The 57,671-nt window shown below is 63.6% G+C and carries 46 protein-coding genes and 1 riboswitch (2 of these 47 cut by a window edge); of the genes, 26 read left to right on the top strand and 20 right to left on the bottom strand.

From position 1 onward, the window contains the following. The 7 genes from ACTJKM_RS10175 to ACTJKM_RS10145 all read left to right on the top strand — a co-directional run. Positions 1–1,340, top strand: partial view of an extracellular solute-binding protein gene (locus ACTJKM_RS10175; protein WP_058329820.1) — the 3' portion only. Its footprint begins 22 nt before the window's first position; the window shows 1,340 of its 1,362 coding nt (coding positions 23–1,362); its start codon lies off the left edge, out of view; its stop codon occupies positions 1,338–1,340. A gap of 116 nt (positions 1,341–1,456) precedes the next feature. Beyond that, entirely contained in the window at positions 1,457–2,365 is a 909-nt protein-coding gene (locus ACTJKM_RS10170; RefSeq protein ID WP_440635736.1) for a carbohydrate ABC transporter permease, read from the top strand. Beyond that, positions 2,365–3,195 carry a carbohydrate ABC transporter permease gene (locus ACTJKM_RS10165; RefSeq protein ID WP_440660307.1) on the top strand — a complete coding sequence of 277 codons (831 nt, stop codon included), beginning with the start codon at positions 2,365–2,367 and terminating at the stop codon, positions 3,193–3,195. Before ACTJKM_RS10170 ends, ACTJKM_RS10165 begins: the two co-directional genes overlap by 1 nt. Before the next feature lie 13 nt (positions 3,196–3,208). Continuing rightward, positions 3,209–4,312, top strand: coding sequence for an ABC transporter ATP-binding protein (locus ACTJKM_RS10160; RefSeq protein WP_113512646.1), 1,104 nt, complete (start codon positions 3,209–3,211; stop codon positions 4,310–4,312). Positions 4,313–4,319: 7 nt separating this feature from the next. After that, entirely contained in the window at positions 4,320–5,723 is a 1,404-nt protein-coding gene (locus ACTJKM_RS10155) for a CehA/McbA family metallohydrolase (protein WP_058329816.1), read from the top strand. A gap of 186 nt (positions 5,724–5,909) precedes the next feature. Next, positions 5,910–9,296: an ATP-binding protein gene (locus ACTJKM_RS10150; RefSeq protein WP_113512648.1), complete on the top strand. Its 3,387-nt coding sequence runs from the start codon at positions 5,910–5,912 to the stop codon at positions 9,294–9,296. Next, entirely contained in the window at positions 9,289–10,212 is a 924-nt protein-coding gene (locus tag ACTJKM_RS10145) for a response regulator transcription factor (protein ID WP_058329815.1), read from the top strand. The genes ACTJKM_RS10150 and ACTJKM_RS10145 overlap by 8 nt, the downstream gene beginning before the upstream one ends. Before the next feature lie 150 nt (positions 10,213–10,362). Here ACTJKM_RS10145 and ACTJKM_RS10140 read toward each other — a convergent pair whose 3' ends face one another. Beyond that, positions 10,363–11,217 (bottom strand): hypothetical protein, encoded by an 855-nt coding sequence (locus ACTJKM_RS10140; protein ID WP_245296289.1) that lies wholly within the window; start codon positions 11,215–11,217, stop codon positions 10,363–10,365. Positions 11,218–11,741: 524 nt separating this feature from the next. Here ACTJKM_RS10140 and ACTJKM_RS10135 point away from each other — a divergent pair. Beyond that, the gene (locus ACTJKM_RS10135; protein ID WP_058329813.1) at positions 11,742–12,242 is read left to right on the top strand and encodes a hypothetical protein; all 501 of its coding nucleotides are present in this window, start codon (positions 11,742–11,744) and stop codon (positions 12,240–12,242) included. Positions 12,243–12,315: 73 nt separating this feature from the next. On the opposite strand, the gene ACTJKM_RS10130 is transcribed toward ACTJKM_RS10135, so the two are convergent. Continuing rightward, entirely contained in the window at positions 12,316–12,927 is a 612-nt protein-coding gene (locus tag ACTJKM_RS10130; RefSeq protein WP_113512658.1) for a glutathione S-transferase family protein, read from the bottom strand. 90 nt (positions 12,928–13,017) lie between these two features. On the opposite strand from ACTJKM_RS10130, the gene ACTJKM_RS10125 reads away from it, so the two are divergent. Further along, positions 13,018–13,737: a helix-turn-helix transcriptional regulator gene (locus ACTJKM_RS10125; RefSeq protein WP_057251762.1), complete on the top strand. Its 720-nt coding sequence runs from the start codon at positions 13,018–13,020 to the stop codon at positions 13,735–13,737. A gap of 72 nt (positions 13,738–13,809) precedes the next feature. On the opposite strand, the gene ACTJKM_RS10120 is transcribed toward ACTJKM_RS10125, so the two are convergent. Beyond that, positions 13,810–15,135 (bottom strand): dicarboxylate/amino acid:cation symporter, encoded by a 1,326-nt coding sequence (locus tag ACTJKM_RS10120; RefSeq protein ID WP_440635727.1) that lies wholly within the window; start codon positions 15,133–15,135, stop codon positions 13,810–13,812. Between the two features lie 228 nt (positions 15,136–15,363). Between ACTJKM_RS10120 and ACTJKM_RS10115 the strand changes: the two genes are divergently transcribed. The 4 genes from ACTJKM_RS10115 (at position 15,364) to ACTJKM_RS10100 (ending at position 21,463) form a co-directional block, all read left to right on the top strand. Further along, positions 15,364–17,232: a sensor histidine kinase gene (locus tag ACTJKM_RS10115; protein ID WP_440635725.1), complete on the top strand. Its 1,869-nt coding sequence runs from the start codon at positions 15,364–15,366 to the stop codon at positions 17,230–17,232. 3 nt (positions 17,233–17,235) lie between these two features. Continuing rightward, a complete protein-coding gene (locus ACTJKM_RS10110) occupies positions 17,236–18,600 on the top strand; it encodes a sigma-54-dependent transcriptional regulator (RefSeq protein WP_440635723.1) in 1,365 nt (454 codons plus the stop codon). 94 nt (positions 18,601–18,694) lie between these two features. Next, positions 18,695–18,823: riboswitch (TPP riboswitch) on the top strand. A 90-nt stretch (positions 18,824–18,913) separates the two neighbouring features. Continuing rightward, positions 18,914–20,734, top strand: a complete 1,821-nt coding sequence (gene thiC / locus ACTJKM_RS10105) for a phosphomethylpyrimidine synthase ThiC (RefSeq protein ID WP_440635721.1) — start codon at positions 18,914–18,916, stop codon at positions 20,732–20,734. A 213-nt stretch (positions 20,735–20,947) separates the two neighbouring features. After that, positions 20,948–21,463, top strand: coding sequence for a hypothetical protein (locus ACTJKM_RS10100; RefSeq protein ID WP_440660299.1), 516 nt, complete (start codon positions 20,948–20,950; stop codon positions 21,461–21,463). Positions 21,464–21,686: 223 nt separating this feature from the next. Here the strand turns inward: ACTJKM_RS10100 and ACTJKM_RS10095 are convergent, their stop codons facing one another. Genes ACTJKM_RS10095 through ACTJKM_RS10085 form a run of 3 tightly spaced genes read right to left on the bottom strand, consistent with a single transcriptional unit; the run spans position 21,687 to position 25,351 of the window. After that, on the bottom strand, positions 21,687–22,931 hold the full coding sequence (locus tag ACTJKM_RS10095; protein ID WP_440635717.1) for a Zn-dependent hydrolase: 1,245 nt from the start codon (positions 22,929–22,931) through the stop codon (positions 21,687–21,689). A gap of 35 nt (positions 22,932–22,966) precedes the next feature. Continuing rightward, positions 22,967–24,142, bottom strand: coding sequence for a M20 aminoacylase family protein (locus ACTJKM_RS10090; RefSeq protein WP_440660297.1), 1,176 nt, complete (start codon positions 24,140–24,142; stop codon positions 22,967–22,969). 3 nt (positions 24,143–24,145) lie between these two features. Further along, complete coding sequence (locus ACTJKM_RS10085) at positions 24,146–25,351, bottom strand: diaminopropionate ammonia-lyase (RefSeq protein WP_057251768.1); 1,206 nt, start codon at positions 25,349–25,351, stop codon at positions 24,146–24,148. A gap of 159 nt (positions 25,352–25,510) precedes the next feature. On the opposite strand from ACTJKM_RS10085, the gene ACTJKM_RS10080 reads away from it, so the two are divergent. Together ACTJKM_RS10080 and ACTJKM_RS10075 are read left to right on the top strand one after the other, a co-directional pair. Beyond that, positions 25,511–25,993, top strand: a complete 483-nt coding sequence (locus tag ACTJKM_RS10080; protein WP_440660296.1) for an Lrp/AsnC family transcriptional regulator — start codon at positions 25,511–25,513, stop codon at positions 25,991–25,993. Positions 25,994–26,279: 286 nt separating this feature from the next. Beyond that, a complete protein-coding gene (locus ACTJKM_RS10075) occupies positions 26,280–26,729 on the top strand; it encodes a pyridoxamine 5'-phosphate oxidase family protein (RefSeq protein WP_057251770.1) in 450 nt (149 codons plus the stop codon). A 50-nt stretch (positions 26,730–26,779) separates the two neighbouring features. Here ACTJKM_RS10075 and ACTJKM_RS10070 read toward each other — a convergent pair whose 3' ends face one another. The 7 genes from ACTJKM_RS10070 to ACTJKM_RS10040 form a co-directional block, all read right to left on the bottom strand. Next, positions 26,780–27,616, bottom strand: coding sequence for a universal stress protein (locus ACTJKM_RS10070; RefSeq protein WP_440660294.1), 837 nt, complete (start codon positions 27,614–27,616; stop codon positions 26,780–26,782). A gap of 269 nt (positions 27,617–27,885) precedes the next feature. Next, positions 27,886–29,127, bottom strand: coding sequence for a Gfo/Idh/MocA family protein (locus ACTJKM_RS10065; RefSeq protein ID WP_440635710.1), 1,242 nt, complete (start codon positions 29,125–29,127; stop codon positions 27,886–27,888). Between the two features lie 84 nt (positions 29,128–29,211). After that, positions 29,212–30,231 (bottom strand): LacI family DNA-binding transcriptional regulator, encoded by a 1,020-nt coding sequence (locus ACTJKM_RS10060; RefSeq protein WP_440635708.1) that lies wholly within the window; start codon positions 30,229–30,231, stop codon positions 29,212–29,214. Further along, positions 30,228–31,184: an ABC transporter permease gene (locus ACTJKM_RS10055; protein ID WP_057251774.1), complete on the bottom strand. Its 957-nt coding sequence runs from the start codon at positions 31,182–31,184 to the stop codon at positions 30,228–30,230. Before ACTJKM_RS10055 ends, ACTJKM_RS10060 begins: the two co-directional genes overlap by 4 nt. After that, positions 31,181–32,173, bottom strand: coding sequence for an ABC transporter permease (locus tag ACTJKM_RS10050; protein ID WP_058329803.1), 993 nt, complete (start codon positions 32,171–32,173; stop codon positions 31,181–31,183). Before ACTJKM_RS10050 ends, ACTJKM_RS10055 begins: the two co-directional genes overlap by 4 nt. Then, positions 32,173–33,678, bottom strand: a complete 1,506-nt coding sequence (locus ACTJKM_RS10045) for a sugar ABC transporter ATP-binding protein (RefSeq protein WP_440635705.1) — start codon at positions 33,676–33,678, stop codon at positions 32,173–32,175. The genes ACTJKM_RS10050 and ACTJKM_RS10045 overlap by 1 nt, the downstream gene beginning before the upstream one ends. Before the next feature lie 160 nt (positions 33,679–33,838). Next, on the bottom strand, positions 33,839–34,864 hold the full coding sequence (locus tag ACTJKM_RS10040) for an ABC transporter substrate-binding protein (RefSeq protein WP_057251777.1): 1,026 nt from the start codon (positions 34,862–34,864) through the stop codon (positions 33,839–33,841). A 452-nt stretch (positions 34,865–35,316) separates the two neighbouring features. Between ACTJKM_RS10040 and ACTJKM_RS10035 the strand changes: the two genes are divergently transcribed. From ACTJKM_RS10035 to ACTJKM_RS10010, 6 genes are all read left to right on the top strand, one after another. Further along, positions 35,317–36,135 (top strand): DUF3100 domain-containing protein, encoded by an 819-nt coding sequence (locus tag ACTJKM_RS10035; protein ID WP_057251778.1) that lies wholly within the window; start codon positions 35,317–35,319, stop codon positions 36,133–36,135. 14 nt (positions 36,136–36,149) lie between these two features. Further along, positions 36,150–36,665 (top strand): hypothetical protein, encoded by a 516-nt coding sequence (locus ACTJKM_RS10030; RefSeq protein WP_057251779.1) that lies wholly within the window; start codon positions 36,150–36,152, stop codon positions 36,663–36,665. A 74-nt stretch (positions 36,666–36,739) separates the two neighbouring features. Then, complete coding sequence (locus tag ACTJKM_RS10025) at positions 36,740–37,897, top strand: M20 aminoacylase family protein (protein ID WP_440660293.1); 1,158 nt, start codon at positions 36,740–36,742, stop codon at positions 37,895–37,897. Between the two features lie 24 nt (positions 37,898–37,921). Next, the gene (locus ACTJKM_RS10020) at positions 37,922–38,839 is read left to right on the top strand and encodes a LysR family transcriptional regulator (protein ID WP_245296288.1); all 918 of its coding nucleotides are present in this window, start codon (positions 37,922–37,924) and stop codon (positions 38,837–38,839) included. A 207-nt stretch (positions 38,840–39,046) separates the two neighbouring features. Next, the gene (locus ACTJKM_RS10015) at positions 39,047–39,928 is read left to right on the top strand and encodes an NAD(P)-dependent oxidoreductase (protein ID WP_440660292.1); all 882 of its coding nucleotides are present in this window, start codon (positions 39,047–39,049) and stop codon (positions 39,926–39,928) included. Positions 39,929–39,955: 27 nt separating this feature from the next. Next, on the top strand, positions 39,956–41,488 hold the full coding sequence (locus tag ACTJKM_RS10010; protein ID WP_113511521.1) for an aldehyde dehydrogenase family protein: 1,533 nt from the start codon (positions 39,956–39,958) through the stop codon (positions 41,486–41,488). Positions 41,489–42,257: 769 nt separating this feature from the next. Here the strand turns inward: ACTJKM_RS10010 and ACTJKM_RS10005 are convergent. From ACTJKM_RS10005 to ACTJKM_RS09975, 7 genes are all read right to left on the bottom strand, one after another. Then, on the bottom strand, positions 42,258–43,217 hold the full coding sequence (locus ACTJKM_RS10005) for a 3'-5' exonuclease (RefSeq protein ID WP_057251782.1): 960 nt from the start codon (positions 43,215–43,217) through the stop codon (positions 42,258–42,260). A 358-nt stretch (positions 43,218–43,575) separates the two neighbouring features. Beyond that, entirely contained in the window at positions 43,576–45,477 is a 1,902-nt protein-coding gene (locus tag ACTJKM_RS10000) for a methyl-accepting chemotaxis protein (RefSeq protein WP_440660291.1), read from the bottom strand. Between the two features lie 322 nt (positions 45,478–45,799). Beyond that, complete coding sequence (locus ACTJKM_RS09995; RefSeq protein ID WP_440660289.1) at positions 45,800–47,527, bottom strand: acetyl/propionyl/methylcrotonyl-CoA carboxylase subunit alpha; 1,728 nt, start codon at positions 47,525–47,527, stop codon at positions 45,800–45,802. Between the two features lie 41 nt (positions 47,528–47,568). Further along, a complete protein-coding gene (locus ACTJKM_RS09990) occupies positions 47,569–49,170 on the bottom strand; it encodes a 5-oxoprolinase/urea amidolyase family protein (RefSeq protein ID WP_440660287.1) in 1,602 nt (533 codons plus the stop codon). A 7-nt stretch (positions 49,171–49,177) separates the two neighbouring features. Beyond that, positions 49,178–49,984, bottom strand: coding sequence for a putative hydro-lyase (locus tag ACTJKM_RS09985; RefSeq protein ID WP_058329794.1), 807 nt, complete (start codon positions 49,982–49,984; stop codon positions 49,178–49,180). 20 nt (positions 49,985–50,004) lie between these two features. Then, positions 50,005–50,769 carry a LamB/YcsF family protein gene (locus ACTJKM_RS09980; RefSeq protein ID WP_058329793.1) on the bottom strand — a complete coding sequence of 255 codons (765 nt, stop codon included), beginning with the start codon at positions 50,767–50,769 and terminating at the stop codon, positions 50,005–50,007. Positions 50,770–50,892: 123 nt separating this feature from the next. Continuing rightward, a complete protein-coding gene (locus ACTJKM_RS09975) occupies positions 50,893–52,158 on the bottom strand; it encodes an NRAMP family divalent metal transporter (protein ID WP_058329792.1) in 1,266 nt (421 codons plus the stop codon). A 402-nt stretch (positions 52,159–52,560) separates the two neighbouring features. Here ACTJKM_RS09975 and ACTJKM_RS09970 point away from each other — a divergent pair, with 402 nt between their 5' ends. From ACTJKM_RS09970 to ACTJKM_RS09950, 5 genes are all read left to right on the top strand, one after another. Continuing rightward, positions 52,561–53,226: a GntR family transcriptional regulator gene (locus ACTJKM_RS09970; RefSeq protein WP_440660285.1), complete on the top strand. Its 666-nt coding sequence runs from the start codon at positions 52,561–52,563 to the stop codon at positions 53,224–53,226. A gap of 56 nt (positions 53,227–53,282) precedes the next feature. Then, positions 53,283–55,022 (top strand): M14 family metallopeptidase, encoded by a 1,740-nt coding sequence (locus ACTJKM_RS09965; RefSeq protein WP_440660283.1) that lies wholly within the window; start codon positions 53,283–53,285, stop codon positions 55,020–55,022. Between the two features lie 262 nt (positions 55,023–55,284). Continuing rightward, on the top strand, positions 55,285–55,959 hold the full coding sequence (locus tag ACTJKM_RS09960; RefSeq protein ID WP_057251790.1) for a response regulator transcription factor: 675 nt from the start codon (positions 55,285–55,287) through the stop codon (positions 55,957–55,959). Beyond that, positions 55,956–57,293 (top strand): sensor histidine kinase, encoded by a 1,338-nt coding sequence (locus ACTJKM_RS09955; protein ID WP_440660282.1) that lies wholly within the window; start codon positions 55,956–55,958, stop codon positions 57,291–57,293. Before ACTJKM_RS09960 ends, ACTJKM_RS09955 begins: the two co-directional genes overlap by 4 nt. 210 nt (positions 57,294–57,503) lie before the next feature. Beyond that, positions 57,504–57,671 carry the beginning of an outer membrane protein gene (locus ACTJKM_RS09950; RefSeq protein ID WP_057251792.1) on the top strand. It continues 459 nt past the right edge of the window, so the window shows 168 of its 627 coding nt (coding positions 1–168); it begins with the start codon at positions 57,504–57,506; its stop codon lies off the right edge, out of view.

Genomic DNA, 57,671 nt, shown 5'->3' with positions numbered 1-57,671 from the left:
TATTGCTCAGCGCAGCCGCGGCCATCGCCTTTGCCGCGCCCGTGAGCGCCACCGAACTCAACATCACCTGCCGCTGCATCATCGGCGGCGTAAACAGCGGCATGGCCGAGTGGATCGAAAAGAAGGTCATTCCGGCCTTTACCGAGAAGATGAAGGCCGAAGGCAAGGACGTCACCGTCAAGCTCACCCAGTTCGGCGGCGAGGACGAGCAGCTGACGCAGCAGCTCGCGCTCGATTTCTCCACCGGCGCCGGCCCTGATGTCTCCGGCTTCGACGGCTTCCTGATCCCGAGCTTCGTCCAGGGCAATCTCCTGAAGTCGCTCGAGGAAGTGGCCGGCCCAGACGTTCCGAAGTGGGAGGGCTGGCAGCATATCTCCGACGGCACCAAGGCGCTGATGAGCTACCAGGGCAAGCCCTATGGCATCGCGCTCGGCACCGACGCCCGCATGATCTTCGTGCGCAAGGACCTCTTCAAATCGGCCGGCCTCGATGCCGACAGCTGGCAGCCGAAGTCTTGGGATGAGTTGCTCGACGCCGCCCGCAAGATCAAGGAGGCGGCCCCCGACAGCTTCCCGTTGCAGCTCAACGCCGGCGTCTCCATGGGCGAGGCGACCACGATGCAGGGCTACTGGATGGCGCTGCTCGGCACCGGCGAACAGGTCACCGACGACAGCGGCAAATATATCGTGTCGAGCCAGGGCATCCTCGACACGCTGAAGCTCTACAAGACCATCTATGTCGACGACAAGCTCGGCGACCAGCGCGCGCAGCTGCTTGCCGACGGCCGCAACCGCACCTTCGCCAATTTCCGCGATGGCAAGACTGCGATGCTCGTCGAGGGCGACTGGTTCTATCGCTCGGTCACAGCACCCGGCGCCGAATTCGCCGTCGCCGATCGCGACAACACCATGACCTGGAAGAAGATGCCCGCCGCAGCACCCGGAAAGGGCTTACGCGGCCAGGATTTCGTCACGATGTCCGGCGGCACCGGCTTCGTCATCAATCCGCATACGGACGCGCCTGTCGAATCCTGGGCGCTGCTCTCGTTCATGAACAGCAAGGAGCAGCTCGACGCGTTCCAGGAAATCCAGCCCGCCATCCGTATCCGCGACGACGTGGCGATCCCGAACTCGCCGTTCCTGACGGAAACGGCAACGACGCTGCTGCCGATCACCACGGCCCGTCCGAACGACGCCAATTACAACAAGGTCTCGACCGAGATCCAGCGCATGACCGAAAGCGTCGTTTCCGGCGAGCTCTCGCCTGAGGACGCGATGGCCCAGTACAAGGCGGCCGTCATCGCCATCGTCGGCGAAGAAAACACCGTCAGCACTCTCTAAAGCCAATGCGGGATGTGGCCGCAACGGGGCCCTCATCCCGCTTCGATCCAACGACAGAGCGCCCGGCTGCCATCCGTGGCCGGGCTCCCGATCCAGGATATGGGCATGAAACGCGCATGAAGAAATTCTCCCTGCTTTCGACGCGCGCCGGCGCGCTTTTCCTGGCACCGGCCACGGCCCTCGTCGGGGTCTTCGTCATCGTTCCCTTCTTCTGGGTGATTTTCGTTTCCTTCACCAACCGCACACTGCTCGGCCGCACGGCCGTCGACCCCGATTTCGTCGGCCTGCAGAACTATTTCGCGCTCTTCAATCCGGCGACCTTCTTTACCCGCGGCCAGTTCGGGTTTTCGCTGATCCTGACGATCCAGTTCGTGCTGCTCTCGGCGCTGATCGGCCAGGCGCTCCTCGGCCTGCTGCTCGCCTGGCTCAGCCAGTCGGTGACGCCCGCACTCAAGTCCTTCCTGCAGACGGCAGTCATTGCCGCCTGGATCCTGCCAGAAGTGGTGATCGGCTTCGCCTGGTTTGCCTTTCTCGACTACGACAACGGCACGCTCAACATGATCCTGCGCGGCCTCGGCCTGCCGCCCGGCGACTGGCTGCTGCAGCAGCCCTTCTGGGTGATCGTGTTCTTCAACACCTGGCGGGGTGCCGCCTTCTCGATGATGCTGTTCAACTCGGCCTTCCAGTCGATCCCGCCGAGCTACTTTCAAGCCGCCGACGTCGCCGGCGCCACCTCCTGGCAGAAGCTGCGTGACATCGCGCTGCCGCTGATCCGCGGCCACGTCGTGACCGATCTGATCCTCATTACCATGTGGACCTTCAACGTTTTCACGCCGTTCCTGCTCACCCATGGCGGTCCGTCCTACCGTACCGAAATCCTCTCGATCTACACCTACCGCATCGCCTTCAAGGACTTCGAGTTCGGCAAGGGGGCCGCCGTCGGCGTCGTCATCATGCTGATCAACCTGGCATTCGCGCTCATCTACCTTCGCCTTGCCCACAAGAAGCCGGTGGAGGCGGAATGATGCGCAAAGCTCCCAACATCTTCGTAAGGCGCACGGTCTTCTCCGCTGCCGCCACCTTCCTCGGCACGGTCTTCGCGCTGCCGCTCGTCTGGTTCATCTTCGCGCCCTTCAATGCGCGGACCGAACTCGGGCTCGCCATCCCCTCGCCCTTCACGCTCTCGAATTTCGCGACCGTCTTCCAGAACACTTTCGCCATGCAGGCGCTGTTAAACAGCCTCATCCAGGCGGCAGGCGGCGTGGTGCTGGTCGGTGGAGCGGCTACGCTTGCGGCCTATGCGCTGTCGCGCTCGCCGATCCCGGGCAAGGGCGCGGTCACCTATATCCTGCTGCTGTTCTCGTCAGTCGTTTCGGGCTCGGCCGCGATGGTGCCGATCTTCCTGATCATCTCGGCCGCGGGCCTCATCGATACTCATCTCGCCGTCATCCTCGTCTTTGCCGGCGGGCTGCTGCCGACAGCGATGTTCATTCTCAGGGACTTCATCGACGCCATCCCGCGCTCCTATGAGGAGAGCGCGATGGTCGCCGGCGCCTCGCCGCTCCAGGCCTTTTTCGATGTCGCGCTGCCGGTCATTCGGCCCGGCATCGTCGTTGTCGTCGTCTGGGCCTTCGTCAACATCTGGGGCAGCTTCCTCATCCCCTTCATCCTGCTGCGCAGCGACAAGCTGATGCCCGCCTCGGTCGCCATCTACTCGTTCTATTCGGAAGCCGGCACGCCGATTGTCACGCTGCTTGCCGCCTATTCGCTGATCTATTCGCTGCCGGTCATCGCCCTCTATCTCTTCGTGAATTGGAAATTCGGTTTCCGGTTCTTCGGTGGCATCAAGTCGTAATCGGAAACCCGCCATGGCCTCTGTCGAATTCCAGAACATCTCCAAGACCTTCGGCGCTTTCGTCGCGGTTCCCGACATCAGTTTCCAGATCGCCGACGGCGAGTTCATCTGCCTGCTAGGCCCGTCGGGCTGCGGCAAGACGACCAGCCTGCGCATGATCGCCGGCCTCGAAACGCCGTCTTCTGGCCGGGTGATGATTGGCGGCCGCGACGTCACCTATCTGCATCCGAAGGACCGCGGCATTTCCATGGTCTTCCAGGACTATGCGCTCTATCCGCATATGAACATCGCCGACAACATCGCCTATCCCTTGAAGGTGCGCGGCGAGCAGGAAACCAAACGCCACGCCCGCGCCAAGGAGGTGGCCGACGTGCTCAAGATTGGCGACCTTCTGAAGCGGTTGCCGAGCCAGATTTCCGGCGGCCAGCAGCAGCGCACGTCGCTGGCGCGGGCGCTGGTCTATCCAAGCGAGGTCTATCTTTTTGACGAGCCGCTCTCCAATCTCGATGCCAAGCTCCGTCTCGAAGCCCGCGGCTTTCTCAACCATCTGCAGCGCGACATGGGCATGACCGCCGTCTACGTCACCCACGACCAGGCCGAAGCCATGGCGCTCGCAACCCGTATTGCCGTCATGGACAAGGGCCGGATCGTGCAATTCGCCCCGCCGATCGAGATCTATCGCCGGCCGGCAACCACCTTCGTCGCCAATTTCGTCGGCAATCCGCCGATGAATCTTGTTGCCGTCGAGGCATCGATCGGTGAAGGCGCGCTGCATCTGCGCGCCGACGGCCTAAAGCTCTCACCGATCGAATTGAATGACGCCATCGCCAAGGCGGCAAGATCAGGCAAGATGACACTCGGAGTGCGCCCCGAACATCTGCGCATCGCGGGTCCGGGCGACGACAACGTCCTTTCCGGCGAACTCTTCGCCAACGAAAACATGGGGCCGGAGAGCCTCGTCACGCTTGAGCGCGGCGACAACGGCCGCGTCACCGCGCGCATTTTCACCGACGACGAGATCAAGGTCGGGACATCGGTGCATCTCGCCTTCGACGCCAGGCACATCACGCTGTTCGACGACAGCGGTGCACGCATTCCTGCGGCCGATGAGCGCTGAGGCCGCCATGCAGGAATTTTCCGCGAGGATCACCCGCAAGCACCAGGCGGCCGATCCCTATTTCTACGTGCCCTTCGATGTACCCGAGGGCGTGACGCGGATCGACGTGGCGCTGAGCTATCCGAAATCGGAGCAGTGCATCATCGACCTCGGCGCACTTGACCCGCGCGCCACCGACTATCCGACCACCGAGGGCTTTCGCGGCTGGAGTGGCGGCGCACGCGACCGTTTCTTCGTCGCAACGGACGATGCCACCCCCGGCTATATCCATGGCGAGATACCGTCCGGGCGATGGAAGGTCATGCTCGGCCTCTACAAGATCCCCGAAGGCGGCGTCGACGTGTTGGTGACCGCAGACCATGACAGCAGCCGGCGTGCGATCGCGCCGCAGCCGGCGCGACAGTTTCCGGTCCGCAAGGGGGCCGGCTGGTATCGCGGCGACCTTCATTGCCACACGTTCCATTCGGATGCGGCCGGCTCGCCGGAACTGCTGCACGCCGCCGCGCGACACGCGGGGCTCGACTTCCTCGCTGTCGCCGATCACAACACGATCACCCAGCGGCGCTATTTTCACCCACACTCGTCCCCGGAACTCGTCTTCGTGCGCGCCATGGAGGTCACCACCGCCGTCGGCCACGCCAATGTCTTCGGCGTCGACGACTGGATCGATTTCCGCATGACGAGACCCGAGCACGCCCATACGCTCGAACGTCTCGTGCATGAGCGCGGCGGCCTGCTGTCGATCAACCACGACAAGCCGACCATCCCCTGGGATTACGATCTGCCTAAGATCGACTGCATGGAGGTCTGGCAATCCCATTGGCTTGCCTGGAACTGGGTATCGCTGGAGCGCTACCAGCAGCGGCTGGCCTCCGGTCTGAAGATCTCGGCGATCGGCGGCAGCGACTTCCATCAGCCGGCGCGACTGATGCCGGAGGGCCCGCTCGTGCTCGCCCGCCCGACGACGGTGCTCTTTCTCGAAGAACTTTCGGAAGAGGCCGTGCTCGGCGCGATGAAATCCGGCCACTGCTATGTCACCGAAGGCCCAACGGGACCGCATCTGGAACTCACCGCCAACGGCCAGCCCATGGGATCGATCGTCACCGGGCAAGTTGCGGCAGAGGCTTTGGTTCGCGGCGCCAAGGGCGACAAACTCGTATGGCTCGACGCCTCGGGCATTATTGGCGAACAGACAATCGAAGCCGACGACTGGACTGGGCGCTGCACCGGTTCGCCTTCTCTTTTCCTGCGCGCCGAGATCGTTGCTGTCGCGAGCCGGGACGCCATCGTCGCTGCTTTCCGCGAGGCGCTGCCCGGAAATAGCCTGCCGTGGCAACTCTCCAATGACGATCTCGCGCAGCGCGCGGTTCGCCGCGCCATCAGCAATCCAGTTTATTGCAGCCCCGCCTGACCGCCGAGGCCATCAGACCTCAAATGCGCCCGGATCACCGCATTCGGCTATCCCAATAGCCGAATCCGCTGGTCTCGCTTTTTCTTTGCTGCACCGCACATTTTTGCCACTGCAGCAATTTTAAGCAGAAAACATCTGTGCTAAGAAAAAAGGCAGATCCTCCCTTGACGACACGTTAGGACCTCCATGGCGGCACGCCAGCGCATCATTCCCGTTCGGCGAGAATACAATCGCTGGGTCGCCAACCAGACGCTGGAAGACTATGCGCTGCGCTTCACCGCCAAAAGCGCGCGCCGTTTTTCCTCCGAACGCATTTCGCAGACAGCCATCGGCGCAATCTCCTTTCTGGCGCTGGAGGCGATCGGCGGCGCCATCACCATGTCCTATGGCACCACCAATGCGATCGTCGCTATTGTCGTTGCGAGCCTGATGATCCTGACGGTCGGCCTGCCGATCAGCCGCTATGCCATCCGCCATGGCGTCGACATCGATCTTCTGACCCGCGGCGCCAGCTTCGGCTATATCGGCTCGACGCTGACTTCGCTGATCTATGCGAGCTTCACCTTCATCCTCTTTGCGATCGAAGCCTCGATCATGTCAGGCGCGCTCGAACTGGCGCTCGGCATCCCCTTGTGGATCGGCTATATCATCAGTGCCGTCATGGTCATCCCGCTCGTCACCCATGGCGTACGGCTGATCAGCAAGTTCCAGCTGGTGACACAACCCTTCTGGATCGTGCTCAACATCCTGCCTTTCGTCTTCATCGCCCTTGCCGACTGGGAGAAAGTTGGCGCCTGGCTCGCCTATTCCGGCATCCACCATGCGTCCGGCCCACCGGGCACGATCGCCTCGTTCGACCTCGTCGAGTTCGGTGCGGCGTCCGCCGTGATCTTCGCACTGATGGCGCAGATCGGCGAGCAGGTCGACTTCCTGCGCTTCCTGCCGCCGGACGGGCAGCGCAAGCTGCATCACCGCATCGCCGTGTTCCTCGCCGGCTCTGGCTGGGTGATCGTCGGCGCGCCAAAACTGCTCGCCGGCTCCTTCCTCGTCGTCTTGGCGCTCTCGAGCGGCGTGCCCTCGACCAGGGCCGCCGATCCGGCACAGATGTACTACACCGCCTTCGGCTACATGATCCCGTCGGAAACGGCGGCACTGCTTCTGATGGTCGCCTTCGTCGTCGTGTCGCAGTTGAAGATCAACGTCATGAACGCCTATGCCGGGTCGCTCGCCTGGTCGAACTTCTTCTCGCGACTGACGCATAGCCACCCGGGCCGCGTCGTCTGGCTGATCTTCAACGTTGCGATCGCGCTTCTGTTGATGGAGCTCGGCATCTACCGGCTACTTGAGGAAACACTCGGCGTCTTCTCGATCATCGCCATGGCGTGGCTGTGCACCATCTCGGCCGACCTCTTCGTCAACAAGCCGCTCGGCCTGTCGCCGCCCGGTATCGAATTCAAGCGTGCGCATCTTTACGACATCAACCCAGTCGGCCTTGGCGCCATGGCGATCTCTGCGACAGTGGCCCTGACGGCGCATTTCGGCGCCTTCGGTGAAATTGCCGCCTCGCTTGCCCCCTATATTGCCCTCGTCGTCGCCTTCATCGCCTCTCCGCTGATCGCCTGGCTGACCGATGGCAAATTCTACCTCGCCCGCAAGCCGCGCAGGAGCTGGGCCAACCGGACCGAGATCACCTGCTCAATCTGCGAACATCCGTTCGAGCCGGAGGACATGGCCTGGTGCCCCGCCTATGCGGCGCCGATCTGTTCGCTCTGCTGCTCGCTCGACAGTCGCTGCCACGACATGTGCAAGCCGAAGGCGCGCTTCAACACCCAGGTCGCAACCGTCGCCAACACCCTGCTGCCGCGCGCCATCACTGAAAAGCTGGCAACGCGCCTTGGTCGCTATGCGATCTCGGCGATCCTCTCGATTGCCGGCATAGGCCTGATCCTGGCAATGATCGCGCATCAGACCGCCGGCGCTTCTCCGGAAAGCGCCGCGGTGGTCGAGCGTACCGTCGCCATCGTCTTTTTCGTCTTTGCCGTGCTCGCGGGCATCGTCTCCTGGTTCTATGTGCTCGCCCATGACAGCCGCGTGGTGGCCGAAGAAGAATCCTCCCGCCAGAACACGCTGCTGCTGAAAGAAATCGCCGCCCATAAGAAGACCGATGCGGCCCTGCAGCAGGCGAAGGAGACGGCGGAGGCCGCCAACCGCGCCAAGAGCCGCTACGTCGTCGGTCTCAGCCATGAGCTCAGAACGCCGCTCAACGCCGTGCTCGGCTATGCCCAGGTGCTTGAGCGCGACGAGACCATACCGCCGGCGCGACAGGGCGCGATCAAGGTGATCAAGCGCAGCGCCGATCATCTCTCCGGCCTGATAGACGGGCTGCTGGATATCTCCAAGATCGAGGCGGGCAAGTTGCAGGTCTATTCCAACGAGATCAACATTTTCGATTTCCTCGACCAGATCGTCGAAATGTTCCGGCCGCAGGCGCAGGCGAAAGGCATCGCCTTTGAGCATGAGCGCGCCGCCAGTCTGCCGCGTTATGTGAAGACCGACGAGAAACGCCTACGCCAGATCCTCGTCAACCTTCTCTCCAACGCGCTGAAATTCACGGAGCGTGGCGGCATCCGCCTGGATGTCGCCTATCGAAGCCAGGTGGCGACCTTCACCGTTATCGATAGCGGTCGTGGCATTGCTGACAAGGACCTGCCGCGCATCTTCGACCCCTTCCAGCGCGGCGAGGCCGAGCATCAAGGCAGCATGCCAGGCCTCGGGCTGGGCCTGACGATCACCCGGCTTTTGACCCAGACGCTCGGCGGCGAAATCGCCGTCACGAGCACCCTTGGCAAAGGCACCACCTTCCGCGTCCGGTTGATGCTTTCGGCCGTCGACCGTCCGGCGCTCGCGGCACCCGTACGGCGCGTCACTTCCTATCTCGGCTCGCGGCGCACGATTGTCGTCGTCGACGACAATGCCGATCATCGCACGCTGATGCGCGAAATCCTGGTGCCCATGGATTTCACGGTTTTCGCAATCCCATCCGGGGCCGATTGCCTGTCCCTCCTTGCGGACGTCAGCCCTGACCTCTTCCTGATCGACATCTCGATGCCGGGCATGAACGGCTGGGAACTCGCCGGGCGGCTGCGTGAAGCAGGACAAACGGCGCCGATCATCATGCTGTCGGCCAATATCGGCGATGGCTCGACCACTGGCGCCTTCACCGGCCACAACGACACGCTCGCCAAACCCTTCGTCGTCGGCCAACTCGTCGACAAACTTGCGGTGCATCTCGCCTTGACCTGGATCCACGAGGACGAGGAACAGCCGCCGCATGCCGCGCCAACGGTCCGATCGATGACGCGTCCGGATCTTCATCATGTGCAGGAACTGATCCGCCTCGGCGAGATCGGTTACATCAGGGGCATCGAGGCCAAATTGACGGAGATCGCGCTCGCACCCGAACACCAATCCTTCGTCGAGGAGGCGCGGACCTATGTGCAGGCCTTCGATCTTTCCGGCTACGACGCCTTCCTCAGGAACACCCCCCAAGAAGGAGGCGACGCCCGTGGCTGAGACCTATGACCGCCGTGACATCGTTCTGCTCGTCGATGATTCGCCGGAAGCTCTCGGCTTCCTGACCGAAGCGCTAGAGCAATCCGGCTTCTCCGCGCTGATCGCAACGTCGGGCAACGCCGCGCTTTCGATCGCGGAGCGCATCACTCCCGACGTCATTCTGCTTGACGCGGTCATGCCGGGCATGGACGGGTTCGAAACCTGCCGGCGCCTCAAGGCCAACGCCGCCGTCGGCCAGACGCCGGTACTGTTCATGACCGGATTGACGGAGACCGAACACGTTGTTCGTGCGCTGGAGGCGGGCGGCGTCGACTATCTGACCAAGCCGATCAACATCGACGAGCTTCGGGCCCGTATTCGCGTCCACCTCTCCAACGCCCGTTCGGCCCAGAGCGCGCGGGTCGCGCTCGACGCGGCCGGGCGCCATCTCCTGGCTGTGCGCGCAGATGGCAGCATCTGCTGGTCGACCCCACAGGCCACCCGCCTCGTCAATGCCGCAACCGGCCGCGACGATGGGTTGAGTACGGTCACGAGACGCATCGCGCGCTGGATGGAAAACCGCAATCGGGGACCGTCCTCTCACGAAGAAAGCTTCACGCTCGATGAGCCAGGCCAATCAGGCCCGCAGATATCCTATCTCGGCGGCATCGGCCCGAATGAATATCTCTTCCGCCTGACGGCAGAGAACCGGCTGACGGACGACGAAATGCTGCGCCAGCATTTCGCGCTGACACAGCGGGAATCCGAGGTGCTGCTCTGGATCGCGAAGGGCAAGGCGAACCGCGACATCGGCGAGATCCTGGGCCTGAGCGCGCGTACGGTGACCAAGCATCTGGAACAGATCTATGTGAAGCTCGGCGTCGAGAACCGGGCATCGGCCGCCGTCAAGGCGACGCAGGTTCTGCACGGCCTATAGGCAGGCTAGGGTTCGATTTCCGGTCCGTTCCTTGCCGTTTGCGGCGTGTCCAGCGCTAAGGACAGGTCGGCAAATCCTGAGAGCGACAGCCCGATCGATTTACGCATCGCAACTTAAACAATCTGCACGCGCGCGGGGCCGCCACACCTTTCACTTTGTCTGCCACGTTGCCCAGGCGAAGGCTTCATCGAGCGCTGCGAACTTGACCGCTTGCCAATGACGGTAATGGTCGACCAGTCCACGCGAAATCCAGAGAGGACCGCGGCTGCCGGGGTTCTCCCAGCCGAGTACGCCTAGGTCACCGGCACGCGCGAAAACCCTTTGCGCATGGGTGCGCGAGATGATGTAGCGGCTGGTAATTTCGCTCAGCTTCAGAGGCCCTACCCAAATCCGCTGATCGGACAAAGCGCCCATCGGCAGCCGCGCCACCAGATCGTGCAGGATGTTGCTTCCCGACTCCGTCGAGACGAAGGCGGCAATGCTTTCGGGTGGATCGCACCAGGCGCGATCCGCGATGAGCCGCCGCGTCGCACGCGGCAGTGCATGGTGCATCAACACCGGCTGCGTTTGTGACTGCGCCAGCCGTGTTCCCTCGTTGAGCATGTCGAGCGACGAAAGGTGCCCCTCGAACCACTGTCGGATCAGGCCCTCGGCAACATCGGAAACGATCAGCGGCCTGATCCGCCTGTTGCTGCCCTGTTCCGCATCGAGCAGCAGTCGATAGTTGCGCATCTCGGCCAAGTGCGCCGCCGCCGTGTTTTTGCTGGCAACGCTGTTGGCGGCGATAAAGTCGATCAGCTTTGCCGCCGTCAACTCAGGGCGAGATGGATCGGTCAGCCGCTCGAAATGCAACGCTAGGATGGCTTGTGTGAGGAGCCATTTTCTCAAGCTGGCGGTATAGCGCACGATACGCGGAGCGGCGTCATGCATCGCGACCATATGAAGGGCCGCCTGCCGCAACGCCTCCGCAAAGAGCGGATCGCCGACGAGCCGCGCAGGCGTCAACAGCGTTCCGCCGTCCGGGGACGGGACGACTTCCTGTCGCGCCGTCACAGGCAAAAGCCCGACAGCGCATCCGCTGTTTGTTGCTTGCTGCCGCTTGAAATGACCTGGTGGTTAGTGCGTGGCTTTATGCAGGATTGGCCACTCTGAGTGGTTGAAGAAAGCAAAAAACATGTGACACTGAACATAACCCAGCTCCCCTCGCACCCCTACGAACAATACCTAATTCGCATCGGCAGTGAAGATCGAGGTCTATACTTCGAAGGTAACGAAGTCTTTATCGGCTTTTACGGGGTCGCGAGCGCGAAACGCTGATTCGGGTATCAACGGTAAAACGGGGACGTTGGAACCAGCAACGGACCTGGATTCTACCTTTGATCGCTGCCTGGACGTGCTGCCCGATTTGATTGGTCGAGAGATCTGGTCGGATAAGGAGCTTTGAGGAACTTCGCTGCCGCATGCTGCGTTGACGCTCGTGTGCAGCAACGGGGTGTTGTAGCATCCACGAAAAAGGGGAGGCGAAAGGCATGTGGCGATGGGTCCTGATGATTGCGCTCACCTTGACGCCCGCGAGCGGCTCACGGGCAGACGAGGGCGCGTTCCTGAAAACGCTTGGCGGCAATTGGGCAGGCACTGGAACGGTCCGCATCCGCGCCAACATGTCGCCGATCAATGTCTCCTGCAATTTCAGTTCCGAGGCCAGTGGTCTCGCCTTGTCGATGGAGGGTGTTTGCCGCGGCTTGCTATTGATCTCGCGATCTGTCGACGCGAAACTGCGCTATACCGGCTCGACCTATAGCGGCTCCTATCTCGGCCCGCGCGGCGGCCGTGCCGGTCTCAACGGCAGCCGCCGCGGCGACGCGATCATTCTCACCATTCGCTGGGCCAAGGAAGTCAACGGCGACCGCAGCGCCGATCTCACCCTGCGTAAGATCGGCACCAACGGCATGCAACTGACGACGATCGACGTCGATCCCGCCTCAGGCAAGCGGATCGTGACGAGCGAGATCAATCTCAAACGAAAATGAGCTGGAACGTTGCCTCGCCCGGACAAGGGCCCTCGCGGGCTCCTGTCGAGGACCCACCTGGAGTGAGTGACCGTCAGGCTGCAGCCGCGGTGCGAGTGTCGTAGTCGACGGTCCATTGCAGCGACGGGCGCTGCCCGCAGCGTTCGACCCACGCCTTGACGACGTCGCTGTCCGGTGTCGCCGCAGGATACCAGGCAAAGGGCGAATGCAGCAGCAGGTCAACCGCCGAGTAGTGTTCGCCCATCAGATAGGGCCTGTCCTTCAGCGCGTTTTCAAGGCGCTGTGCCATTTGTTCCGGACCGCGGAAGGTGATATCCAGATAGGGGTGCGAAAGCCCCGCCGCCTGCATGATCAGCACCGGCTCAACGACGCCAGCATACCAGGCAAGCCAGCTCAGATAACGGCCGCGCTGCGGGTCGCCGACAGGCGGCGCCAGCTTCTTTTCCGGGAAGAGATCGGTCAGATACTGAATGATCGCAATGCTTTCCCACAGCACGACGCCGTCATGGACGAGCAGCGGCACCTTGCCTTCCGGATGCGGGTTCGCCGGGTCCTTCCGGCCACTGCCGTCACCGCGGGTGATGTCGACGATCTTGATTTCGACCTTGTCGAGGGCGTCGAGTTCGCGAAGCAGCGTGATGATGCGCGACGAGCGCGAGCGCGGGGCGTGAAAGAGCGTCAGCATGATGAAGTCCTCGGTTGCGTTTGCGAATGCGAAACCTATACAGTTGCCCAACTGTCAGTTTCCGTCAGTAGGCTTCGTCTATCTTCAGTCATGGCCCGTAGTGATCGTTTGTTCCGCCTGCTGCAGGCGCTGCGCACCCTCCCTTCCCCGGTAACGGCCGCTCGGCTCGCCGAAGAGACCGGTGTGTCGTTGCGCTCGCTTTACCGGGACATCGACAGCCTGCGTGCCGCCGGCGCCGTCATCGATGGCGAGCGGGGCTTCGGCTACCGGCTGACCGAGGACATTGCCTTGCCTCCCCAGACCTTCACGCGACTCGAAATCGAGGCGCTGGTGCTCGGCCTCGCCGAAGTGCAGCACATGGGCGAGCCTGATCTTGCGGCCGCGGCAGGCGCTGTGCTTTCGAAGATCACGGCGACGCTGCCCGACCGGTTGCAGCGCCAGGCGCTGCACGCCGCATCGCAGGTCTATCGCTTCGAACGCCGGGATCCACCGGTGGCCGATGTCAGCCTGCTGCGCGAAGCCTGCTGGCAGGAGCGCGCGGTCGTCATCGGCTATGTGGACGCTGGGCAACAGAGGACCGACCGGCAGGTGCTGCCGCTGGCGATCGTCTATCTGGAGCGGGTGCTGGTGCTGCTCGCCTGGTGCTGCCTCCGGCAGGACTACCGCAAATTCCGCGTCGATCGCATCGCCGATGTCCGCATGGCGGACGAGAGCTTCCGCCCGCGCCGGGTGCCGATGCTTAGGGAGTTCATCGCCTACTTGAACGGTGGTGCGCCTGATAAACCGAAGATGACGCTGAGCGGGCAATGAGCCCAAACGACGACGCGGCCCNACGGGCCGCGTTCGGACTGCGCTTAGGCAGTCATGCCTTGGGAGGCAAGCTTATTCGGCCGGCTGCAGTGCCGGCTGCGGCAGCGCTTCCGGCGTGCGACCACCAAGGACAGCCGCCATCTGTGCCTCGTCCAGCTCGCCTTCCCACTTCGCAACGACGATCGTCGCGACCGCATTGCCGACGAAGTTGGTGAGTGCGCGGCATTCCGACATGAAGCGGTCGATGCCGAGGATGAGTGCCATGCCGGCAACCGGAACGGCGGGAACGACCGAGAGCGTTGCGGCCAGCGTGATGAAACCGGCGCCGGTGATGCCGGCGGCACCCTTGGAGCTCAGCATGGCGACGAGCAGCAGCAGCACCTGGTCGCCGAGCGACAGTTGGATATCCATGGCCTGGGCGATGAAGAGGGCCGCCAGCGTCATGTAGATGTTGGTGCCGTCGAGGTTGAAGGAGTAGCCGGTCGGAATGACCAGGCCGACGACCGAGCGCTTGCAGCCGGCCTTTTCCATCTTGCTCATCAGGCCCGGCAGTGCCGCTTCCGACGAGGATGTGCCGAGAACCAGCAGCAGTTCTTCCTTGATGTAGCGGATCAGCGCGATGATCGAGAAGCCGTTGTAGCGGGCGACGGCGCCGAGAACCAGGAAGACGAAGAGGAAGGACGTCAAGTAGAAGGTGCCGATCAACATCGCCAGATTGGCGATCGAGGCAACGCCGTATTTGCCGATGGTGAACGCCATGGCGCCGAAGGCGCCGATCGGGGCGGCCTTCATCAGGATGCCGACGAGCTTGAAGACCGGCAGCGTCAGCGCGTGCAGGAAATCGACGACTGGCTCAGCCCTCTTGCCGACCATCGCCAGCGCAAGACCGAAGAGCACGGAGATGAACAGCACCTGCAGGATGTCGCCATCGGCAAAGGCACCGACCAGTGTCGTCGGGATGATGTTCATCAGGAAGCCGGTGATCGTCTGCTCATGTGCCTTCTCGGCAAAGGTCGTCACCGCCTTGGCGTCGAGCGACGCCGGATCGATGTGCATGCCGGCGCCCGGCTGAACGACATTGGCGACGATCAGGCCGATGATCAGCGCCAGCGTCGAAAAGGTCAGGAAGTAGATCATCGCCTTGCCGGCGACGCGGCCGACCTTGGCGAGATCGGTCATGCCGGCAATGCCGGTCGCAACCGTGAGGAAGATGACCGGGGCGATGATCATCTTGACGAGGCGGATGAAGGCATCGCCGAGCGGCTTCAGCTCGGTGCCGAGCGACGGATAGAAATGGCCGAGCAGGATGCCCGCGGCGATCGCCGCCAGCACCTGGACATAGAGATGACGATAGAAAGGTGTCTTGCCGCGCGGTTCCGCGGATTGGTCGATAATCATGATATCCTCCACTGGACCCAGTCCGGCGTCATGCCGGGCCTCCCGGGTCAATTTCCGATGCGCGACAGCTCGGGCTGTCATGAGGATGTCATTTGCAACGGGCGTGCCAGTTCTCTGCGGCGAGAGCCAAGCCCTTGAATCGACGTGGATGTTTCGTTCACACGGCTCGACACGCACAAAGAGTTGAGCGGATTTCCGCACAGGTCGCCTGGAAGTCTGAGCGAAAAAATGCACAATCGCGCCATGTTCAGTGCCCTATCCGCACCCCTCAACCTGGCAGATCTCGACCGGTCGATGCGCCGCACCTGGCTGGTGTTCGCCGGCCTCGCTCTGGCGCTGCTCGTAGCCGGCCTTCTGTTCGCCGGTGAATATGGACGCAACCAGGCGCTCGAAACCGTCGACGCCCAGAGCCGGATCGATGCCAATCTGAAAGCCTCGCTGCTGCGCGCCGTGCTCGAACGTCAGCGCTCGACGCCGCTGGTGCTGGCCGACGACGTCGAGGTGAAAGCAGCGCTTTCGACCCGCGACGGCCAGGCGCTGCAGCGGTTGAACGAGAAGCTGCAGGCACTTGCCGCCAACACGGACGCCGCCGTCATTTATGTGATCGGCAACGACGGCGTCGCGGTCGCCGCCAGCAACTGGCGTGAGCCGACGAGCTTCGTCGGCAACGACTACGCCTTCCGCGAATATTTCCGCATGGCGATGCGGGACGGCAAGGCGGAGCATTTCGCCATGGGCACGGTCAGCAAACGGCCGGGACTCTATATCTCCCGGCGGGTGCAGGGGCAGGACGGCCCGATCGGCGTCGTCGTCGCCAAGCTCGAGTTCGACGATGTGGAAGCGGAGTGGCTCGCCTCCGGCAAGCCGGTCTATGTTACCGACCGGCGCGGCATCGTGCTCATCACCAGTTTCCCGTCCTGGCGCTTCATGACCACCAGAACCATTCCGCGCGATCGTGTCGCTGCGATCCGCGACAGCCTGCAATTCGGCGATGCCTCGCTGCTGCCGCTGCCGTTCCGCGACATCGAGCCGACCAGCGACGGCTCCAGCGAGCTGCATGCGCTGCTGCCCGGCGACAGCGAGCGGCGGTTCCTGCGGGTCGAAACCATGGTTCCGACCACGAGCTGGCGGCTGGAGCAACTGGCGCCATTGGATGGGGCGGTCTCGGCGGCAACCCGCGAGGCCCGGCTGATTGCGCTGGCCGTGATCGTGCCGCTGCTTGCGCTTGCGGCCTTCCTCCTGCGTCGTCGCCAGGCCCTGACCTTGGTTGCGACAAGGGAGCGTGCCGCGCGCGATGAACTGGAGCACCGCGTGGCGGAGCGCACCCAGGATCTCAGCCTTGCGCGTGATCATCTCGAAACGGAGATTGCCGATCACCGGCGCACCGGCGAGAAGCTCCAGGCCGTGCAGCAGGAACTGGTTCAGGCGAACCGTCTGGCGATCCTCGGCCAAGTGGCCGCCGGCGTCGCCCACGAGATCAACCAGCCGGTCGCGACCATCCGCGCCTATGCCGACAATGCCCGCACCTTCCTCGACCGGGGGCAGCAGCAAACGGCGGTGGAGAACCTCGTCAGCATCGCCGAGCTGACCGAAAGGGTCGGTACCATCACCGACGAACTCCGCAGCTTTGCCCGCAAGGGCCGCTTCGTCGCCGAGCCGACACCGATGCGCGAGGTGATCGAGGGCGCCTTGATGCTGCTTCGCAGCCGCTTTGCCGGCCGCATGGATGCAATCATCATCGACCTGCCGGAAAACGGGCTCAGCGTTTACGGCAGCCGCATCCGTCTTGAACAGGTCCTGATCAATCTCCTGCAGAATGCCTTGGAGGCACTCGGCGAGCGCAGCGATGCCGAGATCCGCGTGCGCTGTGAGGAGGACCCTTCCGGCACGGTCTTGCTGGTCGTTTCCGACAACGGCCCCGGCATACCACAGCATATCCGCGAGGATCTGTTCACGCCGTTCAACACCTCGAAGGACGAAGGTCTCGGCCTTGGACTCGCCATCTCCCAGGAGATCGTCGCCGACTATGGCGGCGAGATATCGGTCGAAACCAGCGACAAGGGCACCGTCTTCACGGTTCGCCTGAAGAGGGCCTGAGCGATGCAGCCGTCCGTCTACCTCATCGACGACGACAACTATCTGCGCAAGGCGATGACGCAGACGCTGGAGCTCGCCGGTTTCGACGTCACTTCGCTTGCGAGCGCCGCCGAAGCCTTGGAAACCCTCGACGCGAATTTCGATGGCATCGTCGTCAGTGATATCCGCATGCCCGGCATCGACGGGCTGCAGCTCTTTCGCCGCATCGCTACCTTCGACAAGGACCTGCCGGTCATTCTGGTGACCGGCCACGGCGACATACCGATGGCAGTTCAAGCGCTGCAGGATGGCGTCTACGACTTCATCCCCAAGCCCTTTGCCGCCGACCGGCTGGTGCAGAGCGTGCGCCGCGCGCTCGAAAAGCGACGGCTCGTCATGGAGAACCGCGCGCTCAAACGGGCGGCGGAAACGGCTGGCGACAGCCTGCCGCTGATCGGCCAGACGCCGGTCATGGAGCGCTTGCGCCAGACGATCCGGCACATCGCCGACACGGATGTGGACGTGCTCGTCGCCGGCGAAACCGGCAGCGGCAAGGAGGTGGTCGCGACGCTGCTCCACAATTGGAGCCGGCGCCGCGACGGCAACTTCGTGGCGCTGAACTGCGGCGCGCTGCCGGAAACGGTGATCGAAAGCGAACTCTTCGGCCACGAACAGGGTGCCTTCACCGGCGCCCTGAAGAAGCGTGTGGGCCGGATCGAACACGCGAGCGGCGGCACGCTATTCCTCGACGAGATCGAGGCGATGCCGCCGGCGACCCAGGTCAAGATGCTGCGCGTTCTCGAAGCCCGCGAGATCACGCCACTCGGCACCAATCAGGTGCGTCCCGTCGATATCCGCGTCATCGCCGCCGCCAAGATCGACCTCGGCGACCCGGCCCAGCGCGGCGACTTTCGCGAGGATCTTTACTTCCGGTTGAATGTCGTGACGCTGTCGATCCCGCCGCTGCGCGAGCGCCGCGATGATATCCCGCTGCTCTTTTCGCACTTCCTGACGCGGGCGGCGGAGCGCTTCAAGCGCGACGTGCCTCACATCTCGCCGGCAGTGCAGCAACACCTGATGACCCATGCCTGGCCCGGCAATGTGCGCGAACTCTCGCATTTTGCCGAACGGGTCGCACTTGGGGTCGAAGGCCCGCTGGGGCAGCCCATTGCAGTCGTTGAACAGTCTGGTTTCGCCCTGCCGGAACGGCTCGAACGCTACGAAGCGGAAATCCTGAAGGAGGCGCTTCGCGCCCAGCGCGGCGACGTCAAGGCGACGATCGAAGCGCTCGGCATTCCGCGCAAGACCTTCTACGACAAGCTCCAGCGTCACGGCATCAACCGAGCCGACTATGCGGAGCGCGGCATTCCGGAAAAATCCGGCAGCTAGCTCTCGTCAGCGGCCAAATACACTCTAAAATTGCATCTTCGCCGACCGACGAATTCGCGCTTGACGACCTGTGCCGTTCGATGGCTATCTCTTAGGCATTCACCAGGGGGGTCCCGCAAGGGGCTGAGATTCTGCTGGATGGCCGGCTTGCCGGCTGTGGCGCAGTGACCCGTTGAACCTGATCCAGTTCATACTGGCGTAGGGACGGTGCAGATATCGAAGCCAGGATTCCGTGCGTCCAGCATCTGGCGGAGCGTCTTTCATCCTTCCGGCATCAGAACTGGGTCTCCAATCGCAAACTTGGAGCCTCGTCATGAATATTGCCACAAAGCCTACCCCCCTCTCGGTCACCCAAGGCCCGCTTCCGGCCTCGCGCAAGATCCATAAGCCGGGCATCCTCCACCCGGATATCCGCGTGCCGATGCGCGAGATCGCGCTGCACCCGACCTCCGGCGAGCCGCCGGTTACCGTCTACGATTCCTCCGGCGCCTATACCGCCGATGACGCCGAGATCAGCATCGAGGCGGGCCTGCCGCGGCTTCGCCGCAACTGGATCGTCGGACGCGGCGACGTGGAAACCTACGAGGGACGGATCGTGCGGCCGGAGGACAATGGCTTTGCGAGCGGCGATCGGCTGACGCCGACCTTCCCGTTCCAGCACGCGCCGCTCAAGGCGACTGCTGGCAAGGCGGTAACGCAGCTTGCCTACGCCCGCGCCGGCATCATCACGCCGGAGATGGAGTTCGTGGCGATCCGTGAAAACCTCGGTCGCGATGCGGCACGCGCGAAGGTTCGTGACGGCGAAAGCTTCGGCGCACACGTTCCCGATCATGTGACGCCCGAATTCGTCCGCCAGGAAATCGCCAGCGGCCGGGCCATCCTGCCCGCCAACATTAACCATCCGGAATCCGAACCGATGATCATCGGGCGGAACTTCCTGGTGAAGATCAACGCCAATATCGGCAACTCCGCCGTCACCTCGTCGATGGCCGAAGAGGTCGAAAAAATGGTCTGGGCGACCCGCTGGGGCGCCGATACGGTTATGGACCTTTCGACCGGCCGCAACATCCACAACATCCGCGAATGGATCATCCGCAATTCGCCGGTTCCGATCGGGACCGTGCCGCTCTACCAGGCGCTGGAAAAGGTCAATGGCATTGCCGAGGACCTCACCTGGGAAGTCTATCGCGACACGCTGATCGAGCAGGCCGAACAGGGCGTCGACTATTTCACCATCCATGCTGGCGTACGCCTGCACTACATCCCGCTCACCGTCGATCGCGTCACCGGCATCGTCTCCCGCGGCGGCTCGATCATGGCCAAGTGGTGTCTGCATCACCACAAGGAAAGCTTCCTCTACGAGCATTTCGAGGAGATCTGCGACATCTGCCGCGCCTATGACGTCTCCTTCTCGCTCGGCGACGGCCTGCGCCCTGGCTCGATCGCCGACGCCAACGACGCCGCGCAATTCGCCGAACTGGAAACGCTCGGCGAACTTACGAAGATCGCCTGGGCCAAGGATTGTCAGGTGATGATCGAAGGCCCCGGCCACGTGCCGATGCACAAGATCAAGGAGAACATGGACAAGCAGCTTGCCGTCTGCGGCGAGGCGCCGTTCTACACGCTCGGCCCGCTGACGACCGACATCGCACCGGGCTACGATCACATCACCTCCGGCATCGGCGCTGCGATGATCGGCTGGTTCGGCACCGCCATGCTCTGCTACGTCACGCCGAAGGAACACCTGGGCCTGCCCGACCGCAACGACGTCAAAGTGGGCGTTATCACCTACAAGATCGCCGCCCACGCCGCCGATCTCGCCAAGGGTCACCCGGCCGCCCAGGTGCGCGACGACGCTCTCTCGCGCGCCCGCTTCGAGTTCCGCTGGGAGGACCAGTTCAACCTCTCTCTCGACCCGGAGACGGCCCGTAACTTCCACGACGAGACCCTGCCGAAGGAGGCGCACAAGGTCGCGCATTTCTGCTCGATGTGCGGCCCGAAATTCTGCTCGATGCGGATCTCGCACGACATTCGTGCGGAAGCGCAGAAGGAGGGGCTGGAGGCAATGGCCGCGAAATACCGCGAGGGTGGCGACCTCTATATGCCGGTCGCTGAGGTCGAAGATAAGAGTTAAAGGGCACACGTCGGGAGGGACGCCTCGTAGTCCCTTCCGACGGCAAGGCGGATGCTGGGCCCTGGGGGAATAGCTTGCCCCCTTATCGGTTGAACGATATGTAAAACTCACGCAAAAGTCGCCGCCGGCGGACCCGTCATTCACGCCAAGCTGCCGTCCTCTGCGGCGCTCTTGCAGGACGACGAAAAAAACGCTGTTTACGAGGAGAATGACTTGAGGACACGCCTGCTGAGACTGACGGCCCTGTCGATAGGCGGCCTTGTGGCACTCGCTGGAGATCTGCCACGCCTCGACGACAGCGGGAGTTTTGCCACGGGTTTTTCCTGGATTTCTGCCGCCCATGCGGACGACGAAGTCGGCGGCGGGAATGGTGAAAATGGCACTGATGGCAGCGACCAAGGTGGCGAAAACGTCGGGAGCGGCGGAAGCAACGGCACAGAGGGTGGCGGCGATGGGGGTGGTGGCAATTGGGGCACCGGTGACGGCAGCGGCGTAGGCGGCGTTCCCGGCGGCACCGGCGCAGGCGGCGGAGGTGCTGCCGTCATCGACAGCGATAGCCACAGCGAGCCCCACTCATCGATGCGCGACTCACGGGATTACGGACCAAGCGGCAAGGTCTGGCACGGCGGCAGCAATTTCCTTAACCTTTTCCGCCAGACGCCGGAAAGGCGCTTCGAACGGAGCCAGCCTGAATCTCCTGCCCGGCAGAAGACCGTTCACACGAAATGAGAGCCTTGAAGACAGGTCAACTTCGTCGCAACGGAGGGGAGCTACGCCATTTCTCGAAACCGGACTCCGGATGTGCGTGTAGGAACGGGTTCTGACGCGCGAGAACCAGCTCAGCCGGCGTCAGAGCTTTACATTCGAGATATGTCTATCCCGATCACGACCTGCCGGAGTGTGGCGGCGGAGTTACGGATACAGACCATCGTCTTTCTCGCCGCGAGTATTCCTAACTGCCTTTCCAGCCGCTGCAAGCAATCCGCTCGACGACATCGAGCAGCACATTCGCCCCGGCAACCAGATCATCCGCCTCCGTGTGTTCGCGCGGATTGTGGCTGATGCCGTCGCGGCTCGGCACGAAGATCATCGCCGTCGGCGCGACGCGTGCGATCATCTGCGCATCGTGGCCGGCGCCCGAAGTCATGCGCCGGCTCTTCAGGCCCCGCGCCTTCGCCGAAGCCTCGATCGTGGCGACAATGCCCAGATCGAAGGCGACCGGCTGGAAACGCGCCAGGCGCTCGACCGATATCTCGACACCCTCTTCAGCGGCGACACGCAGGAGGAAATCCGCAAGCGCCGCCTCCAGCGCCTGCAGCCGATCCTCGTCCGGGTCGCGCAGGTCTACGGTGAAGACCGCCCGCGACGGAATGACGTTGATTGCGTCCGGCTCGAAACGCATGGTGCCAATGGTCGCGACGCTCGGAGCGTTCGAGCGGGTTATATGATCGCGCAGGAAAAGGCCGATGCGGGCGGCCGCAAGCCCGGCGTCACAGCGCATCGCCATCGGCGTCGTGCCGGCGTGATTGGCGACACCGTCGATCGTCACCCGCTGCCAGGAAATGCCCTGCAGGTTTTCGACCGCGCCGATTGCAAATCCCTCGCGCTCCAGCACCGGTCCCTGCTCGATATGGAGCTCGACATAGGCGTGGGGTATGAGGAACCCCGGTTCGACATTGCCCGCATAGCCGATCCGCGCGAGTTCCTCTCCCAGCACCGCGCCATCTGTGCCGACGGTCGCAAGCGCCTTCTCCACCGGAAGCCCGCCGGCATAGACGAGCGAGCCGAGCATGTCGGGCGCAAAACGCACGCCCTCCTCGTTGGTGAAGGCGGCAACGACGATCGGCCGGGCCGGCGTCAGACCGCGCTCTCTCAAAGTTTCGATCACTTCGAGCGCGGCAATCACGCCGTAACAGCCGTCATAGATGCCGGCATTGATGACCGTGTCGACGTGCGAGCCGAGCATGATGGGCGCCTCGCCGGCATTACCCTCGTCGCGCCAGGTGCCGAAGATATTGCCGATGCGGTCGATGGCGACTTCGAGACCCGCCGCCTCGATCCAGGCGACGAGGCGATCGCGGCCAGCCTTGTCGTTGTCGGAACCGGCCAGTCGCGTCAATTGCCCGTGGGGATCGCGGCCGATCTCGCCAAGATCGTGAATACGCCCGAGGAGGCGCGCGGCATCGATGGTCTGCATTGGCTTGGCTGTCCTGCTTTCATGCGGATTTCTGTTCATGGCCGGGGCTCAGTCGGCGCCAGTCTCTGCCGGGTGATTTCCGCGTGGTAGCGCGCGCCGAAGATCAGGGCATCATCGTTGAAATCGTAACGCGGATTGTGCAGCGGCGCCGACGTCTCGCCGTTGCCGATGAAGACGAAGCAGCCCGGCACGTGCTCGAGGAAGCGCGCGAAATCCTCCGAACCGGTCATAGGCTCAGCGGCCGTCGCGACATTCTCAGGCCCGAACACCGCTTGCGCCGCAGCAAAGGCGTGGCCGGTCAAGGCCGGGTCGTTGATGAGCGGCACGAACTCGCGTGTGTAGCTGACCTCGACCTCGCAGCCATAGGCATCCGCCGTGCCCTTGGCGATCACGCGCGTCTCCGCCTCGATCTTGGCGCTGACCTCGGGGCGGAAGCTGCGGGCGTCCCCGAGGATCCGGGAGAGGCCGGGCAAGGCATTGCGCGTGCCGTCGGTCAAGAGTTCGGTCACCGAAACGACGCCGATATCGGTCGGCGAAAGGCGCCGCGAGACGATCGTCTGCAGATTGACGACGGTAGCGCAAGCCGCGACAAGCGTCTCATTGCCCCAATGCGGCCGCGCCGCATGCCCGCCAACACCCTTCAGCACGATTTCGAAATTGTCCTCCGCCGACATGATCGCGCCGACACGGGTCTCGAAGCGGCCGACCGGCAGCCCCGGCATGTTGTGCAGGCCGTAGATCTCGTCGAAGGGGAAGCGCTCCATCAGGCCGTCGTCGAGCATCGCCAGCGCGCCCTTGCCCCACTCTTCGGCCGGCTGAAAGATGAAACAAACGGTGCCGTCGAAGCCTCCGCCTTCTGCCAGCATTTTCGCTGCCCCGAGCAGCATTGCGGTGTGGCCGTCATGGCCGCAGGCATGCATGGTGCCGGGCCGGGTCGAGCGATAGGACTGCTCTACCTGCTCCGGTATCCGGAGCGCGTCCATGTCGGCGCGAAGGGCGATGGCGCGATTGCCACTGCCGCGTTTCAGCCGGCCGACGACACCGGTGCCGCCGACGCCTTCCACGACCTCGTCGAGCCCGAATTCTCGAAGCTTCGCCGCGACGAAGGATGCGGTGCGCTGCTCCTCAAAACCGAATTCCGGATGCGCGTGCAGATCACGGCGCCAGGCGGTCATATCCTCGACAAGCCGATCAAAGTCGATTCCCACCATGAGTCACCCTCTTTCGTTCGGTGTGTTCGCGACAGTCTCGGGCGACAGACCCACCAAGGCAGCATAACGCTCGGGATCCGTGGCCCCCTCGGTATTCATGACGAAGACGCGCGACTGTGCGGTCAATCCGAGCGCTTCCCGCAACGCCGGATCTCGGGCAACCGCCAGAAGCCCGGCCAGCCCGACGCCACCGCTCTCACCGGCGACGATCGCCGGGTCAGCCCCCTTCGGGCGCGCGAGCCGGTTCATGACCGAAACGGCGTCCTCATCATCGACGGTCATGAAGGCATCGGCCACGCGGGACAGGATACGCCAGGCGACGAGCGACGGCTCGTAGCATTCGAGCATCGCCATGATGGTCGGCTCGCCATGTGGTACCTTGACGGTTTGCCCCGCCTTGGCGCTTTCGTAGAGGCAGGCGGCCCGTGCGGGATCGACGACGACGAAACGCGGTCTCTCCGCTCCATAGCGCAACGCCAGATGTCCCGCGGTGGCGGCGGCAATGCCACCGACGCCTGCCTGCACGAAGACATGGGTCGGCGGCTCTTCCATCTGCCGCAACGCCTCGCTGAGCAGCGCCGTGTAGCCCTGCATCACCAGGCCGGGAATGTATTCGTAGCCGGGCCAGGATGTGTCGGAAACCACCGTCCAGCCATTCTCGTCGCAGACCCGCGCCGCCTCGCGGACAGAATCGTCATAGGTGCCGGCCACCCGAACGATCTCGGCGCCATAGTGAGCGATCGCCTCGATGCGTTTCTCGCTGACGCCCGCATGCACGAAGATCACCGATCTCGCACCAACGAGCCGGGCGCCCATTGCGACGGACCGGCCATGATTGCCATCGGTGGCGCAGCCGAAGGTCATCGCCCCGGCAATCGCCCGGACCTCGGGCTGATCGAGGTCATCGAGATCGAGGCTGCGCCCGAGACGCCGTTCCGCCTCTTCGATCACCAGACGGATCACAGCATAGGAGCCGCCGAGCGCCTTGAAACTTCCAAGGCCCAGGCGATGGCCTTCGTCCTTGACGAAGATGCACGCAACACCGATCTCGCTGGCCAAGGCAGGCAAGGCATGAAGCGGTGTCGGCCGATGATCGGGGCGCCGGGCAAGCTGCCGCTCGACATTTGCTGCGGCCGCGAGCGACAGCATGTCCTCATCCTCGGGCAGCAGGTGATGGCCGAAATCGGCATGGGTGTTGGCAAGGAACATGGTGCAATCCCCGTAGACCAGCGAAAATCTATTTCATCGCGGGCGAGAAATGCGCTCTAAATGATCACCGCTGATGCAAGTTTGTAAAGCAGATCAGGTATGCCGACGCATGGCATTCCGCTCACAACCGCCCTGAACGCATGAACCGACAGGCACCAGATGGCCCCTTCGAAAAGACCAAAGGTCGAACTGGATCGTTTCGACCTCGCGATCCTCGCCATTCTGCAGAAGGACAACACGACGCCGCAGCGCCAGATAGGCGAAGCGGTCAATCTATCCGCTCCGGCCGTCCAGCGGCGGATCAAGCGCATGGAGGAAACCGGCGTCATCCGCGCCAATGTCGCGCTGATCGATCCGGTCAGCGTCAACCAGGCGCTGACGATCCTGGTAGAGGTGGAGGTCGAGAGCGAGCAGATCGCCCTGCTCGACGCGGCGAAGGTGGCATTCACCGCCGCGCCCGAGGTGCAGCAATGCTACTACGTGACCGGCGATGTCGATTTCATGCTCGTCGTCATCGTGCCGACGATGGCCGACTACGAGGCCTTTACGCGGCGAATGTTCTTCGGCAATGCCAATATCAGGCGGTTCCGCACCTTCGTGACGATGGACCCGGTCAAGGTCGGCCTGTCGGTGCCGATTTAGAGTGATGCCACTAACAGTCGCCTTTCGAATGGCGTTGTTCCACCCCCCTACTTCGAGCCCGTGAGCGCCTTTTTCTCCGCTTCCGCATCTAGCGGCTGGCCGGCGCCGATCGATGTCAGAAAGGCGTCGACGGTTTCGAGCGACGAGGCGGGCGCATATCCGTCTCCGCCTTCGGGCCTGGCGACGGACGCAGCCGAAATCGACGAGACTTGAGCGAGATCAATGCCAGGATACCTGGTCGGCGGAGACTGGCGGTTGGACGATCTCTTTAGAAGAGGAGAGCCTCATGTTGATCAGAGAAATGACGCGACAGGAATGTCTCGACCTTGTCGCTGAGAACCATATCGCCCGCCTGGGCTGTACCCGAGATGGCCAGCCCTATATCGTTCCCATCCAATATGCTTTGGCCGCCAACCGGCTCTACAGCTTTTCGATGCCCGGGCAGAAGATAGACTGGATGCGCGCCAATCCGCGTGTCTGCGTACAGGTCGACACGGCAACGGATCGGCAGAATTGGCGAAGCGTCGTCATCCACGGCCGCTACCAGGAACTGCCGGACACCAAGCAATGGCACCGCGAGCGCATGAATGCCTGGTCGCTTCTCGAACAGCGCATCAACTGGTGGGAACCGGGTGGCCTGAAGCCCGGTGAACAGCCGGTTGCAGGCGCATCGCCGCATCTCTTTTTCGAAATCGAGATCGACGATGTGACCGGACGTGCCGCCTCTGCCGGCTAACGATTGTCGGCGCGCAGGCAAATGCTGCGCGCCGTTCCGGGCGCTGCCGGTCAATGCGCCATGAGCACGGGGACCACGGCGTTTTCGAGCATCGAACGGGTAACGCCGCCAAAGACGCGTTCACGCATCCTGGAGTGCCCATAGGCACCCATGACGATCAGGTCGGCCGCCACATCCGACGCAAACCGATTGATCACGTCGTCGACCCGATGCCCTCCGCTCGGCAGTCTCTCGACGGAGACGGAAACGCCGTGCCGGGCGAGATAACCGGCGATATCGGCGCCCGGTTCCTCACCGTTCTTGCCATAGGCGGAACGGGGGTCGACCATCGTGACGTAGACGGTCTCGGCTCCGATCAGCAGATCGAGCGCTTCACGCACCGCGCGCGCGGCTTCCAGCCTGGAGTTCCAGGCGAGTACCACGGTCTTCGGATCAAGCCGCACGGTCTTGCCCCTGGGCATAATGAGGACTGGGCGCGCGGAGCTGAACAACGTCCCGTCGATGGTACGGGAGCGCAGTTCCGGGTCCAGCATCAGGCCATCGCCGACCAGCGTCAGGTCGGCGTAACGCGCACGCTCGCCGATCTCGTCATCGGCCCAGGCGACCTCGGTATATTTCGTCTCGACGCCGAACGAGATGCCTTCCTTGGTGAGAACATCAACAGCTTTTTCCGCACAGGATTCGAGTTTGTCGACGTCACGCTGCCGCTCGTTCAGCCAATCAATGGAGATGGCGGCGGCATAATCGCCGATCGGCGGTGAGGCGGCGAGCTTGACGATCAACAGGGAGAGGTGGGCGTTTGCGGAAGCACAGACCTGTGCTGCCGAACGCAGATGCTCCACGGAATGATCGACACCAACGACGGCGAGAATGGTCTTGTATGTCATCGGGTTTTCTCCTGGCGACCAGATTTAGGGTCTGGATCAGCGTAGGTAGAAGCCCGTGCGGCGGCATTGATCCCCGTCAACAAAGATCGCGGACATGGGCGTATAATTCGGAAAGAGTTTTGCCCTCACGCAGCCGCAGTCTTTCGCGGCGGCGAGAACAGGTGGGATGGGCGCATAGCGCCGCCGATGAACTGCGCGACCCAGAACGTGGCCCCGTCGTTTCGACACCTCTACGTTTGGTGATGGAGTTCGGGGAGGAAAGGCGGTCGTCAGGTCCGGCGCGCGACGACCGGCACGTAATGCTCGAGCTCCGGTGCCGGGAACTTGAGCGTCGCGTTGATTTCCGCCGAGCGGTAGAGGCCCATCAGCATCTCGACGACGGCGAGCCCGTCCTCGAAGGTTTCGAGCGGCTTTTCGCCCTTGCGGAAGCACTCGACCATGTGGCGGTTCTCATCGGTATAGCCATAGACACCCGCCTCGTCCTCAAGCACCGGCATCAGACCCTGCTCCGCATTCTGCTTTTCCACGAGGTCTTCGCCTTCCGACCCCTTGACCTCGCGCGACATGAAGATCTTCAGGCCGGTGCTCAGCGAATTGTATTCGAGCGCATATTCCGGCCCGAGCAGTTCAAGCTGGATGCGCAGCCCGGCGCCGACATAGGCCCAGGAGGTGGTCGCCTCGATCATCAGTTCGTTACCGTCCTGGTCTTCGAGCGTCACCGTGGCGCGGGCAAAATCTTCCGACGGCCGGTTGCGGTAGTCCACTTCGTTGCCGAAGCGCTTGCGCAATTGTTCGGCATAATTGGGTCGCGTCCATTTGAGGTTGGCGACGGTGCCGTTGACAGCCTTGATTTTCAGTGAGTTGCGCGGTGCGCCGGGCGCCGTGAGCAAGTAGCGCGCCACCTCGACGCTGTGGCACATCATGTCGGAGAGCACGCCGCCGCCCTGCTTGTCGCCCTGCCAGAACCAGGGCTCGTGCGGGCCGGAATGTTCCTCCGCGGCGCGCGCCAGATAGGGGCGACCAGTGGTCGAGACGGCGCGCCGCCAGATGATCTCCTTGCCGCGCAGCACCGGCGTGCAGAACACCTGGTTTTCAAGATAGCCGTGATTGAGGCCGGCGTCCTCGGCAAGCGATAGCATCTCTCGCGCCTCGGCAATGGTGCGGGCAAGCGGCTTCTCGCAGGCGACGGCAAACACCGTGCTGCGGCCATCCTTGACCGCCTTGTGGAGAGTACGCATGACGTCGAGGCGGGTGTAATTGGGCGAGAGAATCCAGATCGCGTCGACATCATCGGCGGTCAGCAGCGCCTCCAGGCTCCCATGGGTGCGGCAGGTGCCAAGACCAAGTGCGGCGACCTCCTTGGCAAATTTCTCCCGGTTTTCGGGCTTGCGGCTGAAGACGCCGGTCACCTCGACATTGCGCACACCGATCATCGATTTCAGATGGAAATGGGCGATGAAGCCCGATCCGACGAAACCCACACGCAGCGTCTGCTTCGGTAGCTGTGTCATTCTGTTCTCCCGGGTTGTCGTTTTTCTGAAGTCGGCGCGGGATGCGGGCGGAATACCGCCCTCACTTTCCTCATCCCGCTCTGGTCATTTCTTCGGCGGCGCGGTGCTGCCGCGAATGTTGAGGGCGGTCGGCAGCACGACGGCCGGTGCAGCGGCAACATCGTCGCCGGACAGGATATCGAGAAGCAGCGACATCGCCGTGCGGCCGATATCGGCGCGCGGCTGGCTGACCGTCGTCAGCGGCGGATAGAAGGCCTTGCTCAGATAGAGGTCGTCGAAGCCGACGACCGAGACGTCGCCCGGAACATCGCAGCCGAGCCGTCGCAAGGCGTGGATCGCGCCATAGGCCATCTCGTCGTTGGCGGCAAAGATCGCCGTCGGTGGCTCCGGCAGGGCGAAGAGTTCGGCGACGCAGGCCTCTCCGCTTTCGAGCAGGTAGTCGCCGCGCACCTCGTAACCCTCAGGGATCGGCAGACCGGCGGCTGCCATCGCGGCCCGGTAACCGTCACGCCGGTGCATCGCCATCACCTCCGGCAATGGGCCGGCGACATGGGCGATGCGGCGATGCCCGAGTGCAATCAAATGCTCAACCGCCTCACGCGCCGCGGCAGAGTTGTCGATCTGCACATGCGGAAAGCCTGCAGTTTCGATCATTTCGAGCGCCACGACGATGGGAAGGTGAGAAACCGCAGCGCTTTCGCCCGGCTGCGGCTCCGGCAGCTTGCCGGTCATCAGGATCATGCCGTCGGCATGGCCATCGCGCAGCATGTTGAAGTATTCGACCTCGCGATCCGGATCATTCTCGGTATTGCCCATGAGAACGGCGTACCCGGCCGCCCGGGCCGTCGCCTCCACGCCCTTGAGGATCTCGAGATAGAAGGGGTTGCCAACATCTCGCACGACGAGCAGCACCGACATCGACCGGCGTGTCCTCAGGTTTCTTGCGCTGACGTTCGGCCGGTAGTTCAACTCGCGCGCAAGCTCGTGGATGCGCTTGCGCGTCTCGTCGGTCACCAGGCTGGAGCCGCTGAGCGCGCGGGAAACGGTCGCGACCGAGACTCCGGCCCTCTCCGCAATGTCCTTGATTTTCGGCCGCTCGCTCATGCCCGCATCGCCCGCCCACGGCCGTAGAACAACATCAGGAGCAGCAGCGTCGCGCCAAACACCATCTGGCGGCCGGATTCGTCGATATTGACCGTCGTCAGGATGCCCTGGAGGATGACGAGCAGCAGGGCGCCCGCCATGGTGCCGGTGTAGCCGCCCTTGCCGCCGGCAAGCGAGGTGCCGCCGAAGACGACCGCGATGATCGAGGAGAGCATGTATTGCTCGCCGACATTGGCGAAGGACGAGCCGGAATAGCCGAGCAGGCAGAGCCCGGCGATCGCAGCGAACATGCCCGAAATCATGAACAGACCGACGCGCATGAGGCGGACCGGGACGCCGGTCATATAGGCCGCATGTTCGTTCGAGCCGATCGCATAGATGCGGTGGCCGAAGACGGTGCGGTTCAACATGAAGGCCATCAACAGGCCGATCGCGATCCAGAGCCAGATGATGCCGGGAATGCCGAGCGCGAAGGGTTGCGTGACGAAGGCCGAAAGCCCCGGCGCGGCCCGACCCGAAGGGATACCCTGGCGGATGACGACGAGCAGGCCCTGCAGCACGCCGAGCATGCCAAGCGTCATGACCAGCGGCGGTATGCGCAAAAGCGTCACGCCGAGACCGTTCAAGAAGCCGAAGAACGCGCCGGCCGCCAGGCAGGCCAGCACCGCCGGCAGGATACCGCCATCGGCGCCGTTCATGACGTTGCCGGCGATGATCGCCGACAAGGAGACGATACCGCCGACGGAGAGGTCGATGCCCTCGCGGCCACCGAGAATGACGACGTTCTGGCCGGCGGCGACGATGCCGAGCAGCGAGGCGACGATCAGGAGACGCAGGATCTGGTCGGCCGAGGCGAAGCCGGGCGAAAGGCTTTGACCGAGATAAAGCAGCGCGACGATGAGGATCAGCGCAACGACCAATGGCTGTTTGAAGAAGGTGGTAACCGCAGTCATGCGCGTGCCCTCCGGCCGGCAAGCACGCCGGCCATCAACACCAGGAGAATGGCAAGGCCCTGGACGAAGTTCTGCCATTCCGAAGGCGTGCCCATGAAGAAGACCAGCGAGTTGACGAGGCCGATCGTCAGAGCGCCGAGCAGCGAACCAACCACCGTCGTCCAGCCGCCGGCGAGCGCACTGCCGCCGAGCACGACCGCCGCGACGCTGTAGAGCGTCATCTTGCCGCCGACGAGCGGATCGCCGCTGGCCGTATCGCCGGTCAGGCAGAAGGCCGCGAGCGCCGAGAAGAGGCCGCTGAGCAGGTAGCCCCTAATGCGGACAGCCACGACCGGCAGCCCCGTCTGATAGGCGGCCTGCTGGTCATCGCCGACGGCCAGCAGTTCGGTCACGATACGGGTGCGCGACAGGAGATAGAGCAGCACGGCGAGAGCCGCGAGCACGTAGAAGACGAAAGGCAGGCCGAGCAGACGTCCGCCATAGGTGCGCCAGAAGAGCGCCGGCGCCGGCGTACCGGCGACCGGCATGACGTAGAGCGCCAGGCCGATGAAGAAGATGCTGGTGGCGAAGGTGGCGACGATCGCCTGCAGGCGAAGGGCTGCGACGACGAGGCCGTTGACCAGGCCGCAGGCAAGGCCGATCAAGACGCCGAGCGCAAGCGCGAGCAGCACCGCACCGGCACCGCCGCCCCAGCGCTCCATCAAGACGACGATCGCCACGTTGACCAGCGACAGCGTCGCGCCGGCCGAGAGGTCGATGTCTCCGGCGGACACCACATAGGTTTGGGCGATCGCCAGCATGATCAGCGCCATATAGGTGCTGAGAAGTCCAGTCAGCGATCGAAAACTCAGGCTATTCGGAGAGAAGAGGCCGTTGAGCGCCAGTAGTGCAACAACGATCACAAGCGCCGGCAGGAAGGGGTAGCGCTCCAGCCAGGAACGGAGGCCGCCCGCCCCGGAAGTTCGCATGTCGGTCGTTGTCGATGTCATCACGCGGCCTCGTATGCAGCCTGGTAGAGATTGTAGCGGGTGCGATCGTCGCCGGTCAGTTCACGCGTCACCGAGCCGCCGTTGAAGACGAGGATGCGGTTGGCATTGCCAAGCAGCTCGGCGTCTTCAGACGAATAGAGCAGAATACCGAGGCCGTCGGCCGCAAGCTGCCGGATCAGCGCGAAGAGATCGGCCTTGGCCGAGAGGTCGATGCCCTTGGTCGGATCGTCGAGCAGCAGCACGTCGGGCCGGTCGATCAGCCAGCGGGCGATGATCACCTTCTGCTGGTTGCCGCCGGAAAGCGAATTGATCGGATGGAAGAGGCTGGCAAACTTCGTGTGCATCGCCGCGAGCGCCGGCATCGCCTTGTTTTTCAGGCTTGAGGGCCGCGCAATCATCAGCCGGTCGCGGAGATAGTGGATCGGCGTGACATTCTCGATGATTGGGCGGCCGCTGATGACCCCGTCACGGCCGCGGTCGCCGGAGACATAGGCGCAGCCGCGCCGGATCGCATCGCGCGGGCTCTTGGCGTTATAGCGTTCGCCGCCGATCGTCACCTCACCTGACGTCACGGCGCTTGCGCCAAAGATCGCTCTCAGCAGCGCCGACTGCCCTTGGCCGTGCAGACCACCAAGGCCGAGGATCTCTCCCCGTGCCACCTCGAAACTGACATCGCGAAAGCCCTTGCCGGTTAGATTTCGGACCGAGATCACCGCCTTCGCCCGGGTTTCCACCACCGCTGGCGCCGAGGACCGGGCCGCCGGCATGTCGCTGGCACCGCCGACCATCAGCCGGATCACCGTTGCTGGATCGGTATCGGAGAGCTTGAGCGTCTCGATGGTCTCGCCGTCGCGGATGATCGTCACGCGATCGCCGATCGCGGTGATTTCGTCCATTCGGTGCGAGATGAAGATGACGCCGCGCCCTTGCGCCTTGAGGCCACGCAGGATTTCGAAGAAGCGATCGACCTGGGCGCGATCGAGCGCCGAGGTCGGCTCGTCGAAGATCAGGATCGGTGCTTCACTGGCGAGCGCCTTCATGATTTCGACCAGTTGCCGCTGGTCGGCCCTAAGATTGCCAACGAGCGCCTCCGCATGGAAGCCTTCGCCGGCGACCTCGGCGAACAGCGCGATGTAACGCGCCGCCCGCGCCTTCAGCGCCCGCCGGTCGATGAAGAAACCGGCCTTCACCGGCAGGGCGGAGAGGCAGATGTTCTCTTCGACCGAACGATGGCTGGCCAGGCTGAGTTCCTGATAGAAGATGCCGATGCCGGCAACGCGCGCGGCTTGCGGCCCGGAAATCGTCACGGGCTTGTCATTGATCAGGATCTGGCCGCCGTCGGGGCGCACGCTGCCGGCGATGACCTTGCAGAGCGTGCTCTTGCCGGAGCCGTTGGAGCCCATCAGCACATGCACCTCGCCGGCGGCGACGTCGAGATCGCCGCGGCGTAACGCCAGCGTTGCGCCGTAAGCCTTGCTCACGCCGTTCAGTCTCAGTTTCGACATCGGCTGTCCACCATTTTGGTTGCTTGCTGCACCACCTCAAGTCGCGCCTTGGCGAGCTCCGCTGCAGCTGATTTCATGCCCGATACGATCCTGCCCTGGGAGCCGTCGGCGGCATTGGCCGCTGGGCAACTCAGATGCGAGCTGCCCGGTGGATCAGCGCTTACTTGAACAACGCCGTCGCGTCGTCGATCGAAAGCGCGTTGGTGTAGGAGTAATAACCCGGCTTGCCGTCGAGCTGCTTGGCCGCGTCCGCGAGGTTCTTGGAATCGATGAACGGGATCGGCAGATACATGGCGTTCTTGTACTGCCCCGCCGTTGCCGGCTCCTTCAGTTCCTTGCCCTGCAGCATCAGCACCGCGACGTTGAGCGCGCTCGCCATGACGCCGGGCGGGTTGACGGTCGCGCCGGAATTCAGCTTGTCCTTCACCCAGAGGTCGATGAAGTCCTTGCGGATTTCGCCGGTGGCGGCGATCTGGCCGGTCTTGCCGGCATCCATGATCGACTTCCAGGCCCCGGCGGCCATGCCGTCCTGCACGACGACGCCGTTGATGTCAGGATAGGTCGCAAGGATGTTCTGCATCGCCTGCTGGCCTTGCGCCTGATCCCAGTTGGCGTTGACTTCGTTGACCACCTGGATATCCGGATAATCCTTGAAGACGCTCTTGTAGCCGGCAACGCGCATCTCGTTTGCCGGATGACCGGCGACGCCGTTGATGGCAACGACCTTGCCCTTGCCGCCGAGCGTATCGGCCAGCCACTTGGCGCCGGCCGCACCCCAGGCCGTCTGATCGATGCCGACATAGATCGCATCCGGCGACGACACTTCGGCGTCCGTCGCGATCACCAGAATGCCGGCTTCCTTCGCCTGAGCGAAGATCGGATCGAAGGCGGTCGGGCTGTTGGGGTTGATGATGATGGCGTTCACGCCCTCGGCAATGAAGTTGCGCACCTGCGCAATCTGCCCGGGCACGTCGACATTGGCACTCTGGACCGAGACTTCGACGTCGACGCCTTTTTCCTTCCACTTCGCCGCGGCCTCCTTGGCCTCGTCGATCATCTGCGTGCGCCATTCGCTGCCGACCCAGCCGTTGGACAGGCCGATCTTGAAGGTCTCGGCATTGGCGAAAGAAGCGGAAATGGCAATGGTAGCGACAGCGCCAAGCGCTGCGGCGATAAATCTCTTCATAAGATCCTCCCAAATCTTGCGAAACCTATGAAGCCAGAAAATGTAATCGATTTCAATGGGGGTTTTCCAGGGATTTTTACAGAGGATTCTATTTCGGCCACTCACCTGACCCCCGGAGCAATGGAATGCGGCAACGCGCAGGCGCCTGGCCACTTCCGGAGGAGTGCAAAGGAGGGGCAATAGCGCTTGGCTCCCCCTTCCCGCTGTGCAACAGCTGGGGCAGAGGCGACGACGATTCGTCGTGACGCCAGCTGGAATGAAATGCAGGAATGAAGCCATGACATGAAGGCGCTGCGGGACTGATCCCGATTGCCGCCGGAGCGACGGCCAGCCCGTTGCTCAAATCGCAACACTTCGTTGCTTGCCGGCCGGCTAGCCGCAATTTGCCCTCTCCCCCTACTGTGAAATCTGGGCAAAGAACAACAACTGGCTCCCAACCAGAGGAGAACATCATGACCGGAAAAACCGGAGCCGCCTCGGGCGCGCTCTATCTGCACATCCTTGTGCTGGCGATCGTCATCGTCTCCGAGCTGATCGGCATTCAACGCCTTCCGATCGGCATCGGCACCGTCATCTTCCTGCCGATCCTCTACGCTTTCGCGCTCGGCATCCTTGTCAATCCCGCCATTTTCAAGGCGAGCGCCAAGTTCCTGTCGCGCGATGCGGTCAAGCTTTCCGGCGCGATGATCACCGTCGCCATCATGCCGTTCATCGCCAAGTTCGGAACGACCGTCGGCCCGCAGATCTCCAAGATCATCGAGGCCGGCCCGGCGCTGGTGCTCCAGGAGCTCGGCAATCTCGGCACGATTCTCGTCGCCTTCCCGGTCGCGGTATTCCTGCTCAAGATGGGCCGCGAGGCCGTCGGCGCGACCTATTCGATCGACCGTGAACCGAACCTCGCGCTGATCGCCGACAAGTACGGTCTCAACTCGCCGGAAGGTGCGGGCGCCATGGGCGTCTATGCCACTGGCACGCTGATCGGCACCTTCGTCTTCGCCATCATGCCGCCGATCGTCCATGGCCTCGGCATCTTCGACGTGCGTGCGCTCGCCATGTCCTGCGGCGTCGGCTCCGGCTCGATGCTGGCGGCCTGCACCGGCGGCCTCGTGGCTGCCGTGCCCGACCAGAAGGACATCATCCTCGCGCTTGCCGCCGCCAGCAACATCCTGACCTATGCCACCGGGCTCTATGTCGGCATGTTCGTCGCGCTGCCCTTGACCGAGTGGCTCTACAACAAGGCTCGGCCGTCCGAGCGTCGCGCTCAAGCCTGATCGGGAGAGATATCATGGCCAACCAGACCAACACCTCCGCCAACTACGCCGACGATCTCCCTCTTAACGCCGAAGACGAGCGCAAGATCGATGTCGTCGGCCATGCCGGCCTGCTTCTGATCGCTTGCGCCATCGGGCTTATCGCCAATTGGGTCGGCACCGGCACCTCGCCGCTGACGGCGCTCCCGGGCATGGCAACGCTCTACGTCGCCTGCATCGTCGGCCTGGCGCTCGCCCGCTTTGTGCCCTTCTACCTGCCTGGTGTCGCCTGGGTGTCGCTGATCGCGATCCTCATCACCATCCCCGGCGTCCCGGGTGCGGCCTGGGTCAGCGAACAGGTTGAACACCTGAACTTTCTCGCGCTGGCAACGCCGGCGCTTGCCTATGGCGGCCTCGCGCTCACCGCGAGCGAATTCACCATCGCCCGCCGCTCGGGCTGGAAGATCGTCATCGTCGCGATCTGCGTGATGGTCGGCACCTACATGGGCTCCGTCGTCGTTGCCGACCTCTTCCTGCGCCTCGGGCAATAACCGAGACCCTGACACAAGGATTGGCCGGCCCGCGCAGGCCGGCCAGCCATCCCTTCATCGACAGGATGCAAACCATGACACGCCACGACATCAGCCCCGAACGCATCGAGGAAACGATCCGCTGGCGTCATCACCTGCATGCCTATCCGGAACTGGCCTTCGAAGAGCGGCAGACTGCGGCCTTCATCGCTGGCCGGCTGGCCGAATGGGGCATCACGGTGAAGGACGGCTATGGCGGCACCGGCCTCGTCGGCACGCTCACGCGCGGCACGTCGAGCCGCGCCATCGCCATCCGCGCCGACATGGACGCGCTGCCGATCATAGAGACGAGCGGCGTTGCCTATGCCTCGAAAACGCAGGGCAAGATGCATGCCTGCGGCCATGACGGCCATGTCGCAATGCTGCTTGCCGCCGCGCGGCAGGCAAGCGAAATGGATTTCGACGGCACGGTGCACTTCATCTTCCAGCCGGCCGAAGAGGCCGAAGGCGGCGCGCAGGTCATGGTCGCCGACGGGCTCTTCCGCGATTTTCCGGCCGATGCCGTCTATGCGTTGCACAATTGGCCGGCGCTCGACGTCGGCTCGGTGGTCGCGCGCGACGATGCGATGATGGCCGCCTTCGGCGTCTTCGAAATCGCCATCACCGGCCGCGGCGCCCATGGCGCCATGCCGCACGAGGGCGCCGACCCGCTGGTCGCGGTCGCCCAGATTGTCACCGCGTTGCAGACTATCGCCAGCCGCAACGTCTCGCCGCTCGACGCTGCCGTCGTCTCGGTGACGCAGATCCATGGCGGCGACGCCTGGAACGTCATCCCGGAAAAAGCCGTGATCCGCGGCACCACGCGCTGGTTCGACAAATCGGTCGGCAACACGCTGGAAACACGCATGCGCGTACTCGTCACGGCGCTTGCCGAAGGGCTCGACTGCAAGGCGGAGTTCGACTATCAGCGGCGTTATCCCGCCACGATCAACGACCCGGCTGCCGCCGCCCTTGTGCGTGCCATTGCCGCCGAGGACACCACATTGACCGTCGTCGACGCGCCGCCAAGCATGGCCGCGGAAGATTTTGCCTTCATGCTCGACGAACGCCCGGGCTGCTATCTCTGGCTCGGCGCCCGGCGCGAAGGCGCCAATCCCGGCCTGCATTCACCGCACTACGATTTCAACGACGCGATCATCGGTGAGGGCGTAAACCTCTGGACACGCCTCATCTCCACATCGCTTGGTCGTTGACCCCGAGGGGATTCCGTCGCATCCATGACCGCCATGGATGTACTCGACGCGAAAGCGCTCAGGATCTTTATGGCGGTTGCGCGCATCGGTTCGATCCGGGGTGCTGCGGAGCATATGGGGCTGGCGCCATCGGTCGTCAGCCGGCAGATCGCCGACACCGAGCGCGACATCGGCCTTTCGCTGTTCGAGCGCACCGCCCGCGGCACGGTCTTGACCGATGCCGGCGAACTGGTGCTCGAACACGGCAAGCGGGTACTCGAAGACAACGGACTGCTCGCCGAGCAACTCGACCAGATCCGCGGCGTGCAGCAGACCCGCATCCGTATTCGCTGCGGCGAGGGCTTCATGGCCGATCTGGTGGAAAACGGGCTTTCCTCGTTCTCCAGGGCGCACTCCTACGTGCGCTACATCGTCGAGCTCGGCAGCACCGAAGACGTGGTCGACGCCATCGCCAACAGCGACGCCGATATCGGCATCGCCTACACCCCCTTCACCGACCCGCGCATCCGGGCGCTGGCAATCGCCCGCCAACCGCTCTGCGTCATCGTGCCGACAGGTCACCCGCTGTCAACACGCCGCGACCTGAAGCTCGCCGATTGCCTGACCTCGTCTTGTGCGCTGCTCGGCAAGGGCAATGGCGTGACGCAACTGGTGGCGCGGGTGGCGGCCGATGCGGGACTGGCGCTGGCGCCGCTGCTCGAAACCCATTCGATCGAGGTGCTGCGCCGCTTCGTTGCCGCCGGCCTCGGCGTCACATTCCTGCCGCGCACGGCCGTTGCCGTCGAAATCGCGCGCGGGGCGATGCAGGCGATCGACCTCGCCGATCCGCTCTTACGCGAGGCGAGTGCCCACCTCATGGTGCGCGCCCACCGCCGCCTGCCGCTCTCGGTCGAAAAACTCGGCCAACATCTCGCGGAAGAAATGCAATCCTTCCGCGGCTGACGCATCGGCTCCGCGCCACCTCGCCCTTAGTTCTGAACGGCCGTCCACGGTTCTCGGCAGCTAAGCGCGCCCTCTCGGCGCCGCTGGACAACGCCGCAGACGTTGCCACGCCAGCAACGCATTGTACCAGGCGCGCCGTCTACCCGCTCGCCACCCCGCATGCCACCTTCGCCCGATCATCAGAACCAGACGAGGGTAGAGAAGATCATGACGGCGGAACGAACGACAGTGGGCGTGGTGGGATTGGGCGCCATGGGGCTCGGCATGGCGACGACGCTCGCCCGAGAGGGTTTCGCGGTCAAAGGTTTCGACCTTTCGGAAGCCCGGCGCACCCTTGCGGCCGAAGGTGGCGTTTCCCCGGTCGCCTCGCTCGCCGACGTCTTCTTCGATACCGATTTCATCGTCTTCTCTCTGCCGACCGCGAAGGACGTCGCCGCTGTCGTCGAGGCCAATCTCGAGGCGCTGAAATCGGCCAGCCCGCGGGTCGTGATCATCGACACCTCGACATCCGAGCCGGATGTCTCGCGTGATCTCGCCGCAGCCCTTGCCGGCCTCGGCCACGGCTTCATCGACGCGCCCGTGTCCGGCGGGCCGGCCGGTGCCGCAAGCGGCAAGCTGACGATGATGATCGGCGGCAGCGATGCGGACGTCGCCCTTGCCGGCCCCGTCATCGAGGCGATGTCGGCGAAGGCGCTGCATGTGGGTGAAAGCGGCGCCGGCAACGTCGCCAAACTTGTCAACAACCTGCTCGCCGCCGCCCATATGGTGACGACGGGCGAAGGCCTGAAGCTGGCGCTTGCGGCCGGGCTTGACGCGGAAGGGGCGCTGAAGGTGCTGAACGCCGCCTCCGGCAAGTCGATGATCAGCGAGGTGCATTTCCCGACCTGGGTGATGAACGGCCGCTTCGACAGCGGCTTCACCATGGGGCTGATGCGCAAGGACGTGCGGCTTGCGAGCGAACTTGCAGCGCGCACCGGCGCCGAGCTGCCGCTTTCGCGTGCTGTCGCAAGGCTCTGGGCCGAGAGCCCGCTCGACAATGCAGATGACTTCACCCGCATGGGCGCCTTCCGCCCCGTCAACGACAACTGATACCCAAGGGAACCGACGATGAACGACATGACCATGCCCGCCAAGGCCGAGCGCATCCGCGCTCTCTTTCACGGTTTCCTTCCTGGCACGGAAATCGGCAGCTATGTGGATGGCGCGCTTGTGCCCGGCTCCGGCGATGAGCAGAAGCTGACGGATCCGGCGACCGGCGAAGTCTTTGCCACCTTCAGGGATGCCGGCAAGGACGTCGTCGACGCGGCGATGCAGGCCGCAGCGCGTGCCCAGCGCGAGTGGATTTCGATGACCGCTTCGGCCCGTGGCCGGGTGATGAACGAGATCGCCCGCAATATCCGCGAGCGCGCCGGCGAGATCGCCGAGCTCGAAAGCCGTTCGGCCGGAAGACCGATCCGCGACATCCGCGGCGAGGCCGTCCGCGTCGCCGAAATGTTCGAATATTATGCCGGCTGGTGCGACAAGCTCCATGGCGAGGTCATCCCGGTGCCGACTTCGCACCTGAACTACACCCGGAACGAGCCGCTCGGCGTCGTCGCGCAGATCACCCCCTGGAACGCGCCGCTCTTTACCGGCGGCTGGCAGATCGCACCGGCGATCTGCACCGGCAACGGCGTCGTCATCAAACCGTCGGAACTGACGCCGCTCAGCACGCTGGTGCTCGGTGCGCTCTGCGAGGCGGGCGGCGCGCCGCGTGGTCTCGTCAACGTCATCGCCGGCCAGGGCGTGACGGCAGGCCAGGCGATGGTCGCGCATCCGAAGACGGCACTCGTCGTCTTCGTCGGTTCGGCGCTGGCCGGTTCGGCAATTGCGGCGGCGGCCGCAAGGAACGTCGTGCCCTGCATCCTCGAACTCGGCGGCAAGTCCGGCAACATCGTCTTTGCCGATGCCGATATCGACCGCGCCATCGTCGGCGCTCAGTCGGCGATCTTCTCCGGCGCCGGCCAGAGCTGCGTTGCCGGCTCGCGCCTGCTCGTCCACCGCTCGGTGCATCAGCAGTTCGTCGAGCGCTATGCCGAGGCCGCCGCGCGCATCCCGGTCGGCGATCCCTATCTCGAAACGACGCAGATCGGCCCGATCAACAATGCCCGTCAGTGGGCGAAGATCGAGGAAATGGTCAAGCAGGGCGTGGCGGAAGGCGCCACGCTTGCGACCGGCGGCGCCAAGCCAACGGCACTTCAATCCTCCGGCGGCTTCTATTTCGCCCCGACCATTCTCGACAACGTCAAACCGGAGATGACGATCGCCCGTGAGGAGGTCTTCGGCCCTGTCGTCGGTGTCACCGTCTTCGACGATGAAGAAGAGGCAATCACGCTCGCCAACGACAACCCCTATGGCCTTGCCGGTGCGGTCTGGACCCGCGATGTCGGTCGCGCGCATCGCGTTGCTTCCAAGGTACGGGCCGGAACCTTCTGGATCAACGGCTACAAGACGATCAGCGTCATGTCACCCTTCGGCGGTTTTGGTCGCTCCGGCTATGGCCGTTCCTCCGGTCGTGATGCCTTGATGGCCTATACCCAGACGAAGAGCGTCTGGGTTGAAACAGCAGAAAATCCGGCCATCGTCTTCGGCTATGCGCCGGAAACGTGATCGATACGCAGTTTAAACGAGAAGCGGCCGGCATATGCCGGCCGTTTCTTTTTGCTAACTGAAATCTGGGCAGCAGCCTCAGAAATCAACCGAAGCCGAAAGCATGAACGTGCGTGGTGCGCCGGCCGAGAGGAAGCCACAGGCAGACGATGCCCAGTAGTTCTCGTTGAAAACGTTCTCGACCGTCGCCCGGAATTCCAACGGATTGCCGTTTTCTCGCGCGCGCGCCGAGATTAACCCGCGTCCAGTCCGAAACCTTCTGCGTGTTCGCCCGATCATAATAGCTGCTGCCGGTGTAAATGACGCGACCCGTGAGCGTCAGGTCCTCAAACCCAGGGCATATCGTATTCGCCGTAAAGGCTGATCACCGTTTTTTTGGGACGCCCGTGACGCTCTTGCCGTCGTGCAGGCCGCCTTGTGTCTTTGCCAGCTCGACATCCATGAAAGTAATGCCGCCAAGCAGACGAAGACCGTCCATCGGCTCACCGAGGGCAGAGAGCTCAAGGCCACGATTGACCTGAAGGCCGCTCATCGAGAAGAGGCGGGTCGGTGAAGCAGTTAGGCTGCCGGATCTCGAACAGCGCCGCACTGAGCATCATCGGGCGCGACCGAGGAGAAAGGCGCCGCCAGTGCAGCCCGGTGCCAGCGCTGGCGCTACGATCGGCAGGTTGCCTTCATACAAAGGCCGGCAGAAAACGGGATAATTTGATTGACAGGGGCCGCGTCCACGCAAGGTCTACCCTGGCGATCCCGCGTGCTCGTCTGATTGTCAGGCGCGGAACCGATCGAAAGCGGTCAAGCGTTTGATCGGCGGATCGGCTTCATTCCAGCGATAGATCTCCGAGCGCAGATAAAGGAGCTCGTCCTCAAGCGCAGCATCGGCGATCTCGATCCACCAGGATTTCGGACGGCCGTCGCTTCCGTCAGACCAGCGATAACCGCGCGCTTTCAGATGGTCCTTCATGTCGAACGGGCTGTTCTCCGCGAAAATGCGGATGCGCGTTCGCTGGCTTGCCTGATAAAGCTCGGCAAAGGGCGTGTTTTCGGAGCCGCCATCCTTGGCAAGGACTTCGAGCAGGGCGAAACAATCGTCGACCGCCCGGTGGCCGTCGTGGAAATAGCCGGCCTGCCCGATCAGATAACCAAGTTTCGTGCCTTCGAAGCCGCGAGAGGACCAATCGACCTCAGAGACGGAACAGGCCCATGCCTTTCCTTCGAAGACGGGTGAAAAGGCCTCACAGAAGGGACGGTCGAAGCCGGCATTATGCGCGATGACAAGGTCCGCTCTTTCCATCAGCGTCCGTATCTCGGCGAGATCGATCGCCTTTCCCGCGACCATCGCATCGGTAATGCCGGTCAGGCGCGTGATGTCCGCAGGGATCGGATTGGCCGGTTGCCGCAAACCGCCATAAACGCCCGTCACATCGCCGAGGTTCCCCTTCTCATCGAAGGTAAAAGCGATCAGCCCGATCTCGATAATCTCGTCCTTGCGATTGTTGAGCCCAGTGGTCTCGGTATCGAGGATGACGCCTTTCAGCGGAAAGCCGGGACGAGCAACAGGCACCACGGCGCGCGGCACAAGCCGCTGCAGCAGGCGGTAGCGGCCCGTCGCCTGAAGGTGACGGACCATATCTTCCTCGTTCAACGAGGTCCTCTTGACCGCTGACCCGCCGCCTGCCTTTTTGGTAGCTGCCTCGTTCGAAGCAAAGAGGTCGAACTGCTGCGTCATTCGGTTGTCCCGCAAATCAACGACTCACACGTGTGCCTTCCAGAATAGCCGCTAACAGCGCTTCACAGCAATTCAGGAAGAATGATGGAGCCACCACCCGCGCAAGCCCCGCGGGCCGACCGGGTTTGTTCTCGCAAACGGGGCCGGCCGAACCGACGCGGCGCTATCGGCGGGTGGGAAGGAGCGTCTTCGCCAGACGCACCAGCGCCCGGATCCCCGGGGGCGGCAATGCGGAGACTATCGCCCCTCTGAAAAGCCTGCGGCGGCCTCCGCGCCCTGCCCCGCAAATGCAGTGCAGGAAGGACAGTGCCGCCGCAGATATGGCTTCACTTGAGCGCGTGTAACTTTCGCCCCTCGATCAGGCCGCCCGGCTCCAGCTGTCGCGTGCACTCTGCGCTTCGAGCTTGAACTTCGCCAGCATCGTACGGAGCTGGCGGCTTTCTTCGGCAAGCGTGCCGCTTGCCGCCGTCGTTTCTTCCACCATCGCCGCGTTCTGTTGGGTCATCTGGTCCATGTGGTTGACCGAGGTGTTGATCTCCTGCAGCGCCGTCGCCTGTTCGCGGGCGGCCGTCGCGATCGTATTGACGTGGCCGCTGACATTGTTGACCAGCGTCTCGATCTCCAGCAGAGCCTCACCGGTGGAGCGCACCAGCGCCACGCCATTCTCGACTTCCGACGCTGAGCTGTGGATCAGCGTCTTGATCTCCTTTGCGGCGTTGGCCGAGCGTTGCGCCAGTTCGCGCACTTCCTGGGCGACGACGGCGAAACCACGACCCGCCTCGCCGGCGCGGGCCGCTTCGACGCCGGCGTTTAGCGCCAGAAGGTTGGTCTGGAAGGCGATCTCGTCGATCACCGAGATGATCTGGTTGATGCGGTTGGACGAATCCTCGATCCGGCCCATGGCATCGACCGCGCTGCGCACGATCGCGCCGGATCGGCCGGCACTGTCTTTGGTGGCGCGCACCATTTCATGCGCCTCATTCGCCCGCTCGGAAGCTGTGCGCACGGTCGAAGTGATCTCGTCGAGAGCGGCGGCCGTCTCTTCGAGCGCTGCGGCCTGCTGTTCGGTGCGCTTCGACAGATCGTTGGCGGCAGAACTCAGCTCGGCAGAGTTGTCGTTGATGGTGCTTGCCGCGGTGCGTACGTTCTGCATCGTCGAGCGCAGCGTCACCATCGTCTGGTTGACGTTCGTCTGCAGTTCGGCGAATGCGCCGTGGAATTCGCCACGCATGGTCTGCGTCAGGTCGGCATCGGCGAGTGCGGCGATCACGCGGCGGACTTCGTTGACCGTTTGGTCGACGCTCGAGACGAGCTCGTTGACGCTCGATGCGAAGCGGTTGAGGTCGTCGTTTTCATAGTCCTTGGTGATGCGGCCGGTGAAGTCGCCGGCAACGGCGGAAGCGACGACGACGCTGATGTTCGACTGCAGGTCGCTGCTGCGGGCATGCAGTGCGGCTTCCTGCGCCTTCATCGCGCGCATGGCAATGCCGTTCTTGCGGAAGACTTCGACGGCACGGGCCATCTCGCCGATTTCATCCTGGCGCGAGACATCGGTACCGTTGCCATCAAGCTTGCCGTCGGCAAGTTCGCTCATGGTCGAGGTGAGTTCGCGCACCGGCATGACGATACCACGACGGGCAACGAAGAGGCTGACGCCGACGCCGAAGAGGACGCAGGCCGCAGCGGCGGCGGCCAGGATGGTCATCGCGACGGAAGAGGAATTGAGCGCTTCGGAGCGGGCGGCGGCGAGCGCGTCGCCGGAGTAGGTGCTGTAGGTCTTGACCGTCGCCGTCACCGTCTTTTGGGCTTCGAGCGCCTTGTCGAGTGCCGCCTTGACGGCGCCAGTGTTTGTGCCCTTGTCGGCGGCAACCGCGATCATCGCGCGGATCTCGTCGAAATAACTGTTGAGCGTGATGCGGATGTCGTTCAGCAGCTTGTCTTCCGCATCGTCGGCAACAGCCTCGATCTTCGTCAGACGGCCGAGCATTTCCCCGGCGCGCTTCTCGGTTTCCTGGACGAAATCGGCGGCTTTCTCGGGCGCTGCAGCAAGCTGGTAGGTCATGCGGCTGATGGCGATGATATCGACGCGCAGGTCCATCGCCTCGCGTGCTGCCTCTTCGCGCGCGCCGACGTCGATGATGGTCGCGCCGAGAGAGGAAAGACCGCGCGCACCGGCAAGCGCGATCAGAATGGAAGATATGCCCATGACCACGACCACAAGGCCGACCTTGGTCAATATCGATAGGTTCTTGAACGTCACTGCCGTGACTCCTGTGATGTCGCGATCGCGTTGTTGGGAGGGGACATGGTCAGCCAGACCGGCGGGAGGAGGACCGGCTGTTTGCGTGCGCTATTTAGGAGGAATTGCAGCGCGCACTGACCGATAAGTACGTAGTAATCTTGCATTTAAATTACGGTTAAAAAAGCAATCGCGGCTTTTCGGATATACGCATGGAAGCCGGCACCAGGTGTAAAAAACAAAGCGGGCGGACGATCGCTCGTCCGCCCGCAGACCACCGCAGCAGTCTTGGGAGATCATGCCTTGCCGTCGCCCGCGCAGCGGGCGTGGCCAGGGGTCGAATTCAGTCCTCGAAGCGGGCGATTTCCGCTCCGGCCTGCAGATAGGCGCCGGCCTCGGTGCGGATCCGGATCTTGCCTGCCCGCGATGCCGTGACCTGGGTTTCCATCTTCATCGCTTCCATCACCGCGATCAGATCGCCGGCGGCGACGTCCGCGCCATCCTCGACCTTGAACGCCTGCAAGGTGCCGGAGATCGGAGCGGTTATGCTCGCCGCATCCTCTGCCTTTGCCGCCGCCAGGCTGGCGCTTGCGCCAGCGAGGCCGCCGACACCAGCGAGCAGCGTTGCCGGAATGCCGAGCGCATGGCGCTTGCCATCAATCTCGACATGGGTGCGGATCAGATGCGCGTCGGCAACCGGCTCGGGCCGGGCCGCGGCGGAAAGGCGAGCGGCGAAATCGGTCTCGATCCAGCGCGTATGCACCTTGAAGCCGCTCTCTCCGACAAACTCTTCCGTTTCGATCGCGGCGCGATGGAAGGGCAGGACGGTGGCGATGCCCTCGATCCGGAATTCCTTCAGCGCGCGGCGGGCGCGTCTCAACACCTCCTCGCGGGTGGCGCCCGTGACGATCAGCTTTGCCATCAACGAATCGAAGGTGCCGGGTACCGTCGAGCCCGCCATGACGCCACTGTCGAGCCGGATGCCCGGACCCGAAGGCGCCTCGAATGCCGTGATTGCGCCCGGCGTCGGCAAAAAGCCGCGGCCCGGATCCTCGGCATTGATCCGGAACTCGATCGAGTGGCCGCGCGGTGCAGGCGTTTCCGTGACCCGCAGCGGCAAGCCGTCGGCGATGCGGAACTGTTCAATGACGAGGTCAATGCCGGTCGTCTCCTCGGTCACCGGATGCTCGACCTGGAGACGCGTGTTTACTTCGAGGAAGGAGATCGTGCCGTCGACGCCGAGCAGGAACTCGACCGTGCCTGCGCCCGCGTAGCCCGCAGCCGCACAGATCTTCTTTGCGGCGTCATGGATCGACTGGCGCTGGGCGTCGGACAGGAACGGCGCCGGCGCCTCCTCGACGAGCTTCTGGTTGCGACGTTGCAGAGAGCAGTCGCGGGTGCCAAGCACCAGAACGTTGCCGTGCTTGTCCGCCAGCACCTGCGCCTCGATGTGGCGCGGGCGATCGAGGAACCGCTCGAGGAAGCACTCGCCGCGGCCGAAGGCGGCCTTGGCCTCGCGCACGGCGGAATCGTAGAGTTCCGCCACTTCCTCCATCTTCCAGGCGACCTTCAGGCCACGGCCGCCGCCGCCATGGGCCGCCTTGATGGCAACGGGCAGCCCGTGCTGTTCGGCAAAGGCGATGACTTCGGCGGCGGTCTCGACTGGGCCGTCGCTGCCGGCAACCAGTGGCGCGCCGACACTCAGCGCAATGCGGCGTGCCTCGACCTTGTCGCCAAGCGCTTCGATGACATGCGGGTCCGGGCCGATCCAGATGAGGCCGGCATCGATGACGGCGCGGGCGAATTCGGCCCGCTCCGAAAGAAAGCCGTAGCCGGGATGGACGGCATCGGCGCCGGAGCGCTTGGCGATGTCGATCAGCTTGGCGATATCGAGATAGGTCTCGGCCGGGCGGCTGCCCGAGAGCCCATAGGCTTCGTCGGCCAGCTTGACGAAAATCGCGTCCATGTCCGGCTCGGCATAGACCGCGACCGATTGCAAACCGTGGTCGCGACAGGCCCGAATGATGCGCACTGCAATCTCGCCGCGATTGGCAATCAGGACTTTCTGCATGGATGTCTCCTCACTAATTTCTGGGCGGCCGGGTTGCAGTCTCAGGCCCGTGTGGGCCGAACATCCGCAAACGTCGTCACGGGCCGGAAGCGGATCTGGGCATTGACCGGGATCTGCCCGGCGAGATCGAGATGGTATTCGGCGACCGTGCCGATGACCGGGTAACCGCCGGTGAGCGGATGGTCGGCGAGGAACAGTACCGGCTGACCGCTATGGGGCACTTGGATGGCGCCGGTCGCCGTTCCCTCACTCGGCAGTTCCGCCTTGTCCCTGCGCTCGAGTGCGGTTTCACCGGAAAGGCGGATGCCGACACGGTTCGACAGCGGCGTCACCTGCCAGAGCTGACCGGAGAGGCTGGCGATGCCCGCATCCGTAAACCAGTCGCTGCGCGGACCCATGATGACGTCGAGCGTCACGGTCTCTCCGGAAGCGGGAAAGGCGAAAGCTGGCGTTTCGGTCAGCGAGACGCTCGCCAGCGCCCCGGTTTCGTCTTGAACCGTCAGGACCGTGCCCGCCGTAACGGGGCCTGGGCCGACGACGGCGAGCGTATCGGTCGAGGCGCTGCCGAGCACCGGCTTCACCTTCAAGCCGCCGCGGATGGCGAGATAGCTGCGCATGCCGCACGATGCATGGCCGAGCGTCACGACGTCGCCGGGCTCCAGCGAGACCGGCTGATAGGTCTCGGCGGTGATCGTGCGCCCGCAAGCGTCGCGGATCGAAATCGGACAGGGCGCGCCGGTGAGCGCGATGACCGTACGGCCCGACGCTTCGAAGGAAAAGCCGCCGAGAATGATTTCGAGGCAGGGCGTTCCGGCGGCATTGCCGACGACACGGTTGGCCGCCTGCAGCGCCCCACGGTCGAGCGCGCCGGAGGAAGACACGCCCTGACCGGTCTGGCCGAAGCGCCCGAGATCCTGGATCAGCGCCGGCATCGGCGCGGCCAGCACCTTCAGCGTGACCGCGTCTGCAGCGATCGCGGCCGAAGCGCTGTCCAAAGCCTTGACCGGCGTGGCCAAAACCGACACCGACCGCTTTTCGAGATCGAAAAAGCGCACCCGGTAGCCGGGCTGGAACAGCGCCGGCGGATCGCGCGACAGATCCCACATCTTTTCCGGCGTCGTGCCGATGATCTGCCAGCCGCCGGGGCTCGCCTGCGGATAGACACCGGAAAAGGCGCCCGCCAGAGCGACAGAGCCGGCCGGGATCCGGGTGCGCGGGCTTTGGCGGCGCGGCACCTGAAGCGCAGGATCACCGCCGACGAGATAGCCGAAGCCGGGCGCAAAGCCGCAGAAGGCGACGGTAAAAGTGCTGTCGGTGTGGCGGCGGATGACCTCCTCGACGGAAAGGCCGGTCAGTTCAGCCACATCGGCAAGGTCTTCGCCGTCATAGCGAACCGGGATTTCGACGAGTTGGTCGGAAGGCGCGATACGGGCGGAGAGGTCGCGGGTGGCGATATCTCCGGCCAGCCGCTCAGCCGTGAGCTTTTCCGCGCGAAAGCGGATCATCAGCGTGCGGGCAGCCGGCACCATGTCCACGATGCCCTCGACCGGATCGGTTTCGAGCGACGCAAACAGCGCCAGCGTCTCGTCGAGATCGGCGAGTTCGACCAGAAGGGTCGTCAGGTTGACGGGAAGGAAGCGCATCGGATCCTCAGGTGTGATAGGCGGTGTCGGGAATGTCGGTGATGAACATATGCCCGGGCGCGTGGGTGATGGCAAAGGGAACGCCGGACGCCATCACGGCCGCCTGCGGGGTAACGCCACAGGCCCAGAACACCGGGATCTCGCCGGGCTCGATCCTGACCGGATCGCCGAACTCCGGCTTCGCCAGATCCCGGATGCCGATTTCTTCCGGTGCGCCGATATGGACCGGTGCGCCATGAACCGCCGGAAACCGTCCGGAGATCGTCGCCGCATCGGCGACGCGGCTCGCCTTGATCGGCCGCATGGACACGACCATATTGCCATGCAGCCGGCCGGCCGGACGGCAGGCCCTGTCGGTCAGGTACATCGGCACGTTGGTCTTGTCGGTGATGTGGCGGATCTCGATCCCCGCCTCGACCATCGGCGTTTCAAAGGTGAAGCTGCAGCCGATCAGAAAGCTGACGAGATCAGGGTGTTCCGCCCAGGCGGCAGTCGCATCGGCCGTTTCCTCGGCAAGCTTGCCGTCGCGCCAGATCCGGTAGAGCGGCAGGTCGGTGCGCAGATCCGCACCGGGCGCCAGCAGTGTCGCATGCGAGCCGGGATCGGAAACGTCGAGTACCGGGCAGGCCTTGGGATTGCGCTGGGCGTAAAGCAGGAAATCGAAGGCCCAGTCTCGCGGCAGCACGATCATGTTCGCCTGGGTGAAGCCGGGCGCAACCCCGGACGTCGGCTCGACGCTGCCGCCGCGGTAGCGCTCACGCGCCAGGCGCGCCGGTCCCGCATCGATGTGGCCGAGGTTCTCGATCGCAATCATGATTTCCTCCCGGTGTCTGCTCAGGCTGCCAAGAATGATCGAACGGTGATGCCGTCGGTCTCGAAGGCCTGGCGGATGGCCCGAGCGATCGCGACTGCATCGGGGCTGTCGCCATGCACGCAGATCGACTGCGCATCGATCTTGATGGTCGAGCCGTCGATCGCTTCGAGCGAACCCTCGTGGGCAAGCTGCAGCATGCGGCGGGCGATCACACCCGTATCGTGCAGCACGGCACCCGGCTCACGGCGCGAGACGAGCTGGCCGTCCAGCGTATAGGCACGATCGGCGAAGGCCTCGGCGACGGTCCTGAGGCCCGATTTGCGGGCGAGTTCGAGGATGGGCGCACCGGCCAGCCCCATCAGCACCAGATCCGGATCGATGGCCCTGATGCCGTCGATCACCGCCTGGCCCTGTTTCGGGTCATGGGCGATGCGGTTGTAGAGCGCGCCGTGCGGCTTGACGTAGGAAACGGCAACCCCGGCGGCAGCGGCAACGCCCTTCAGCGCGCCGATCTGGTAGATGACGTCGGCGGTCAGTTCCGCGCTGGTGACATCCATGTCGCGTCGACCGAAGCCGACGCGATCGGGATAGGATACATGTGCCCCGACCGAAACACCCTTTTCAGCGGCCGCCCGCACCGTTTTCAAGATGCCGAGCGGATCGCCGGCATGGAAGCCGCAGGCGACGTTGGCGCTGGAAACGATGGCAAGCATCGCCGCATCGTCGCCCATGCCCCAGGCGCCATAGCTTTCGCCAAGGTCGCTGTTCAGATCGATGGCAGTCATGTCGGATCTCCTTGGATCGCACTGATCGCGGCCCGCATCGGTCCAAGATCACAACCGCGATCAATTCTCGTAGGTTAGGGCCGGTTGCGGGCGGCTGACCGCCCGCACTTTTCCACGTCCGCTTTAGGCTGTGAGCAGCGCAAAGATCGGGCCGATCGACTTGTAGCCCATGTACCAGGTCAGCGCCGAGACCAGCACGCCAAGCGCCAGCAACCAACGCGGATACCGATATCCACCCATGAGATCGGAGCGAGCCCAGGCCGCGTAGATGAAGATCGACAGGCCGATCGGCAGGATAAGGCCGTTCAGACCACCGACGAAGACCAACATCTGGGCCGGGGGTGTTGTGATGATCACGTAGAAGAAGAGCGATACGGCAATGAAGACGACCGTCGCGATGTTGCGGGCGCGTTCGGTGATGTCCTTCTTAAAAATGGTGATGAAGGAAACCGAGGTGTAGGCAGCGCCGATGACAGAGGTGATGGCGGCGGCCCAGAGGATGACGCCGAAGATGCGCATGCCGATATCGCCGGCCGCAGCCTGGAAGGCCTGGGCCGCCGGGTTTGCGCCCTTGCCCGAGACGTCGATGACGACGCCGCTCGCAACCACGCCGAGAACCGCGAGGAACAGCACGTAGCGCATGACGCCAGTGACAGCGATGCCGGTGAGCGCTGCGCGGTTGACCGCACCGAGGTTTTCGATGCCGACCGTGCCCTTGTCGAGCAGGCGATGGGCGCCGGAATAGGTGATGTAGCCGCCAACCGTGCCGCCAACGATGGTGGTGATGGTGGCGAAATCGATAGTGGATGGCAGGAACGTCTGGAACAGCGCATCGCCGACCGGCGGTGCCGATGCGAAGGCAACGTAGACGGTCAATGCGATCATCAGGATGCCGGCAAGGATGATGAAGCGGTCGACCGCCATACCGGCCCGCTTCGACAGGAAGATACCGATCGAGAGCAGGGCGCTGATCGCACCGCCGACCTTCGGATCAAGCCCGATCATCGCGTTGATGCCGAGACCGGTGCCGCCGATGTTACCGATGTTGAAAAACAATCCGCCGATGATGACGAGAACGGCCAGCACGTAGCCGGAGCCGGGGATGGCCGCATTGGCGAGATCAGACGCGCGCATCTTCGTCAGCGTCACGATCCGCCAGATGTTCAGCTGCACGACGAAGTCGATCAGGATTGAGGCGAGGATTGCAAAGGCGAAGGCCGCGCCGAGTTTGGTGGTGAATGTCGCCGTCTGGGTGATGAAACCCGGGCCGATGGCCGAGGTGGCCATCAGGAAGATCGCCGCCGTCAACGCCGCGCGACGCGACGTGACAGACATCGGCGTCGGTGCGGCCGGAACCGCTCCTGCGGATGAAATAGCTGACTGTTCCATGAACCCCTCCTTATTCGCGGACTGCCTCTCTCTCCGAGGAGAGCCCGCATGAATTTGTTAACGGATGCCACGGTGACACGTTTCACAATTCTGTCAAGATTGTTCAACAATTTTACTGCATCGTTCTACCAGATTGCCAAAATGTTGAGCAACACGCCTATAGGCCTTGGCTGCGCACGTTGTAGTCACATTTGCGGTAGCTCTTGCCTCTTTTCGCGCGTCAACGATAAGGAGACGGCTGCGGGTCTTCTCACTCATATTCGTCCGATGGACCGTGTGCGCGACGTGGTGTTGCCTCCGTCCACAGACTGCGTCGCTCCCACACTTGGCTCCCGCGGGCCCAAACCGCTATATCGTTTTACAGGGCGCTGCGCTTCATGCGTGCCCGCCTAAGGGGCTTTGATGGTCGAACAAGATATCACATCGGCGCTTGCGCCGCGGCTGGCGGAGGAAATCCGCGACAAGCTGATCGCCGGCGAACTCAAGCCCGGCCAGCGGCTGTCCGAGGCGGCGCTCAGCGCCGGATTGGATGTGTCGCGCAATTCGCTGCGCGAGGCATTTCGGTTACTGACCAAGGAAGGCCTGCTCCGGCACGAACCCAATCGCGGCGTCTTTGTCGCCACGCCCAGTATGGCTTCGATCATCGATATCTACCGGGTACGCCGCATGATCGAATGCCAGGCGCTCGCCAAGGCCTACCCGAATCATCCGGCAGTAGCGCGCATGCGTGCGGCTGTCGGGCGGGCACGAACGGCACGCGCCGCCAAGGATTGGGTCACCGTCGGCAGCGAGAACATGGTCTTTCACGCGGCCATCGTCGACCTTGCCGACAGCAAGCGGCTGAACGTCTTCTATGCCCAGATCGCCGCGGAATTGCGCCTCAGCTTCGGCCTGCTTGCCGATCCCGAGCTGTTGCACGCGCCTTACGTCGATCTCAACGCAGCAATCCTCGAAAAGCTTGAGGCCGGATTGACCGCGGAGGCAGCCGCTTCGCTCGAGGCCTATCTGATGCAGTCGGAGCGAACCGTCCTTGCCGCCTTCTCGCGGATTGATTCGGGCAACGGGTGATGCGAGATTCGTCAGTGCTGGCGCCTCTGACTGGCCCCAACCGGCAAAGCTTCGCAATGACGACGATTTTTGCAGCCACGTTCGAGCGCACGCTGGATACCCTTCTCACCACCTACGGCAAGGAAGCGGCCCGCGGCACCAAAGTCGAAGCCTGGCTCTTCGACGATGCCGCAAGCCGCAAGGCAGCGGAACAGAAGCTTGCCAGCTTTGGCGTGAAGGCGACACTCAGGAGCGCCTACAAGCCGCTGCTGCATTTCTTCCTCGAAGAGATCGACCGCGCAGCACTCGCCGGCGTCGTCGTCGGTTATCCCCAGCATGAGGGCGCTGCGCAGAACCGCTTCCTGCTCGAAGCCTATCCGCTTGCCGCTCTCGTCGGCGATGCCGATATCCGCTTTGAGGCCGGCAGCAAGGCAGCCTTCACCTACGACGTCGCGCTGACTTTCCGCGATGGGCGCCAGCAAAGCCACGCCGTCTTCGCGCCAAACCGTATCCATACCGATTTCGTCGGTGAAACTCTGCTTTCGCCGACCGGGTGGATTCGTCTCGACGAAGGCTGCGACAAATGTCGCGAATGCCATCTCGAAACCGACTATGAGCGGCTCTTTGCCGGCACCATGCAGGCGATTGCCGACCACGCCTGGGGCGATAGCGAGCCCTATTTCGAAGAGCTCAACATCCGCGTGACCCTGCCGATCACCGACTTCCGCCTGCCCGTCGGCGAAGAGGTCTTGAGCCTTCGTGAGGCGCTGCACGAGGACTTCTATTTCTCGCTGCTCGAAGTCTTCCAGAAGAAGTCCGGTCGTCCCCTCGGCGACCGCGGGCTGAAACCCGGTCAGATCATACCGGAGATCGTCTTTGGCGTCGGCAAGCCGACCGTCGTCGTCGAAGCGCGGCCCTTGCAGGCAGGGGATGCCGAGGGCGAAGCCCAGACGCTCGAAACCGCCGAAGCGCCGCTGACGGTGGCGCAGATCCACACGGAACTCGCCGCGATCGATGGCCAGCCCTTCGAGGCACAGTCGCGCGCCGGCCGGCCGGTGAAGGCCCGCTACCACAAGGGGACTGATGCGCCGGTCATGATCAGCGGCGGCCAGCATCCGAACGAGACGACCGGCATCGTCGGGGTGCTGCGCGCAGCCCAGGCGCTTGCCGCCCGCTCAGGCACCCATTTCACCATCTCGCCGCTCGAAAACCCCGACGGCTACGCCGTGCACCAGCGGCTGCGGGTGGACAATCCTCTGCACATGCATCACGCCGCCCGCTACACAGCACTTGGCGATGACCTCGAATACCGCACTGGCGCAGCGCTCAACGAGCGCGAAATCCGCAAGGAAGCCGAACGCCTGACCGGCGCACAATTGCACGTCAACCTGCACGGCTATCCCTCGCACGAATGGACCCGGCCGCTTTCGGGCTACGTGCCGCGGGGCTTCGCCATGTGGACGCTGCCCAAGGGCTTCTTCCTGATCATGCGCCATCATGCCGATTGGACCGACCGCGCCGAACGGCTGGTCGAGGCAGTCACCGAGCGGCTCGCCAAGGTTCCTGGCCTGCTCGCCTATAACGACGCGCAGATCGCGCTCTACGAGACCCACGCCGGCGAAACCGGCTTCCGGATCATCAACGGCTTTCCCTGCATGATCTCGGTCGACGACCGCCACACGGCGCCGCTGACGCTGATCACCGAATATCCGGACGAGACCATCTATGGCGATGCCTTCATCGCTGGCCACGACGCCCAGAAGGAAACGGTGCTTGCCGCCTACGACGCGTTTCAGCGGATGATGGCCATCGCCTAAAGCCTCACAGGGCGACGGTAGCCAGTGCCGCCGCCCAAAAGCCGACCCCTTGAGCGTTCCCCGCAAGCGACAAGCCGCCGCTGGCGATTTTGGCCATCCGACGCCCCACCACCGAATACGGTAAAGCCTGACGAGGCTGCATTGCCGTGCCATTGCGTGTCCCGCTAGAACCGGCACACGCCCGCGCACCCATGCGCCGCAACGTTGCTGCAATCCTCGTCGACCAGACGTGAGGCACCATCTATCGTATTCGGAGAATTCAATGCGCCTGCTCCTTGTCGAGGACGAGCTGGAAATGGCGGCGGCGCTCAGCGCCGCGCTCGGTCGCTACGACATGATCCTGGATCATGCGCCAACGCTCGACCATGCATTGGCGGCGCTCGCCAATCACGTGCATGACGGCATCATCCTCGATCGCCAATTGCCCGATGGCGACGGGCTGTCACTGATCCCGCGCGTCCGTGCGCTGAAATCCGGAATTCCCGTGATCGTTCTGACCGCGCGTGGCGCGGTCGACGAGCGTGTCCGTGGCCTCGACATGGGCGCCGACGACTACCTCGCCAAGCCCTTTGCCGTGGAAGAACTGTTGGCGCGGATCCGCGCCCTCATGCGGCGTTCGCCGGATATCGCCCCCATGACGGCGCGCATCGGCAAACTCGTCTTCGATTTCGACGGCAGGCAGGCGCAGGTGAACGGCCAGTTGCTTGACCTGCCCCGTCGCGAACTGCTGGTACTGGAAACGCTGGCGCGGCGGCAGGGCCGCACGGTGCAGCGCTCGACCTTGGAGGAGTCTGTCTACGGCTACGATGACGAGATCCAATCCAACTCGCTCGACGCGCATGTCTCGCGACTACGCCGGAAGCTTGCCGACACCGGCGCCGGCGTGGAGATCCACAGCATCCGCGGCGTTGGTTATCTGTTGAGGCCTTCGCCATGAGCACGTCATCCGTCAACTCGTTGAAGAAGCGCCTGATCTGGCAGATCCTCACCTTTCAGGTGCTCCTGTTGATGGCGGTCGTCGCCGGCCTCATGGCATTGCTGACGCGCGCCGATCTTGGCGGAAAGTTCCTCGATGCCGACGCAGCTTCGGTCGCAGCCGGCGCGATCCGGTCGGATCCCACAGGTGGATTGTCGCTGGTCGAGACACCGCAATTGCTTGCCATGCGGGCCGAGTCTCCTGATTTCTGGTTCGTCGCGAGAAACGAACGCGGCGACATGATCCGCAGCGGCCCCGTGCCGGACGCCTATCGCGGCATTGGCGAACATCTGGATCGGATCGCCTTTGGCGATATCCGAGACAGCGTCGAGCCCTACACGCTCTCGTCGATCGTGCGCTCGGTGACCACGGAAAGCGGAACCTACACGGTGCTCGCCGGCGGCGGCCGGTTGTGGAGCGCGTCCTTCGCGGTTTTCCTGCTGGCAAACCTGGTGCTGCTGCCGATCGTGCTCATTGTCGTGCTGATCCCGGCCCTTGCCATCCCGATCATCGTCAGGCGTGCCTTTGCCGGCCTCGCCGATATGGTCGATCAGGCCAAGAAGATCGACGTCGATCGCCGCGGCGCCCGCTTGTCCGATCATCGGGTTCCCGGCGAAGTGCGTCCGCTGGTCGAGGCATTCAATGGCGCGCTGCAGCGACTCGACGAGGGGTACGAACGGCGACAGCGCTTCATTCTGGATGCGGCGCATGAACTGAGGACTCCGGTCGCCATCCTGCAGACGCGGCTGGAAAGCATGGACGCCGGGCCGCTCAGAAACCGCCTGTTGATCGATTCCAATCGCATCGCGGGGCTTGCGGAACAGCTGCTGGACCTTGAGCGGATCGATCGCGATGGCGCGGACTTTTCCACGCTCGACCTAGTGTCGCTGTGCCGTGACGTCGCCGCCGACCTCGCGCCGCTCGCGCTTTCGGCCGGCTGCGAACTCTCCTTCGCCTCGGACGTCGAGCGTGTCGTTGCGCGCGGCGATGCCGGCGCCATTGAGCGGGCGGTCACCAATCTGGTGCGCAATGCCATCGAGCATGCCGGTGGTCTCATCACCATCCGCGTCGAACGCGGCGGCGTGATCGAGGTCACCGATGAAGGCCCCGGCATTCCCGAACGCGAGCGTGAACGCATCTTCGAGCCGTTCCATCGCCTGCAGCCACGCGACCACGGCGCCGGCCTCGGCCTGCATCTGGTCAGCGAAATCGTCGGTCGGCATAAGGGCCACATTTCCGTTGTCGATGAACCCGCCGGCGGCGCCTGCTTCCGCATCACCTTGCCCGCGGCATGATACAGATCGCGCGGCTCCCAACATGATTAATAGACAATTAATAACGAAATCAGCAGCTTAGGTAATTTGTGCAATGTTGGCGCAATCCGTGGAGCCGACAAAGGATGCGCATCTTCCAAGCTTCGCGACCACGCTACCCGGCACGAGACGCGAATTGGAAGAGCGAAAGCGCCGCGAAGGGCGCCCTAATCCAATCCACGGAGCAATATCATGCGGCAATCCAGCAAGTTTTCGATCTGGTCCAGTCTCACCCTGCTAACCTTCCTCGGCGTCCAGCAGTCCCAGGCGACCGACTTCTCCGTGCCCGATTATCAGGATCCGCCAGCATTCAGCTGGAGCGGCGCCTATGTCGGTGCGCATGGTGGCCTCGGCTTCAGC

The organism is Ensifer sp. 22460 (assembly GCF_052044935.1).
GTDB lineage: Bacteria > Pseudomonadota > Alphaproteobacteria > Rhizobiales > Rhizobiaceae > Ensifer.
The sequence above is the reverse complement of the archived record's forward strand: the minus strand, read 5'-3'. Positions and strand labels throughout refer to the sequence as shown.

Coding starts and splice junctions, on each gene's coding strand:
- ACTJKM_RS10010 (WP_113511521.1), top strand. CDS start 39,956: ATGACCATGCCCGCCAAGGCCGAGCGCATCCGCGCTCTCTTTCACGGT.
- ACTJKM_RS10080 (WP_440660296.1), top strand. CDS start 25,511: ATGGCCCCTTCGAAAAGACCAAAGGTCGAACTGGATCGTTTCGACCTC.
- ACTJKM_RS10060 (WP_440635708.1), bottom strand. CDS start 30,231: ATGAGCGAGCGGCCGAAAATCAAGGACATTGCGGAGAGGGCCGGAGTC.
- ACTJKM_RS10170 (WP_440635736.1), top strand. CDS start 1,457: ATGAAGAAATTCTCCCTGCTTTCGACGCGCGCCGGCGCGCTTTTCCTG.
- ACTJKM_RS10025 (WP_440660293.1), top strand. CDS start 36,740: ATGACACGCCACGACATCAGCCCCGAACGCATCGAGGAAACGATCCGC.
- ACTJKM_RS10070 (WP_440660294.1), bottom strand. CDS start 27,616: ATGACATACAAGACCATTCTCGCCGTCGTTGGTGTCGATCATTCCGTG.
- ACTJKM_RS10020 (WP_245296288.1), top strand. CDS start 37,922: ATGACCGCCATGGATGTACTCGACGCGAAAGCGCTCAGGATCTTTATG.
- ACTJKM_RS10065 (WP_440635710.1), bottom strand. CDS start 29,127: ATGACACAGCTACCGAAGCAGACGCTGCGTGTGGGTTTCGTCGGATCG.
- ACTJKM_RS10135 (WP_058329813.1), top strand. CDS start 11,742: ATGTGGCGATGGGTCCTGATGATTGCGCTCACCTTGACGCCCGCGAGC.
- ACTJKM_RS10045 (WP_440635705.1), bottom strand. CDS start 33,678: ATGTCGAAACTGAGACTGAACGGCGTGAGCAAGGCTTACGGCGCAACG.
- ACTJKM_RS09995 (WP_440660289.1), bottom strand. CDS start 47,527: ATGCAGAAAGTCCTGATTGCCAATCGCGGCGAGATTGCAGTGCGCATC.
- ACTJKM_RS10035 (WP_057251778.1), top strand. CDS start 35,317: ATGACCGGAAAAACCGGAGCCGCCTCGGGCGCGCTCTATCTGCACATC.
- ACTJKM_RS10150 (WP_113512648.1), top strand. CDS start 5,910: ATGGCGGCACGCCAGCGCATCATTCCCGTTCGGCGAGAATACAATCGC.
- ACTJKM_RS10095 (WP_440635717.1), bottom strand. CDS start 22,931: ATGCAGACCATCGATGCCGCGCGCCTCCTCGGGCGTATTCACGATCTT.
- ACTJKM_RS10125 (WP_057251762.1), top strand. CDS start 13,018: ATGGCCCGTAGTGATCGTTTGTTCCGCCTGCTGCAGGCGCTGCGCACC.
- ACTJKM_RS10085 (WP_057251768.1), bottom strand. CDS start 25,351: ATGTTCCTTGCCAACACCCATGCCGATTTCGGCCATCACCTGCTGCCC.
- ACTJKM_RS10040 (WP_057251777.1), bottom strand. CDS start 34,864: ATGAAGAGATTTATCGCCGCAGCGCTTGGCGCTGTCGCTACCATTGCC.
- ACTJKM_RS09965 (WP_440660283.1), top strand. CDS start 53,283: ATGACGACGATTTTTGCAGCCACGTTCGAGCGCACGCTGGATACCCTT.
- ACTJKM_RS10115 (WP_440635725.1), top strand. CDS start 15,364: ATGCACAATCGCGCCATGTTCAGTGCCCTATCCGCACCCCTCAACCTG.
- ACTJKM_RS10015 (WP_440660292.1), top strand. CDS start 39,047: ATGACGGCGGAACGAACGACAGTGGGCGTGGTGGGATTGGGCGCCATG.
- ACTJKM_RS09955 (WP_440660282.1), top strand. CDS start 55,956: ATGAGCACGTCATCCGTCAACTCGTTGAAGAAGCGCCTGATCTGGCAG.
- ACTJKM_RS10005 (WP_057251782.1), bottom strand. CDS start 43,217: ATGACGCAGCAGTTCGACCTCTTTGCTTCGAACGAGGCAGCTACCAAA.
- ACTJKM_RS10110 (WP_440635723.1), top strand. CDS start 17,236: ATGCAGCCGTCCGTCTACCTCATCGACGACGACAACTATCTGCGCAAG.
- ACTJKM_RS10055 (WP_057251774.1), bottom strand. CDS start 31,184: ATGACTGCGGTTACCACCTTCTTCAAACAGCCATTGGTCGTTGCGCTG.
- ACTJKM_RS10090 (WP_440660297.1), bottom strand. CDS start 24,142: ATGGTGGGAATCGACTTTGATCGGCTTGTCGAGGATATGACCGCCTGG.
- ACTJKM_RS10130 (WP_113512658.1), bottom strand. CDS start 12,927: ATGCTGACGCTCTTTCACGCCCCGCGCTCGCGCTCGTCGCGCATCATC.
- ACTJKM_RS10075 (WP_057251770.1), top strand. CDS start 26,280: ATGTTGATCAGAGAAATGACGCGACAGGAATGTCTCGACCTTGTCGCT.
- ACTJKM_RS10050 (WP_058329803.1), bottom strand. CDS start 32,173: ATGACATCGACAACGACCGACATGCGAACTTCCGGGGCGGGCGGCCTC.
- ACTJKM_RS09980 (WP_058329793.1), bottom strand. CDS start 50,769: ATGACTGCCATCGATCTGAACAGCGACCTTGGCGAAAGCTATGGCGCC.
- ACTJKM_RS10165 (WP_440660307.1), top strand. CDS start 2,365: ATGCGCAAAGCTCCCAACATCTTCGTAAGGCGCACGGTCTTCTCCGCT.
- ACTJKM_RS09985 (WP_058329794.1), bottom strand. CDS start 49,984: ATGATTGCGATCGAGAACCTCGGCCACATCGATGCGGGACCGGCGCGC.
- ACTJKM_RS09970 (WP_440660285.1), top strand. CDS start 52,561: ATGGTCGAACAAGATATCACATCGGCGCTTGCGCCGCGGCTGGCGGAG.
- ACTJKM_RS10160 (WP_113512646.1), top strand. CDS start 3,209: ATGGCCTCTGTCGAATTCCAGAACATCTCCAAGACCTTCGGCGCTTTC.
- ACTJKM_RS10030 (WP_057251779.1), top strand. CDS start 36,150: ATGGCCAACCAGACCAACACCTCCGCCAACTACGCCGACGATCTCCCT.
- thiC (WP_440635721.1), top strand. CDS start 18,914: ATGAATATTGCCACAAAGCCTACCCCCCTCTCGGTCACCCAAGGCCCG.
- ACTJKM_RS09975 (WP_058329792.1), bottom strand. CDS start 52,158: ATGGAACAGTCAGCTATTTCATCCGCAGGAGCGGTTCCGGCCGCACCG.
- ACTJKM_RS09990 (WP_440660287.1), bottom strand. CDS start 49,170: ATGCGCTTCCTTCCCGTCAACCTGACGACCCTTCTGGTCGAACTCGCC.
- ACTJKM_RS10120 (WP_440635727.1), bottom strand. CDS start 15,135: ATGATTATCGACCAATCCGCGGAACCGCGCGGCAAGACACCTTTCTAT.
- ACTJKM_RS09960 (WP_057251790.1), top strand. CDS start 55,285: ATGCGCCTGCTCCTTGTCGAGGACGAGCTGGAAATGGCGGCGGCGCTC.
- ACTJKM_RS10155 (WP_058329816.1), top strand. CDS start 4,320: ATGCAGGAATTTTCCGCGAGGATCACCCGCAAGCACCAGGCGGCCGAT.